We start from the raw sequence: 57,671 nt of genomic DNA, 5'->3' as shown, positions 1-57,671 counted from the left end.
CAAGGCCGGCATGGCGTATTCGAGCCACATCACCACGGTCAGCGCTACTTACGCGCAGGAAATCACCACCCCGGATTTCGGCTGCGGCCTCGACGGTTTTCTCGCCGCCAAGACCCAGCAAGGCTTGCTCAGCGGCATCCCCAACGGCATTGATGAAAGCTGGGACGCCGCCACCGACCCGCACCTGTTCGCACCGTTTGCCATCGGCGACTGGGACGGCAAAGCGGTCAACGCTGCCCATGTGCGCGAACTGTTCGGCCTGAATGATTCCACCGGCCCGCTGTTCGCTGTGGTTTCGCGCCTGGTCTATCAAAAAGGTCTGGACCTGACGATAGCGGTATCCGAGTACATCGTGCAGAACGGCGGCCAGATCGCCATCATCGGTCGCGGCGAGCCGGAAGAAGAACAAGCCATGCGCGAACTGGCGCTGCGCTTTCCCGGGCAGATCGGCGTGCGCATCGGCTTCAATGAAACCGACGCCCGACGCATGTTCGCCGGCAGCGATTTCCTGCTGATGCCTTCGCGTTACGAGCCTTGCGGTCTGAGCCAGATGTATGCGCAGCGTTTCGGCTCGCTGCCGGTGGCGCGCAATACCGGCGGTCTGGCCGACACCATTGAAAACGGGGTCACCGGTTTCCTCTTCGATGAGTCCACTGCTGAAAGCTATCAAGAGGCCCTGAGCCGCGCGTTCAAGGTGTTCGCCTTTCCCGAACTGCTCAACGCCATGCGCTGCCGGGCGATGGCTGCGCCGTTCAACTGGTGCAAAGCGGTTGAACCGTACGCCGACCTCTACGAACAACTGGTCGCCAAGGCGCTGGGTAAAGCTCACCACAAATAACCAGGGAGGTTCACCACGATGCCGTTACGGTCTACTGAAACCTGGCCCCACGGCGCGATCATGCTGGACGCCGAACACACGCAGTTTGCGCTATGGGCGCCGGATGCGTTTTACGTGAGTGTCGAACTTGAAAATGGCCAGTCGCTGCCGATGCTGTCTCAGGCAGACGGCTGGTTTGTGCTCAAGGCCCGCTGTCCGGCGGGCACCCGTTATCGCTACAACATCGACGGCGAACTGGAGGTGCCGGACCCGGCCTCCAGGGCCCAGGATGGTGACCTCGACCGCCACAGCGTGGTGGTCGATCCGCTGGCCCATCAATGGCGACACACTGCCTGGCGCGGCCGGCCATGGAGCGAAGCAGTCATCTACGAGTTGCACGTCGGTGCGCTCGGCGGCTTCGCGGAAGTCGAACAACATCTGGCGCGCCTCGCAGGCCTGGGCGTCACCGCCATCGAACTGATGCCGCTGGCGCAGTTCCCCGGCGACCGCAATTGGGGATATGACGGTGTTTTGCCCTACGCACCGCAAGCCTCCTACGGCACGCCGGAACAACTCAAACACCTGATCGACAGCGCCCACGGCCATGGTCTGGCGGTGATTCTCGACGTGGTTTACAACCACTTCGGCCCTGACGGCAATTACCTGCATCGTTATGCAAAAGGCTTTTTCCGCGAGGACAAGCACACGCCGTGGGGCGCGGCGATCGATTTCCGCCGTAGCGAAGTGCGCGAGTTCTTCATCGAAAACGCGCTGATGTGGCTGCTCGAATACCGCTTCGACGGCCTGCGCCTCGACGCTGTACATGCCATCGAGGATCCGGACTTTCTCAGCGAAATGGCCCAGCGCATCCGTCAACAGATCGACCCCACCCGGCATGTCTGGCTGACCGTGGAAAACGAACTCAACCAGTCGAGCCTGCTGGAATACGACTACGACGCGCAGTGGAATGACGACGGGCATAACGCCCTGCACGTCCTGCTCACTGGCGAAACCGACGCCTATTACGCCGACTACGCCGCCCAACCCACCGAGCAATTGGTGCGCTGCCTCAGTCAGGGTTTTGTTTTCCAGGGGCACATCACCCGCCACGGCGAACCGCGCGGCGAGCCCAGCGAACACCTGCCCTCCACGGCGTTCGTGCTGTTCCTGCAAAACCACGATCAGATCGGCAACCGCGCATTCGGCGAACGCCTGCATCACCTGGCCGATCCGCGCGCCGTGCAGGCAGCGACCGTGTTGTTGCTGCTGTCACCGATGATTCCGCTGATGTTCATGGGCGATGAGTTCGCCGCCGAGCAGCCGTTCCTGTTTTTCACCAGTCACCACGGCGAACTGGCGGAACTGGTGCGTGAGGGACGCCGCAATGAATTCGCCGCATTCAGCGCCTTCACCGATCCGCACAAGCGCGAGCAGATTCCCGACCCGAATGCCGAAAAAACCTTCCACGCCTCACAACCCAGGTTGATCGGCAATGGCAACCTGAAACAGCAGGAAACCCTCGCGCTGTACCAGAAGCTGCTGCAGTTTCGCCATCAATACATCATTCCCCATCTGTCCGGCACGCAAGCGCTCGGCGCCCATATGCTCGGTTATGGCGCGGTCAGTGCGCGCTGGCGTCTGGGCAATGGCAGCGAGCTGCGAATTGACCTGAACCTCAGCGACACGCCAGTGGTCAACCCTCCACAGACCGAGGCCGTGTGGCTGTTTCAACAGCCATCCAGCATCGATCTATCGGAATCGGGCGAACTGCCCGCGTATTGCGCGCTTGTCAGCCTCACGGCCGCAACCCCTTTGCAACCTCTGGATGGAGAGCGCCTATGAGCGATGCGCAACTGGAAATACTTGCAAGCCGCGCCGGCCTCGCCGTCGACTGGATCGACGCCAACGGCCGCCCGCAAAAAGTCGCGCCGGCGGTGCTGCGCAATGTCCTGATCGGACTTGGCCACCCCGCCAGCACGGCGCAGGAAATCGACGCCAGCCTGTTGGAACTGCAAGCGGCGCAACAAGACCGCCACCTGCCGCCATTACTCACCAGCGATGTCGGCGTCGGCCTTGATCTGGGTCGGTATTTCGCCCCGCAAACGCCGTGTGAAATTCACCTTGAAGACGGCTCGCGGCTGAATCTGAAACTCGATTCCGAAGCGATATTGCCGGGGCTGATTCCGGTCGGCTATCAACAGGTGCACATCGGCGATCAATATTTCACCTTGGCCGTGGCCCCGGAACGTTGCTTCAGCGTCGGCGATGCGGTCGATAACCCGATTCCGCGGGCGTGGGGCCTGAGTGCGCAGTTGTATTCGCTGCGCCGCGCCGGCGACGGTGGCTTCGGCGACACTCAAGCGCTGGAAGACCTGGTTCGCGTGGCCGGTGAACGCGGCGCCGATGCGCTGGCGATCAGCCCGTTACACGCCATGTTCAGCGCCGATAACGGGCGCTACAGCCCTTATTCGCCGTCCAGTCGGCTGTTCCTCAATCCTCTGTACGCCGCCCCCGGCGCAATTCTCGGTGAGCGCGCCTTGCGTGATGCGATCGACGCGACCGGCCTGGCCGAACAGTTTGCGCAACTGGAGGACCTGACCCTGATCGACTGGCCGAGCGCGGCCGAGGCCAAGCAAAAACTCCTGCAGGCGTTGTACGAGGGTTTTATCGCCGGTGAGCATCCGCTGCACGCGGACTTCGCCAGTTTCCGCCATGCCGGTGGTGAAGCGCTGGAAAACCACTGTCGTTTCGAAGCGATTCAGGAAATGCGCGCCGCCCGGGGCGAAAACCTCGACTGGCGGCAATGGCCAGAACACTGGCACGACCCACGCGGTGCGGCGCTCGAAGCGTTTGCCGAGGAATACGCCGAACGCATCGGCTACTTCGCTTTTTGCCAATGGCTGATCCACCGTTGCCTGGAGCGCGCGCAAACCGCCGCACGCAGCGCCGGCATGGGCATTGGCCTGATCGCCGATCTGGCGGTGGGTGCCGATGGCGCCGGCAGTCAGGCCTGGAGCTTTCAGGATGAACTGCTCGCCTCGCTGACTGTGGGCGCACCGCCGGACATTCTTAATCGTTCAGGCCAGGGCTGGGGCATTTCCGCGTTCTCGCCGGAAGGCTTGATCCGCAATGGTTTCCGCGCCTTTATCGACATGCTGCGCGCCAACTTCGCCCACGCTGGCGGCTTGCGCATCGACCATGTCATGGGCCTGCAACGTTTGTGGGTGATCCCCAACGGCGCCGCGCCGGCCGATGGCGCGTACCTGTATTACCCGGTCGATGACTTGCTGCGTCTGCTGACCCTTGAGTCCCATCGCCACCAGGCCATCGTCCTCGGTGAAGACCTTGGCACCGTACCCGATGGCCTGCGTGAAAAGCTTATCGCCCGCTCCATGCTCGGCATGCGCGTGCTGCTATTCGAACAGGACAACACCTTTTTCAAACCGATTCTCGACTGGCCGGACAACGCCTTGGCAACCACCAGCACCCACGATCTGCCGACGCTCAACGGCTGGTGGCATGGCCGCGATATCGACTGGAACGCCCGCCTGGGCTTCGTCGACGCCAACGGCGAAATCGAATGGCGCCATCACCGTCAGCGGGAGCGCGAAGGCCTGCGCAGCGCATTGAGCCAGGACCCGCAAAACTTCCGCGAGGAATCCCACGAGGCCGATCAGGTGGTCGATGCCGCGGTGCGTTTCCTCGGCCACACCCGTGCGCCGTTGGTGCTGTTGCCGCTGGAAGATGCGCTGGGCATCAATGAGCAATCCAATCTGCCGGGCACCATCGACACCCATCCGAACTGGTCACGGCGCCTGCCCGGGACCAGTGAGTCGCTGCTCGATGGCGCGGACGCGGCGCGACGTCTGGAATTACTCGCCTGCGCAAGGCTCCAGGCTGCCGAGCGTGACCAATGAACCAAGCGCTCATCCAGCCCCTGCGCGCGACATTGCGCCTGCAATTTCATAAAGGCTTCACCCTCGAACACGCCGTGCCATTGGTGCCGTACTTCGCCCGGCTCGGCATCAGCCACATCTACGCCTCTCCGCTGCTCGCGGCGCGGGCCGGTTCGATGCACGGCTACGACGTGGTCGACCCGACCCAGGTCAACCCGGAACTTGGCGGCGAGCCGGCGCTCCGGCGCTTGGTCAGCACCCTGCGCGAACACAATATGGGCCTGATCCTCGACATCGTCTCCAACCACATGGCGGTCGGTGGCAGCGACAACCCGTGGTGGCTCGATCTGTTGGAATGGGGACGTCTGAGCCCTTACGGCGAGTTCTTCGACATTCAGTGGCACTCGCCGGACCCGCTGATGGAAGGCCAGTTGCTGCTGCCGTTCCTCGGCAGCGATTACGGCGTGGCCCTGCAGGAAGGCACGCTGAAACTGCACTTCAATGCGCAAACTGGCGGCTTCCATGTCGAGCACTACGACCATCACTTTCCGATCTGCCCGAATGATTACGGTGAGCTGCTGAGGGCCGAGGAAGCGTTGAAGCCGTTGGCCGATCGTTTCAGCGCCCTCAGCTATCAGACCGATGCCCATTCACTGGCGATTCCGCTCAAAGAAGAATTGCGCCAACTGGCGAGTCATCCGTCAATCGCCGAGGCCATCGAAAACAACCTCAAGCATTACGATTCGACCAGCGAAGAAGGCTTCCACAAGCTGCATCAACTGTTGGAGCGTCAGAGCTATCGCCTGGCGAGTTGGCGCACGGCGGCGGACGACATCAACTGGCGGCGCTTTTTCGACATCAACGAGCTTGGCGGGCTGCGCGTTGAGCGTCCGGCGGTGTTCGAAGCCACCCACGGCAAGATTTTCCAGTTGATTGCCGAAGGGCTGGTCGACGGTTTGCGCATCGACCATATCGACGGCCTCGCCGATCCGCGCGGTTACTGCCGCAAACTGCGGCGCCGGGTTGATCTGCTGGCGCCGGGCAGGCACTTGCCGATCTACGTCGAGAAAATCCTCGGCGCCGGCGAAACCCTGCACCGCGACTGGGCGGTGGACGGCACCACCGGTTATGAATTCATGAATCAGCTGTCGCTGCTGCAACACGATCCGGAGGGCGAACACGTGCTCGGTGATCTCTGGCAACGGCGAACCGAACGCCCGGCGGCGTTCATCGAGGAAGCACAACTGGCGCGTCAGCAGATCCTCAACGGCTCGCTGGCCAGTGATTGCGAAAGCGTCGCCCAGGCCCTGCTGCAAGTCGCCCGAGATGACCTGATGACCCGCGACCTGACCCTCGGTGCGATCCGCCGGGTGTTGCAGGCGTTGATCGTGCACTTCCCGGTCTATCGCACGTATATCAGCGCGATGGGCCGCTCCGAGCAGGACGAAAAGTTCTTCCAGCACGCCATGGACGGTGCACGACAGACACTCGGTGAAGGCGACTGGCCGGTGCTCGATTGCGTCGCTGCGTGGCTTGGCGGCACGCCGTGGCGGCGCAAACCGCGCGGTCGCTCACGGAAGATTCTCAAGCATGCCTGCGTACGCTTTCAGCAACTGACCTCACCGGCAGCGGCCAAAGCCGTGGAAGACACCGCGCTGTATCGCTCGGCCGTGCTGCTGTCGCGCAATGACGTCGGCTACAACACCGAGCAGTTCAGCGCCCCGCTCAGCGATTTTCATGCGGTCAATCAGCAACGGCTGAGTGAATTCCCCGACAACTTGCTGGCCACCGCGACCCACGATCACAAACGCGGCGAAGACACCCGCGCACGTCTGGCCGTGCTCAGCGAGCGCAGCCATTGGTACGCAGAGCAGATCGAGTTGTGGCGCGCCCTCGCCCGCCCGGTGCGCGTCGACGATCAGATGCCGTCGAGCGGCGATGAGCTGATTCTCTATCAAGCCTTGCTGGGCAGTTGGCCGCTGCAATTGCGTGACGACGATCAGGCGGGTTTCGCCGACTACGCCAAGCGCATCTGGCAATGGCAACAGAAAGCCTTGCGTGAAGCGAAACTGCAAAGCAGTTGGAGCGCGCCGAGCGAAAGCTATGAAAACGCCGCGCAAGCGTTCACCGAAAAGCTCCTCACCGGAGAGGAAGGCGAGCTGCTGCGCGCCGCGCTGAGCAAGACCGTCAACAGCATTGCTGCGGCCGGCGCGCTCAATGGCTTGGCGCAAACCTTGCTGCGCATGACCGTGCCGGGGGTGCCGGATCTGTATCAAGGCAATGAGTTCTGGGACTTCAGCCTGGTCGATCCGGACAATCGCCGGCCGGTGGATTACCCCGCTCGCGAGCAGGCCTTGCACGCGCCATTGCCACCTGTGGAACTGCTGGCGAACTGGCGTGACGGGCGCATCAAGCAAGCCTTGATCGCCGAAGTGCTGAACTTGCGGGTCGAGCATGCCGAGCTGTTCCGCCGGGGCACTTACCAGGCCCTGGAAGTGCTCGGCAGTCAGGCGCACAACGTGCTCGCATTTGCCCGTGAGCACGAGGGCAAGCAGGCCATCGTGATCGTACCGGTCCGTTGCGCCACCCTGCTGGAAAACGGTGCTGTACCTCAGGTCGATGCGCTGCGCTGGGGCGATACGCGGGTGGTTTTACCGTTCGCCGCCTCTGCGACAAACCTGAAGGGACTTTTTTCAAGCCGCGCAGTCACAAAAAACAGGGAGCTGAATATCAGCGACGCGCTGGGGGATGTCCCGGTCAATCTCTTTATCCAACACTTAACACAAGCATGAGTTCAGTTCAGGAGCATTGCGATGAGTACCGACGATAAACGCATTCGCGAATTCGCCTATCAAATCTGGGAATCGGAAGGTCAGCCTGATGGTCAGGAGGCACGCCATTGGGAGATGGCGCGCAAGCTCGCTGAAGCTGAGGCCCTGGCACCGAAGAAACCGCCAAAAGCCGCCGGCAGCAAAGCGGCTGGCAAAACGGCCGAGGCCAAGGCCCCGGCCACCAAGCCGAAACCACCGGCCAAAGGCAAACCGGCAGGCGCCGCGAAAGTGATTCCGCCGGGCGAAAAAGCCGCCGAGAAAAAGCCTCGGGCGGCGAAGAAGCCTTCGGCGATCTGACGCTCTAACCGGATTATTGAACTGAATGATTGTGTGGCGGGTTCGCTCGCCACAGAAGGCTGACTCGCCCTTAAGAAACACACAAAACCCTGTGGGAGCGAGCCTGCTCGCGAAGACGTTGGCACATCCGACATCTCTGTCAGCTGACCCACCGCTTTCGCGAGCAGGCTCGCTCCCACAGGGGATCAGTGTCAACTGAACCATCCCGATTTTTGCAGGAGCAATCATGACCCGTCCAACGAAAGCCGAACCCACCGCACACGCCGAGCCGTCGAGAATCCGTGAAGGCCTGCCCTTCCCGCTTGGTGCGACCTGGGATGGTCTGGGGGTGAACTTTGCCCTGTTTTCCGCCAACGCCACCAAGGTCGAACTGTGCATCTTCGACGATGCCGGCGAAGTCGAACTCGAACGCATCGAACTGCCGGAATACACCGACGAGATCTACCACGGCTACCTGCCCGACGCACACCCGGGGCTGATCTACGGCTACCGCGTCTATGGCCCGTACGACCCGGCCAACGGTCACCGCTTCAACCACAACAAATTGCTCATCGACCCGTACGCCAAGCAATTGGTCGGCCAACTGAAATGGTCAGAAGCGCTGTTCGGCTACACCATCGGCCACCCTGACGCTGATCTCAGTTTCGATGAACGCGACAGCGCGCCGTTTGTGCCCAAGTGCAAAGTCATCGACCCGGCGCACACCTGGGGCAATGACCACCGCGTCAGCGTGCCGTGGGACAAGACCATCATTTATGAAACCCACGTGCGCGGCATCAGCATGCGTCACCCTTCGGTGCCGGAGAACGTGCGCGGCACCTTTGCCGGGCTGATGGTCGACGATGTCCTCGAACACATTCGCAAGCTCGGCGTGTCCACCGTCGAGTTGCTGCCGATCCATGCCTTCGTCAACGATCAGCATCTGCTGCACAAAGGCATGACCAACTACTGGGGTTACAACAGCATCGCGTTTTTCGCCCCGGACCCGCGCTACCTCGCCAGCGGCAAGATTGCCGAGTTCAAGGAGATGGTCGCGCACCTGCACGAAGCCAATCTCGAAGTGATCCTCGACGTGGTCTACAACCACACCGCCGAGGGCAACGAACAAGGTCCGACCCTGTCGATGCGCGGTATCGACAACGCCTCGTACTACCGCTTGATGCCCGACGACAAGCGCTACTACATCAACGATTCCGGCACCGGTAACACCCTCGACCTGAGCCACCCGTGCGTGCTGCAAATGGTCACCGACTCGTTGCGCTACTGGGCCAGCGAGATGCATGTCGACGGTTTCCGCTTCGACCTGGCGACGATTCTCGGTCGTTATCACGACGGTTTCGACGAGCGTCACAGCTTCCTCGTGGCTTGCCGCCAGGACCCGGTACTGCGTCAGGTGAAAATGATTGCCGAACCGTGGGACTGTGGCCCCGGCGGCTATCAGGTCGGTAACTTCCCGCCGGGTTGGGTCGAGTGGAACGACAAGTTTCGCGACACCGTGCGTGCGTTCTGGAAAGGTGACGACGGCCAGGTCGCCGATTTCGCCAGCCGCATGACTGCCTCCGGCGAGATGTTCAACCAGCGCGGGCGGCGGCCGTACTCTTCGGTGAACTTCATCACCGCCCACGACGGTTTCACCCTCAACGATCTGGTGTCTTACAACGACAAGCACAACGAAGCCAACGACGAGAACAACCAGGACGGCAGCAACAACAACCTGTCGTGGAACCACGGCGTCGAAGGCCCGACTGACGATCCCGAAATCAATGCGCTGCGCCATCGGCAGATGCGCAATTTCTTCGCCACCCTGCTGCTCGCCCAAGGCACGCCGATGATCGTCGCCGGCGATGAATTCGCCCGCACCCAGGACGGCAACAACAATGCCTATTGCCAGGACAGCGAGATCGGTTGGGTCAACTGGGACCTGAGCGAGGACGGCAAGGCGTTGCTGAAATTCGTCAAGCGCCTGATCAAGTTGCGTCTGGCTTATCCGATTCTGCGTCGCGGCCGTTTCCTGGTCGGCGAGTACAACGAGGACATCGGCGTCAAGGACGTCACCTGGCTGGCACCGGACGCCACCGAGATGACCACCGAGCATTGGCACGATGCGCACAACCGTTGCCTGGGCATGCTGCTCGACGGCCGCGCGCAGGAAACCGGGATCCGCCGCAAAGGCGCGGATGCGACCTTGTTGCTGGTGGTCAACGCCCACCACGACATCGTCAATTTCACCTTGCCGGAAGTGCCGGAAGGCAGTTTCTGGACCTGCATGATCGACACCAATCAGCCGTCGATCCGCGGTCAGGAGCGCTTCGATTTCGGCCACGAATACTCGGTCACCGGGCGCTCGCTGCTGCTGTTCGAACTGCAACGTGATGAAGAAGACTGATATGGATCTGCACCGTTATCTGAGCCGACGTCCAGCGGATTATCCGCACACCGCAGCCCTCGGCGATTGCCTGCGGGCATTGGTCGAGGCCGGGCTGGATCGTCTGCCGTTGCCGGGCAGTGGGCGCACGCTGGAGCGTTTTCAGCGGTTGGCGGAAGTCGGCGGGCATGATCTGGGGTTGTGCAAACTGTTCGAGGGCCACACCGACGCACTGGCGATCATTGAGCAACTCGGCGGCTCGCCTACGCCGGGCAGCACTTGGGGCATGTGGGCAGCGGAACCGCCGCAGGCACGGGTCAACGTCAGCCCGGCCGGGCACATGGTCGCGCTGCATGGACGCAAGGCATGGTGCTCCGGCGCCGCCGTGCTCAGCCATGCCCTGCTCACCGCTTGGGATAGCGATGATCAGCAACAACTGGTCGCCGTCGCCCTCGATCAACCAGGCGTCACCGTCACCGAGCAAGGTTGGCAAGCGGTGGGCATGGCGGCTACTGGCAGCGTCGAGGTGCTGTTCGACGGTGCCGAAGCACAGGCCATCGGCAATCCCGGCGATTATCTGCAACGCCCGGGTTTCTGGCAGGGCGGCATCGGTATTGCCGCGTGCTGGTACGGCGCGGCTCGGCAAATCGCCGACGCGTTGCGCATCCAGTGTGAGCAACGCCCGGAACCGCACGCCCTCGCCCATCTCGGCGCAGTCGACAGCGCCTTGCAGGCAGCGGCGGATGTCTTGCGTTTCAGCGCTTTGCACATCGATGCCCATCCCGAGGACAACGCCGAATTGCTCGCCCGCCGTGCCCGTGCGGTGGTCGAGCAGTCGGCCGAACAGGTCATGCGTGAAGTCGGCCGCGCCCTCGGCGCCGCGCCGTTTTGCAAGGATCGGCACTTTGCCCGGCTCAGCGCCGATCTGCCGGTGTTCCTGCGCCAGAGTCACGCCGAACGGGATCTGGCCGCACTCGGCCAACTGCTGGCCGGGCAGTCTTCGGAGGCATGGACGCTATGAAAACCAATCCGATTGTCGGCCAGGGTACCAGCCTGCATCAGTGGCAGGCGTCGCGGCACCTGGCGGAGCTGGACAGCATCGACATCCTCAGTCTGGTGCCACCGGGCGCGCGAGCGGTGATTGTCGCGCCGCACCCGGACGACGAAGTGCTTGGTTGTGGCGGTTTGCTGCAATTGCTCGCCGAGGCCGGCCGGCCTCTGCAGCTGATTTCAGTCACTGACGGCAGTGCCAGTCACCCTGGTTCCAGTCGCTGGCCGGTGGAACGTCTGAGCGTAGTGCGCCCGCAGGAGTCAGCCGAAGCGCTGCGCCGCCTCGGTTTGCCGATGCATCGGGTGAAGTGGCTGCGCGGTGGTTTCACTGACACGCAGGTCGCGGCTCAGGAAGCTGAGCTGGTCGATTTCATCGAGCAGCACCTGCGCCCCGATGATGTGCTTTTCACCACCTGGAGCGAGGACGGTCATTGCGACCACGAGGCCGTAGGCCGCGCCAGTGTCGAGGCTGCCCGACGGGTCGGTGCGACTTGCCATGAACTGCCGGTGTGGACCTGGCACTGGGCAACCCCGGAGGACGCCTTCGTACCGTGGCAGCGAGCGCGCAAGATTCTTCTGACGCCGGCGCAAGTCGCACGCAAGCGCCACGCGGTGCACGCGTTCGCCAGTCAACTGGAAGGCGATGCTGACGCCGGACTCGGTCCGGTGCTCGCCCCGTATGTGCTCGATCGCCTCTTACAGCCCTTCGAAGTGGTGTTTCTATGAGTGTCGAGGATCGCTATTTCGACGGTTTGTTCGCCGGTAACGACGACCCGTGGGCGTTCCGCGAGCGCTGGTACGAACAGCGCAAACGCGCAATCACCCTCGCCGCCCTGCCGCGTCCGCACTATCGGGCAATCTTCGAGCCGGGTTGCGCCAACGGCGAGCTGAGCGCCGAACTGGCCACCCGTTGCGATCGATTGTTGTGCTGTGACACCGCCAGCGCGGCGGTGACATTGGCGCGCACCCGTTTGAGCCTGTTCGATCACGCCGAAGTGCGACAAAACCGTCTTCCCGGCGACTGGCCGGAGGAAAAATTCGACCTGATCGTATTTAGCGAGATCGGCTACTACCTGGATAGTCAGGATCTGACAGAAGTGATCCGTCGGGCCAGTGAATGCCTGACTGCCGATGGCCAGTTCCTGGCCTGTCACTGGCGCCCGCCCATCGATGGCTGTCCACTGAATGCGCGACAGGTTCACGACCTGATTCACGAAAAACTGCATCTGCCACGCTTGGTTCTGCATCAGGAAGCGGACTTCATCCTTGAGGTGTGGAGCCGCGAACCACGCTCGGTGGCAGCACTGGAGGGCTTGCGATGATCGGCATTCTGATCCCGGCGCACAATGAGGAGGATCTGCTCGACGACTGCCTGAGCGCGGCCATGCGCGCCAGTCGCCACGGTTTGCTGGCCGGTGAAAAGGTTGAAGTGCTGGTGGTGCTCGACAGCTGCACCGACCGCTCGGCGCAGATTGTCAGCCGCTATCCGGTGCTGAGCCTGCACATCGACGCTCGCAATGTCGGCCAGGCCCGGGCGGCCGGCGCGCAGCTATTGCTGGAGCGCGGCGCGCGCTGGATCTCTTGCTCGGACGCCGACAGCCGCGTGGCCGACGACTGGCTGGTGGCGCAACTGGGTTTGGGTGCCGACGCGGTATGCGGTACCGTCACCGTCGAACGCTGGCACGAGTCGTTCGATGAAGCGGCGCAAATCCGCTATCACCGGGATTACCGGGCCTGCGATGGCCATCGGCATATCCACGGTGCCAATCTGGGCATCAGCGCCGACGCCTATCGCTGGGCCGGAGGCTTTAAACCGCTGGCCTGCGACGAGGATGTGCAGTTGGTGCGGGAGCTGGAACTGGACGGCGCCAACATCGCCTGGAGCCATCGCCCGCAAGTGCTCACCAGCGCACGCTTCGACAGCCGTGCGCGCGGCGGCTTCGGTGACTATCTGCGAAATCTGGCACAGATGGAGCAAAAAAAAGCGGATCAGATTGATCTGTGACGCGACGAACTTCGCTTCATGAGCAATACTCTGCTGCGCGGCAATCCAGGGTTCGGAGCGTCGCAAGGCATTCAACCCGCCTTCACGGGTCGCTGGCGTCTGGCAATCACCGCCAATCGCACGACTGAGGGCCGAACAACACAAGGACGTCACACCATGAAACCGTTATCCCTCAGTGACAGCAGTCTGCCGGCGCAAATCTGGAACAGCGCCGCGCAACTGGACAACATTCCCGTCATCAATACCTTGAGCCTGGTTCCCGCCGGCGCCCGCGCCGTGATCATCGCCCCGCATCCGGGTGATGAAGTGGTCACCTGCGGCGGTCTGCTGCAACTGCTATCAAGTCTCGGTCATCCACTACTATTGCTGTCGATCACCGATGGCAGCGCCAGCCACCCGGGTTCGCGGCAATGGTCGGAAAAGCGCCTGAGCGTGTTCCGCCCCCAGGAAAGCGTCGAAGCCCTGCGCCGTCTCGGTCTGCCGATGCACAGCCTGAAATGGGTGCGCGGCGGCTTCACCGACAGCGCCCTGTGCGATCAGCAGGACCAGGTAACCGAGTTCATCAGCCGCTACCTGCGCCCCGGCGACGTGGTGTTCAGCACCTGGCGCGGCGATGGCAACGACGACCACGAAGCGGTGGGCCGGGCCAGTGCGCAAGCGGCGGAACAAGCCGGCGCGACCTTCCACGACGTACCGGTCTGGGCCTGGCACTGGCCTGAACGCGATCAGCAGATGATCCCTTGGGAGCGTGCGCGCAAACTGCGCCTCGACACCTGGACCGTGGCGCGCAAGAGCCACGCCACCCACGCTTACGCCAGCCAGCTGAAGGGTGAACCGGCGATTGGTATTGCACCGATGCTGCCGCCGGTGATTCTGGAAAGAATGCGTTTGCCCTACGAAATCGTCTTCGTCTGACAAGTACCCTGTAGGAGCTGCCGAAGGCTGCGATCTTTTGATCTTGATCTGCAGAAGCAGATTCAAAAGATCGCAGCCTCGTTTCACTCGACAGCTCCTACAGATGAATGGCGCCCCCAAGCAAAAGGAACTGCCGCCCCTCCCCATCAGTCGCATGAATAAGCGGCCCGCAATCCAGAGGAGTGAACGTGTCCAGCGATCCCAAGCGTCATGTTGTCGACGCGCCCGTCATTCATCGTCTCAGGGTGCTGACGGTCAATACCCACAAGGGTTTCACCGCATTCAACCGGCGATTCATTCTGCCGGAACTGCGCGAAGCGGTGCGCAGTACCTCGGCCGACCTGGTGTTTCTGCAGGAAGTGGTGGGTGAACACGAACGGCATTCGAACCGTTACAACGAATGGCCACAAACCTCGCAGTACGAATTTCTCGCCGACAGCATGTGGAGCGATTTCGCTTACGGGCGCAATGCCGTTTATCCCGACGGCCATCACGGCAATGCGCTGCTGTCGAAATACCCGATACGCGAGTACCGCAACCTCGACGTTTCGATCACCGGCCCCGAACGTCGTGGCCTGTTGCACTGCGTGCTCGACGTCCCGGGGCACGCCGAAGTCCATGCGATCTGCGTGCATCTGAGTCTGCTCGAAAGCCATCGGCAATTGCAGCTGCAACTGCTCTGCCAGTTGCTCGAATCCCTGCCCGACGATGCCCCGGTGATCATCGCCGGTGATTTCAACGACTGGCAGCTTCAGGGCAACGTCGCCCTCGGCCGTCGCGACTACCTGCACGAAGCCTTCGAACGCCACCACGGGCGCCCGGCCAAGACCTACCCGGCGCGCTTTCCGTTGCTGCGGCTGGACCGTATTTATTTGCGCAATGCCAGCAGCCATGACCCGCAAATCCTCGGCAACAAGCCGTGGACGCATCTGTCGGATCACCTGCCGCTGGCGGTCGAGGTGCACCTGTAAACGCATTAATGACAGCAAAATCCTATACGGCAGATTCACACTCCTTGTGCCCTTTCAGTGCCGGCAGACCTTCTGTCGGTAACTAAAGCCCTCTAAGCCGGGGCTTTCATTGCGTTTTTCCATGCAAACAACCACTTAGTTATGTGCAGAAAAACAAACGCTTGCAGATCCTGTTTTACGGCTACCGCTCATCGTTCAATTTCTTGACGTGCGGGCACGACTCTTCTTATCTCTACCTTACTACCCCCGGAATCACTACCGGGACGAACCTCCGGACACTCGCGAAATCGAGCGGCCACGGTTCGCCCCGCTCCATTCGGTCGCCCCTCGTTCGGGGTAGGAGAGACGCCACATCGAGATGCCGCATGCGCCTGCAAGGTAGACCTCCATGAGAACTTCAATCGGCCCACACGAGATCAAAATCACTTTCTGCACAGTGTCGAGTTCTATCTTGCTGTGCTCATCCATGGAGGCGCAGGCCGGTCCTGCGGCGGATGAAACCACCCCGTGGTATCGCGCGGATGTCCCCGTGCTGACGCTGCCCACCACCGTCATAACGCCCGAGCCTCGCCGCCTGAGCCCACGGCCAGACTTGCAGGGCGCCGACCTCATCACAGAAGATCTTGCCCCCGGCGCGTGGGACCTGCTCTATGGTCGCAGCGCCCGGCAAGCGCAAACCGATGTGCTTGCCTCAGGCTTCGCAACACCCGGCAGCGGTGACGTCAAAGGTCCGGCGGTGCTGACCGTTCGAGGCGCCAACCATACCCAGACCCTCGGCCTCATCGGCGGTGTCAACCAGATTCAGGCCAATGGCAACGGCGTACTCACCAGTCGCGCCTTGGCCGACCCGAACAGCGACACCCTCAATCTCCAAGGCCAGAGCCTCGGCGCCTACTACAGCCTCACCGGTGCGCAAGGCTGGCACGTAGACCTGTCGGCCAGCGGTGGCCGGGTCAGCGGCTTCAGCCGCAACGGTCAAGGCGCCCGGCAAGCCACCGAAGGCAGCGCCATGACCTTCTCGGTGGAAGGCGGTTTTCCGATAGGTTTGAGTGACAACTGGGTGGTCGAACCACAGGCGCAGTTGATCAATCAACGCATTACCCTCGACACACCCTACGCCGGCTCGGGCAATGCATCCTCCACCGATCTGACGGCGTGGAGTGGCCGCGTCGGCGCACGCTTGAAAGGCAGTTACGATTTGAATGGTCTGCCGGTCGAACCCTATGTGCGCACGAACCTCTGGCACACCGTTTACACCGGTAGCACGGTGACGCTGGATCAGGTCGACAAGATCAGCAGCAGCCGCAAGTCCTCCACCGTTGAGTTGGGCCTGGGACTGGTAGCGCGGGTGACGCCGGTGGTGAGTCTGTATGTCAGTGCCGATTACAGCAGCGATGTCGATGACAATGATTTGAACGGGTTGATTGGCAGCCTTGGGGTGAGGATGCGTTGGTGAGCGGTGGGCCGGATTTTGAAGATGCCTGAACCGGCGCCTTCGCGAGCAGGCCCGCTCCCACATTTGGAATGTATTTCCCCTGTGGGAGCCAGCCTGCTCGCGAATGCAGCGACACGGTTTTAGATCAACCTTCAGGTTTGAGGATCAACACCGCCAACGGCGGCAGATTCAGTTCCAGCGACAGCGACTGACCATGACTCGGCACCTCCTCGGTAAACGCCCCGCCGCCATTGCCGTAATTGGAACCGGCATAGGTGTCGGCATCGCTGTTGAGCAATTCGCTCCAGCGCCCGGCAAACGGCACACCGACGCGATAAGCCTGACGCGGCACCGGCGTGAAGTTGGCCACCACCAGCACCGGTTTACCCTCCTTGCTCCAGCGCAGCCAGGCATAAACGCTGTTGATTGCATCGTCGCCGATCAACCACTGAAAACCCTGCGGCGCGTCGTCTTGATCGTGCAGCGCCGGCTCTTCGCGATACAGCCGATTGAGATCGCCGACCAGTTTCTGCACGCCTTTGTGCTCGGAATACTGCAGCAGATACCAGTCCAGCTGTTGATCATGATTCCACTCGCGCCACTGGCCAAACTCGCAGCCCATGAACAACAGCTTCTTGCCCGGATGCGTCCACATGAAACTCAGATAAGCGCGCAGGTTGGCGAATTTCTGCCAGCGATCGCCGGGCATCTTGTCGATCAGTGAATGCTTGCCGTGCACCACTTCATCGTGGGAAATCGGCAGGATAAAGCGCTCGGACCAGGCGTACACCAGACCAAAACTCAACTCGTTGTGATGGTGCGCGCGGTACACCGGATCCTGCTGAATGTAATGCAGCGAATCGTGCATCCAGCCCATGTTCCATTTGTAAGCGAAACCCAGACCGCCCTGCTGCGTGCTCTGGCTGACACCCGGCCACGCCGTGGACTCTTCGGCGATCACCAGCGCACCCGGCGCTTCCAGCTCAACCACGTCATTCAAATGGCGAAGGAAGTCGATAGCTTCCAGATTCTCCCGACCGCCATGGCGGTTCGGCACCCATTCGCCGGCCTTGCGCGAATAGTCGCGGTACAACATCGACGCCACCGCATCGACGCGCAGGCCGTCGACGTGGAAATGCTTCAACCAGTGCAGCCCGGAAGCCAGCATGTAGCCGTGCACCTCAGTGCGCCCGAGGTTGTAGATCAGCGTGTCCCAATCCTGATGGAAGCCTTCCAGCGGGTTGCCGTACTCGTACAGCGCCGTGCCGTCGAACTGGGCGAGACCGTGGGTATCGGTAGGAAAATGCGCCGGCACCCAGTCGAGAATCACACCGATTTCGGCCCGGTGGCAGGCGTCGACGAATTCGGCAAACTGCGCCGGCGAGCCATACCGCGCACTCGGGGCGAATTGCGACAGCAGTTGATAACCCCAGGAGCCGCCAAACGGGTGCTCCATGATCGGCATCAGTTCGATATGGGTGAACCCCAATTCCTTGACGTAAGGAATCAGCCGTTCAGCCAACTCCGGCCAGGTGTACTGGCGGGCGACTTCGCCGAGATCATCAAGTTCGCATTGCCATGAGCCAGCGTGCAGTTCGTAGATAGACAGAGGTGCCGAATGCTTCTGGCGGTCACGGCGGCTGCTCATCCATTCGTGATCCTGCCAGTCGATTTGCAGCGGCTCGGCGACTTTCGACGCGGTGTCCGGCGGCAGGCTGGTGGCCAGTGCCATCGGGTCGGCCTTGAGCGGCAGAATGCCGTGGGCGCCGAGAATTTCGTATTTGTACAACTCACCCGCTTGCAGGCGCGGAATAAACAACTCCCAGACCCCGGACGGATGACGCAAACGCATTGGATGGCGACGCCCGTCCCAGACGTTGAAGTCGCCGACCACCGACACGCGCCGGGCATTCGGCGCCCACACGGCGAAGCGCACGCCGTCGACACCATCGACGGTTTTCAGTTGCGCGCCGAGGCAGGCACTGAGGTCGCGATGATTGCCCTCGGCGAACAGATACAAATCCATCTCACCGAGCAATTGACCGAAGCTGTAAGGATCTTCCGCCACCTGCTCGCCACCGGCCCAACGCGTGCGCAACTGGTACGGCCGCGCCTGATCGAAATGACCGACAAACAGCCCCGGGGTTTCGGTCTGCTCCAGTGGACCGCGTTCTTCGCCGCTGTCCTTGTCCAGCACCACGACACTCAACGCACCAGGTAGATAGGCGCGAATGAACTGCCCACCAGCGCCATCGCCGTGCGGGCCAAGAATGGAAAAAGGGTCGTGATGTTCAGCGCGGACCAAGGCATCGATATCTTTCGCCGAGGGCAGCAATGCTTCTTTGACCATACCCTGTTCCTTGTTCGAGAAACTCATGACTACTCTCCACCAAGATCGGAAAAGGGTTTAAGCCCCGTCAACAACCCGTACAAACCGTGCAATGGCACGGGCAACCACGTGGGGCGATTTTCGGCTTCATAGGCCACTTCATAGGCCGCCTTCTCCAGGCCGAACAACGCCAGCGCGGCGTCGGCACCTTCAGGATCTTGCCAGGCATGATCAAGACTAGCTGCCGCGCGGCGATATGCCTGAACAAATGCCTCGCGGGCCTCGCGCAGATAACGCTCGGCCACCAGACGCCGCGCCGTTTCAGACTCGCCGCTGTGGTCAACGTTGTGCACGTTGATGGTCATTGCGGCCGCGTAATCGAACGAGCGCAGCACGCCGCTGACATCTTTGTACGGACTGTGTTTGCCACGCCGCTCGCTCAATGGCCGCGCCGGTTCACCCTCAAAGTCGATCAGATAGGCATCGCCCTTGATCACCAGCACCTGGCCCAAATGCAAGTCGCCGTGGACGCGAATGCGCAAACCGCCGACGGCTTTTTTCGCCAGATCCTGCACGTGGGCGAGGATGGTTTTCTTCTCGTCGACCAGCCTCTTCACCAGTCTCTGATCCGCTGCGCTGAGTTCGCCCTGATGCTGCTTGAGCAGTTTCAAAGCATGCTCGACCTGGGCCACGACATCCTTGCCCGTCGCCTGCATATCCTTGACCGTCGACACCTGCGGGGCGAAGTCGGCATTGTCGGTGGGCGCGGCGAGCACCTTGTGCATCTCGCCCAGACGCTGACCGAGCATCCCGGCAAAAACCCTCAGCTCGCCGAGGGCGTTGTAATGCTGTTCCTGCTCTGACATGGCATCGGCCAGTTCATCGCGCAGCGCCCGCTCGAGGTTGTTTTGCGTCCACTCCCAGGCGTCGCCCTGATTGCTCAGATAGCCTTGAGCGATCATCAGCAGGTTGTCTTCGCCCTGGGCGTCGCGGCGAATCACCGAGCCGAGCAGCGGAGAGATATTGGCAAATCCGGCCTCGGTCAGGTAAGCGCTCATCTCCAGTTCCGGGTGTACGCCAGAAGCGACTTTTCGTATCAGCTTGAGCACCAGGCTGTTGCCGATCACCACCGAACTGTTCGATTGTTCGGCGGACAGATAACGCACTTCCGACTCAGCTCCGAGGCCTAACGTTTCCAGATGCGCCGTCGGTGCAAAGCGGATTTCGCCCTCGCTCGACTCCAGTACGGTGTTGTTCTGCATGCCTTGCAGCACCGCACGAACAAAGGTTTCAAGGCTGAACGCGTCAGTAATCAAGCCGACCTGTCGTACACGGCGTACACGGGACAAGGCCAATTGCTGCGGCAGCGCCGGGCCGACCTGATCCTCGGAAATGAAACCGAACGGCAGTTGATAGCGACTGGTCTGCCCACCGCTGGTGACTTCGATTTCGCTGAGCAACACCGGATGCTGCGCATCGCCGAAACGCACGCCATAAGCCAGATGCACTTTTTCGATGGCCGCGTCCTTGCCGGCGAACCAGCGCCGATTCTGCAGCCAGCTCGGCAGGATGCTTTGCTCCAGCGTCGTACGCGACGGCGCTTCGAGCAGCTCTTCCATGCGTTTTTTCAGCACCAGCGTGGTGAAGTCCGGCAGGCTTTGCGCCGGTTCCACGTGCCAGCTCGGCATCTGGTTTTCTGCCGCCAGGGCGAACCAATAGAAACCATACGGCGCGAGGGTCAGGAGGAAATTCAACTGGCCAATCGGCGGGAATGCGTTACCGCCGAGCATCTCCACCGGCACCATGCCGACGTAGGCCGACAGGTCCAGCTCCACCGCTTGCGCACTGCGCGAAACGTTGGCCACGCACAGAATGATTTCGTGCTTGCCATCGGCATCGGTGAATTCGCGGGTGTAAGCCAGCACGCGACGGTTGTTCGGCGACAGCATTTTCAAGGTGCCGCGACCGAAAGCCTTGGACTGCTTGCGCACAGCGAGAAGACGTCGGGTCCAGTTAAGCAGCGAATGCGGGTCGCCAGACTGGGTTTCGACGTTCACCGACAGATAGCCGTATTGCGGATCCATGATCGGCGGCAGCACCAGACTCGCCGGGTCGGCGCGGGAGAAACCGCCGTTACGGTCGATCGACCATTGCATCGGCGTACGCACACCGTCGCGGTCGCCCAGGTAGATATTGTCGCCCATGCCGATTTCGTCGCCGTAATACAGGGTCGGCGTGCCGGGCATCGACAGCAGCAGGCTGTTGAGCAGCTCGATGCGGCGGCGATCACGCTCCATCAACGGCGCCAGACGACGGCGGATGCCTAGGTTGATCCGCGCGCGACGGTCAGCGGCGTAGTAATTCCACAGATAGTCACGTTCTTTATCGGTGACCATCTCCAGTGTCAGCTCATCGTGGTTGCGCAGGAAAATCGCCCATTGGCAATTGGCGGGAATTTCCGGGGTCTGGCGCAAAATATCGGTGATCGGGAAGCGATCTTCCTGAGCCAGAGCCATGTACATGCGCGGCATCAGCGGAAAGTGGAACGCCATGTGACATTCGTCACCGTTAACGCCCTCAGCATCGGTATCACCGAAGTAAAGCTGCGTGTCTTCCGGCCATTGGTTGGCCTCGGCAAGCAGCATACGGTCGGGATAATTGGCGTCGATCTCGGCGCGGATCTGCTTGAGGACGTCGTGGGTTTCCGGAAGGTTTTCGTTGTTGGTGCCGTCACGCTCGATCAGGTACGGGATCGCGTCGAGACGCAGACCATCAATGCCCATGTCCAGCCAGTAGCGCATCACCGACAACACGGCTTTCATCACTTGCGGATTGTCGAAATTCAGGTCCGGTTGGTGCGAATAGAAACGGTGCCAGAAGTACTGGCCGGCGACCGGGTCCCAAGTCCAGTTGGATTTTTCCGTGTCGAGAAAAATGATCCGCGTGCCGTCGTATTTCTGGTCGTCATCCGACCACACGTAAAAGTCCCGCGCCGCCGAGCCGGGTTTGGCCTTGCGCGCACGCTGGAACCACGGGTGCTGGTCGGAGGTGTGGTTGATGACCAGTTCGGTGATCACCCGCAAGCCGCGTTTGTGCGCCTCGGCGATAAAACGCTTGGCGTCGGCCATGGTCCCGTAATCGCTGTGCACGCCACGGTATTCGGCGATGTCGTAGCCGTCATCGCGGCGTGGCGAGGGATAGAACGGCAACAGCCAGATGGTGTTGACGCCGAGGTCGGCAATGTAATCGAGTTTGGCAATCAGGCCGGGAAAGTCGCCGATACCGTCGTTGTTGGAGTCGAAAAACGATTTGACGTGAACTTGATAGATCACCGCGTCCTTGTACCAGAGCGGGTCTTTGATAAAGGTGGCTGCCTTGGGTTTCTTCGCCATGTGAAACTCCTGAAAAATTCGTTTCTGCACAGAATCTGATTGTGCTGATCCCCCTGTAGGAGCTGCCGAAGGCTGCGATCTTTTGATCTTGTTTCTAAAAGATCGCAGCCTTCGGCAGCTCCTACAGGGGTTTGGGCAATGCTTAGGTGGCAGTAATTCGCCAGATACCGAACGGCTGATACGCCGGGTCAATGCGCATGAACTGGTATTTGCCGTGCCAGTCCCAGCGATGCCCGTTCATCAAGTCTTCGCCGTGGGTGGTCGCATCGTCGGGCAGGCCCATTTCCCACAGCGGCAGTTCAAAATTCGCTTCCTGCACGTTGTGCGGATCAAGGCTGACCGCGACCAGAATGAAATTGCTGCCGTCAAAACTGCGCTTGCCGAAAAACAGGATGTTGTCGTTCCACGCGTTGTAGACCGTCAGGCCCAGATGCGTGTGCAGCGCCGGGTTCTGCCGGCGAATACGGTTGAGCTGGGCGATCTCGGCAATGATGTTGCCCGGCGCGGTGAAGTCGCGGACACGGATCTCGTACTTCTCCGAGTCGAGGTATTCCTCTTTGCCCGGCACCGGCGCCGACTCGCACAGCTCGAACCCCGAATACATGCCCCACAGGCCTGAACCCATGGTTGCCAGCGCGGCGCGGATGAGAAATCCCGGACGCCCGGATTCGTGCAGGAACGCCGGGTTGATGTCCGGCGTGTTGACGAAGAAGTTCGGCCGGTAGCATTCGCGCCACGGCGATTCATTCAGCTCAGTGAAATACGTCGCCAGCTCAGTCTTGCTGTTGCGCCAGGTGAAATAGGTATAGCTCTGGGTGTACCCGACCTTGCCCAGCCGCGCCATCATCGCCGGCGTGGTGAAAGCTTCGGCGAGGAAGATGACTTCCGGGTACAGCGCGCGAACGTCGGCGATCAGCCATTGCCAGAACGGCAGGGGCTTGGTGTGCGGATTGTCGACACGAAAGATCTTCACGCCCTCCTCGACCCAACCAATGACAATGTCGCGCAACTCGACCCACAGGCTCGGAATCGCGTCCGGTGCATAGAAGTCGACGTTGACGATGTCCTGATATTTCTTCGGTGGGTTCTCGGCGTATTTGATCGTGCCGTCGGGACGCCAGTTGAACCAGCCCGGATGCTGTTTGAGCCACGGGTGATCCTGGGAACACTGAATGGCGAAGTCGAGGGCGATTTCCAGACCGTGATCGGCGGCAGCGGCCACCAGTCGACGGAAATCCTCGCGGGTGCCGAGTTGCGAGTGAATCGCCTCGTGACCGCCCTCCTCACTGCCGATGGCATAAGGGCTGCCCGGATCATCGGGACCGGCGGTCAGGGAATTGTTGCGGCCCTTGCGATGGGCGCGGCCAATCGGGTGGATCGGCGTGAAGTAAAGGACGTCGAAGCCCATGTCCTGAATCATCGGCAAACGCGCGTGCACGTCATTGAAGGTGCCGTGACGGTGAGGATCGTCGGTGATCGAGCGCGGGAACAGTTCGTACCAACTGGCAAACTCAGCAAGTTCGCGTTCGACGTCCACCGGGAACTCCGGACTGACGCTCAGGTAAGCGCGGTGATCGGCCTCAGCCATCAATTGCGCACTGCGCGAGTGCAGGAATAGCGCAACCTGCTCGGTTTCGAGCAACCCGGACAATTCGTGATGCAACGCGGCGAGCTGTTCGCTGAGCTGGCCTTCGCTGCGTTCGGCGGCCTGTTGCACCATGGTTCTGCCTTCCTGCAACTCCAGCGAAACAGGCACAGCGGCGCTGTGTTTCTTCTCCAGTTCATATTGGAAACTGCCGAAATGGTCGATCCACGCTTCGATGCGATAGAGGAAGCGTCCTTGGTGCTCAGGGCGGAACTGGCCTTGCCAGCCATTGTTGCCCTGATCAGCCATGACCTCGGTTTGCCAGGTCTCCTCGCCCTCTTCGCGCCAGCGGATGCGCACGGCGAGTTTGTCGTGGCCGTCGGCAAATACTTTGCTGGTGACCACAATTTCACGGCCGGCAATCGACTTCACGGCGAACTGCCCGCCATCGAGGGTCGGCATGGTGTTTTCGATGACAATGCGCGGCAGCAGCAACGCCTGCGACAGCGGCATGTGCGGGTTATAGCTCAGTTCAGAAGGTCTTTCAGCAGTCATTGAGCATCTCTCCTTAACGCCCCAAGGACGCTCTTGTGCCGGATCAGTGTTCACAACGAAGCACCTGCCCCGAAATGAACTCACTTAGGTTCCGAGCGGCCGGCGCCGGGAAAAGTTCAGATAAAATTGCCGTGTCAGAAAAGCGGATCGAATCGCGTGCAGGGTGGTCAATCCACTTAAGCACTTCTCACGCCATGTGCCACACGGAGGTCATCAGATGAACATCCCGATCCCGGCCGAAACGCCTGATCCCAACATCGACAAACCCACTTTGCCCGAGACTGAGCCGCAGCCGATTCCGGAGCAGGAACCGCCCGGCACCACGCCACCGCCGAAAGAAGAACCGCCGAGCACGATGCCGCCCGTTATCGTTTGATCACCGATGTAGCTCATGTAGGAGCTGCCGCAGGCTGCGATCTTTTGATCTTGGTTTTAGACAATCAAAGTCAAAAGCTCGCAGCCTTCGGCAGCTCCTACAGGGGTTAGCAATCATTGGCTACAGATGTCTGTTCTTTTCATCGTCGTTTTCGAACAGCCGTACAATTCGCGGCATCACGCTGAAAATGCCCAGCGCCAGGAAGGTACTGAGCAGCGCCGTCGCTTCCCTGCCCAACCCGGCCGCCACACCAATCGCTGCCGTCATCCACAACCCGGCAGCCGTGGTCAGGCCTTTGACATGGCCCTCATCACCTTCCTTGTTTTTCAGAATAGTCCCGGCACCGAGAAAGCCGATCCCGGCAATCACGCCTTGCAGCACACGGCTCATCGCATCGGATTCCGCCCCTGAGGTCTGCGGCACCAATACAAACAACGCAGCCCCCAGCGCCACCAACATATGTGTGCGCACTCCGGCAGCCTTGCCCTTGTGCTCGCGTTCAAAACCGAGGATGCCGCCCAGTACCGCCGCCATCAGCAGGCGCACGGTAATGCGCGTCAATTGCGAAGCATCCGCAACGTCGGCGAATTCCGCCTGCAGGGTTTCCCACACTTCGTGCCACCACGCGTTCATCATCAGTCCTTGTTATTGGCTCGATAGACGATGGACAGCGGCGACCATTAATCAGTTGCGCAGAACGATCGGCGAAGCCTGTGCCCTAACCTTGCAGACACCCCTGAAAAAAGGACTGCCCTCATGCCCCTTCGAGTCGATGAATCCAATCCCGAACAGAAAGTATGTTTTTTCACTGTCGAGAACGGTGAAGAAATCCGCATTTGCGACACCCTGGAAGTGCTCACGGACAGCGACAAGGCCATGTCGTTTGTGGAAATAGACGGCCGGCGCGTGTACATCACCGAAGCAGATGCTGACGCATTGACCGTCGCGGGTGCCAAGGACGGTCGCAAGCACTTGAAGGCTGACGAGAGTGGTTCGGTGATTTGACTGACCTTGATCAACACCCCGCGCAAACGCCTGATATAGGCGTTTGCGCCTTTGTTTGTGGGCTGCTTCAAGTTGTCGCAGGCGTTGCACAGAATCGCATCTGATCCGCTTTTTATTGAAATAGCTGAGTCTGTTATGCAAACAGATCGACGCTCATAGTGCTCTGGCCTGATGGAGGCTGATGAGCGAATAACCATGAGCGAACAAATCCCCGTCCGAACCGTAGAAGCATCCCCAACCATAGCTCCTCATATAAAAAAGGTGCCCGCACGCCCAATGAAGGCGACGGCCAGGTCCAGCGACAACCAGATCCACACCCGCAGCTTCACCGGTCTGTTTCGCACCCTGCGCATGAGCGGCGCGGGATTTCTGTTCGTGCTGTTTTTCGGCACCGTGTGGCTGAACTGGGGCGGACGTCAGGCGGTGCTCTGGGATCTTTCCGAAAGCAAATTTCACATCTTCGGCGCGACCTTCTGGCCGCAGGATTTCATTCTGCTGTCCGCGCTGCTGATCATCGCCGCGTTCGGCCTGTTCGCCATCACCGTGTTCGCTGGCCGGGTCTGGTGCGGCTATACCTGCCCGCAGAGTTCGTGGACGTGGATCTTCATGTGGTGCGAGAAGATCACCGAAGGCGAGCGCAACCAACGCATCAAACTGCAAGCTGCGCCGTGGAGCCTGAACAAACTGGCGCGGCGTGCGGCCAAGCACACCCTGTGGCTGGCAATCAGCGTGCTGACCGGCCTGACCTTTGTCGGTTACTTCACGCCGATCCGGCCACTGGCCGAAGAACTGCTGACCCTGCAAATCGGCGGGGTCAGCCTGTTCTGGGTGCTGTTTTTCACCGCTGCGACTTACATCAACGCCGGTTGGCTGCGCGAGGCGGTGTGCATGCACATGTGTCCGTATGCGCGGTTCCAGAGCGTGATGTTCGATAAGGACACCCTGGCGATCTCCTATGACGTTGCCCGTGGCGAAAACCGTGGCCCGCGCAAGCGCGACGTGAAACCGCTTGAAGCCGGCCTCGGTGATTGCATCGACTGCCAGTTGTGCGTGCAGGTCTGCCCGACCGGCATCGACATCCGCGACGGCTTGCAGATGGAATGCATCGGCTGCGCGGCGTGCATCGACGCCTGCGATTCGATCATGGACAAAATGAACTACCCGCGCGGGTTGATCCGCTACAGTTCCGAGCGCGAGTTGCAGGGTGGCAAAACCCACCTGCTGCGCCCGCGTCTGATCGGCTACACCGTGGTGCTGGTGGCGATGATCGGCGCATTGGCACTGGCGCTGGTCGAACGGCCAATGGTTTCGCTGGATGTAACCAAGGATCGCGGGTTGTTCCGCGAGAACGGTCAGGGCCAGATCGAAAACATCTACACCCTTAAGGTCATCAACAAGACCCAGCAGCGCCAAGACTACAACCTGAGCCTGGTCGACGGTGACGGCTTCCAGTTGCAAGGCAAGACCGAGTTGAGCCTGGCCCCGGGGGAAATTGTCGATGTGCCAGTGTCGGTGGCGATGACCACGGAACGCCCGGCCAGCAGTTCGCAGACCTTGAGTTTCAAGATTGCCGACAGCGATGAGCCGGAGGTTTACAGCGTGGCGAAGAGCAGGTTTGTTGCGCCGATGAATCGTTGAGCCGTTAGAATCCGCTCCCTCACCCCAGCCCTCTCCCAGGGGTAGAGGGGGCCGACCGAGGTGTCTGTCGCTATACATCGACCTGACAGACCGAGTCGATTATGGATTCAGCAAAGCATTTTCAGGCTGAATCGACTATGGATTCAGCAAAGCACTTTCAGGCTGAGTCGATTGAGGATTCAGCAAAACATTTTCAGGCTGAGTCGATTACGGATTCAGCAAAGCACTTTCAGGTCGGTGTAGTTCCCAAGCATCCCCCAATCAGTCCCCTCTCCCTCTGGGAGAGGGCTAGGGTGAGGGGCAGTTCCCCTGACACACCTCATCATCAACCAGCACCAAGGCTCCTCGATGAAACGCTACGAAAAATTCGCCGACGACATCGCTGAACTGATCCGCTCCGGCGTCCTTGGCCCCGGCCAGCGCGTGCCTTCGGTGCGTTACGCCAGCCAGACCTACGGGGTCAGCCCGTCCACGGTGTTCCAGGCCTATTACCTGCTCGAACGCCGCGGCCTGATCCGCGCGCGACCGCGCTCCGGCTATTTCGTCAACACCCACGCGCCGAGCCCGTTCTCGGAACCGGTGATCAGCAGCCACGTCAACGATTCCACCGAAGTCGACGTCAGCGAACTGGTGTTCTCGGTCCTCGATTCGATCAAGGACCCGAGCACCGTGCCATTCGGCTCAGCGTTCCCCAGCCCGACCCTGTTCCCGTTGCAGCGCCTGTCGCGTTCGCTGGCCAGCGCCGCACGCGAGATGGATCCGCGCATGGTTGTCACCGACATGTCACCGGGCAACCCGCAACTGCGCCGGCAGATTGCCCTGCGCTACATGGTCGGCGGGTTGATGCTGCCGATGGAAGAATTGCTGATCACCAACGGCGCCCTTGAAGCGTTGAACCTGTGCCTGCAAGCCGTCACCGAACCGGGCGATCTGGTGGCCATCGAAGCCCCGGCGTTCTACGCCAGCCTGCAAGTGCTCGAACGGCTGAAACTCAAAGCCGTGGAAATTCCCGTGCACCCGCGCGACGGCATCGACCTCGGCGTGCTCGCGCAAACCCTGGAACGCCATCCGATCAAGGCTTGCTGGTGCATGACCAGTTTCCAGAACCCGATGGGCGCAACCATGCCTGAGGCGAAGAAACAGGAACTGGTCGAACTGCTGCGCCGCCACCAAGTGCCGCTGATCGAAGACGACGTCTACGCCGAACTCTATTACGGCCAGCAGGCGCCGAAACCGGCCAAGGCATTCGACACTGAAGGGCTGGTGATGCACTGCGGTTCGTTCGCCAAAAGCCTGGCCCCCGGCTACCGCATCGGCTGGGTCGCCGCCGGACGTTACGCGCAGAAAATCGAACGTCTGAAACTGATGACTTCGCTGTGCGCCTCGATGCCCGCACAAGCAGCGATTGCCGACTACCTGCAACACGGCGGTTATGACCGCCACCTGCGCAAACTGCGTTACGCACTGGAAGAACAGCAGAGCGCAATGCTCGCGGCGATCGCCCGCTACTTCCCGGCGCAGACGCGGGTCAGCCAACCGGCGGGCGGCTACTTTTTGTGGCTGGAACTGCCACCGCAAATGGATTCATTGAAGTTGTTTCAGATGGCACTGGCGCAGGGGATCAGCATTGCGCCGGGGCCGATTTTCTCGCCGACGCAGCGCTTCCGCAATTGCATTCGGTTGAACTATGGCAGCCCTTGGACCGAGGACTCGGAAAAGGCGATGGAGACGTTGGGGCGGATTGTGCGGTCGTTCTGACAGTTGGATGTTGCCTGTGCTGGCGCCATCGCTGGCAAGCCAGCTCCCACAGTGATCTCTGTCACCGCATAGGTTGTGTACGACACAGAAACCTGTGGGAGCTGGCTTGCCAGCGATGGGGCCGGATCAGGCAACACAAATCTCAAAGATCAGCGCCCGCCCCCCAAATCAACAAACGTACCCGTCGCATACGAAGCCTTATCCGACAACAACCAGACAATCGCTTCCGCCACCTCATCCGGCCGTCCGCCACGGGCCATCGGAATCGCCGACTCGAGCTTGCTGACCCGATCCGGATCGCCGCTCAAGGCGTGGAAATCGGTATAGATGTAACCCGGGCGCACCGCGTTGACCCGAATCCCCTCTCCCGCGACTTCCTTGGACAAACCGATAGTGAAGGTGTCGAGCGCACCTTTGGACGCCGCGTAATCGACGTATTCGTTCGGCGAGCCCAGACGCGCGGCCACCGACGACACATTGACGATGCTGCCGCCCTGCCCGCCGTGTTTGGGCGACATGCGCAGGATCGCGTGCTTGGCGCAAAGAATCGGCGCCAGGACATTGGTTTTCATGATTTTGAGGATACGGAATTCGGACATTTCGTCGACCCGCGACTTTTGTCCGACGGTGCCGGCGTTGTTCACCAGTGCCGTGACCCGGCCCAACTCGGTGTCGACCCGATGGAACAGCGCGATCACTTCGTCTTCGATGCTGACGTCGGCACGTACGGCGATGGCCTGGGCGCCCAATGCGCGGACCTGCTCCAGTACGCTGTGCGCGGCCTGTTCATCCGACTGATAGTTGATGCAGATCCGATAGCCTTGCTCGGCAGCCAACAGCGCCGTGGCCGCGCCAATCCCGCGCCCGCCACCGGTGATCACAATGACTTTATCCATGCTGGCCTTTCCCCCAAATGCACACGTAACAGTCGGGGGGAAGAATAACCGCCATTGGCGGGTTTTGCATGGAGTCTGTGGTGTCTGAGCAGACGCCTTCGCGAGCAAGCTCGCTCCCACAGGGGGATGCATTCCAAATGTGGGAGCGAGCTTGCTCGCAAAGAACGATAACGCGCTCGATCAGACCGCCGCTAACTGCTGAGTTCGAGCAATATCCTGCATGAATTTTTCCGCCGGCATCGGATGCCCCAGCAGATAACCCTGCAACGAATCACAGCCCAGTTCAGTCAGAAACGCCTGCTGCACACCGGTCTCGACACCTTCAGCGACAATGCGCAAACCCAGTGCCTGCCCCAACGCGACAATCGCCGAGACAATCGCCGCATCGTCGCTGTCATGCTCCAGATCGCGCACAAACCCACGATCAATCTTCAGCTCGTTGGCCGGCAAGCGCTTGAGGTACATCAGGCTGGAGTAACCGGTGCCAAAGTCATCGATCGACAGATCGACGCCCATGTCCGAGAGTTCCTGCAACACCATCATGCTCGCATCGGCGTCGCTCATGGCCGTGGTCTCGGTGATTTCCAGGGTCAGGCTGTTGGCCGGCAAGTGGTGAGTAGCCAGCGCCTTGGCCACGCTGCGCACCAGCCCCGTGTGGCAGAACTGCAACGCCGACAGGTTCACCGCGATACGCCAATCGGTGTAACCGAGCACGTACCATTCGCGCATCTGGCGACAGGCTTCGTTGAGCACCCAGTCACCGATCGGAATGATCAGACCGGATTTCTCGGCCAGGTCGATAAACTTGTCCGGCATCAGCATGCCGTGGATCGGGTGTTGCCAGCGCAGCAGCGCTTCAGCCCCGACCGGGCGGCCGTTGGCGGCGTCGAATTTGGGTTGGTAATGCAAGCTGAACTGGCTGTGTTCCAGCGCCGCGCGCAGGTCCTGCAACAACTGCAACTGCTTGCGGGCGTTGTTGTTCATCGATGCATCGAAGAAGCTGTAACCGTTTTTTCCGCCGCCCTTGGCGTGGTACATCGCCGCGTCGGCGTTCATCAACAATTCTTGCGCGGTCTGGCCATTGCCCGGGTACAGGGCGATACCGACACTGGCGGAGATCTGCAAGTCATGCTCGGCGACACGGAACGATTGTGCGATCAGGCCGACCTGACGTGCCGCCAGCCCCAGCGCGTCATTGGGTTCGGTCAGGCGCACGAGCAGCACGAACTCATCGCCACCAATGCGCGCCAAGGTGTCCTGGCCGCGCAAGTCTTCGCGCAGACGCACGCCCACTTCGCGCAACAACTGATCGCCCATGTGATGACCGAAGGCATCGTTGACCGGTTTGAAGCCGTCCAGATCGATGAACATCAAGGCAAAACAGCCGCCCTGCTCCTGGACCTTTTTCATCGCCTGATTGATCCGGTCGTCGAGCAGCATGCGGTTCGGCAGACCGGTCAGGGTGTCGTGCAGGGCCAGTTGCGTGAGTTCGCGATTGGCCACGGTCAACGAATGCGCCAGATCGGCTGTGCGCGCTTCAAGGCGTGCGTCGAGAATCGAGGTCAGCAGGGCAATCGACAGCACCGCCAGCGTGGTGATCAGCACCAGACTGTCGAGGCCATTGCCCTTCAAACCGTTGACGGTGGCACCGCAGAAACTGCCGTCAGGAAATTGCGCGGCGGCCATGCCAGTGTAGTGCATGCCGACAATGGCGATACCCATGATGATCGCCGCGCCGGCACGAATCAGGCGCACATACGGCGAGTGCTGACGCAGGCGGAAGGCAATCCACAGCGCCGCAGCCGACGCGCCGACCGCAATCAGCAATGAGGCGCCAAACAGCGTCGGGTCGTAGTCGATTCCCGGCGTCATGCGCATCGCCGCCATGCCGGTGTAATGCATGGCACTGATCCCGGCACCCATGATCAACGCGCCAAAAGCCAGTTGCAGAATTGGCAGTTTCGGCTGGCTGACCAGCCACAAGGCGAAGCCGCAGGACAACACGGCAATCAACAGTGAGAGCGCGGTCAGGGTGATGTCGTAACCAAGGTCAATCGGCAGTTTGAAGGCGAGCATGCCAATGAAATGCATCGACCAGACGCCGATGCCCATAGCAAATGCACCGCCGGCGGTCCAGAAATGCACCGCACGGCCCTTGGCCGTGGCAATGCGACCGGTGAGGTCGAGCGCGGTGTAGGAAGCGAGGATCGCCACGCACAACGAAATGAAAACCAGGGTGGAGGAATAACTACCGATGAGCATGGGATTTCTCGTGGCCACCCGACGCGACTTGCGTCCGTTCTCGGTCGGGCAAATGCGGCGATTGTACTGATTACGCGGAAGAACGCACTGACAAAGTAATCAAATTGCCATCAAGCCGATGAAACGCTTGTTTGATCGTTCGAGATGCCTCTGAAAGGGGGCTTTCTGAACCTTGCGCGATCATTGTGGGAGCGAGCCTGCTCGCGAATGGGCTCTCTCATTTGATCGTTCCCACGCTCCGCGTGGGAATGCAGCCCGGGACGCTCCGCGTCCCTTCAAAGCCGAACGCGGAGCGTCCATTGAGGCATTCCCACGCAGAGTGTGGGAACGATCAGTGAAGCCAACCTTCAGCGGGTGTTATCGCTGACATCCAGTTGCCCATCCCAACCGCCGCCCAGCGCGGCAATCAACTGCACGCTGGCAATCAAGCGGCTTTGCAGGATGTTCAGCACGTTGCGCTCGTTGCTCAGCGCCGTGGCCTGCACGACCACGACATCGATGTAAGCAATCAGACCAGCCTTGTACTGGTTTTCGGTCAGGCGCAGGGAGTCGCGGGCCGCATCCAGCGCTTCCTGGCGCACCGCCGCTTCGTCTTCGTACACCTTGAGCTGCACCAGATAGTTTTCCACCTCGCGGAAACCGTCGAGCACGGTCTGGCGGTATTTGGCCACGGTTTGGTCATACACCGCCTCGGTGCGGTCGACTTCTGCCGAACGAATGCCCCCGTCAAACAGCGGCAGCGCCAGTTTCGGCCCGACCGACCAGAAACGGTTCGGCAGGCTGACCAGGTTCTGCGAGGTACTGCTGCTGTAGCCGCCGCTCAGGCTCAGGGTCAGGTCGGGGTAATACGCCGCTTTGGCCACGCCGATATTGGCGTTGGCGGCAATCACCGAACGCTCCGCCGAAGCGATGTCCGGGCGCCGCTCCAGCAACTGCGAGGGCAGGCTCAACGGCACCTGCGGCAGCTTCGGAATGGTCTGCACTTCGGCAATGTTGAAGTCCGCCGGCGCTTGCCCGGTCAGTACGGCAATCGCATTTTCGAACTGCGCACGCTGCCAGATCAGGTCGACCAGATCAGCCTGGGTGCTTTTCAGTTGAGTCTGCGCCTGCGCCACCGCATCGCGCCCGGAAACCCCGGCGCGGTACTGGTTCTGCGTCATTTTCAGCGAGCGTTCGTAGGCGGCGACCGTGGCTTCGAGCAGACGTTTCTGCTGATCGATCACGCGCAGTTGCAGGTAGTTCTGCACCAGCTCCGATTGCTGACTCAGGCGCATGGCCGCCAGATCGGCAAAACTGGCCTGGGCGCTGGCCTCATCGGCTTCCAGGCCACGGCGCAATTTGCCCCAGACGTCGGCTTCCCAACTGACGCCCAGCTCGGCGTTATAGGTGTCGCGGATGCCACTGGACGAACTGCTCAGGCTCGAACTGCTGCTGCCAGTGCCCTGACTGGAGCGGGTTTTGCCCAGGCTCAAATCCACTTTGGGATAAAACGCGCCACGGGCACTGCGCACCAAGGCCTGAGCCTGACGGTACTGGGCTTCCGACTGCGCGACGGTCTGGTTGGAATTGTTGAGCTTTTCGATCAACCCGTTGAGTTGCTGATCGCCGTACAACTCCCACCAGGCACCACGGGCCAGCGAATCGCTCGGGTTGGCCTGAGTCCAGCCCTCGGCCTCCTTGTACTGGGCAATTTGCGCAGTTTGCGGGCGTTGGTAGTCCGGGCCGACGGCGCAGGCACTGAGCATCGCCACGCACAGTGACAGGCTCAGCAAGCGCGAGCCCCGAGCAGTGGCCAGATTGATAAGCGAACGGTCAGTCATAGCGGAGTTTCCAGAGCGGCGTCAGTACGCACGCCACGCCATTTGTTGAAACGATGGCGCAGCTTGTCGAGATAGAGGTAAACCACAGGTGTGGTGTAAAGCGTCAGCACCTGGCTGAAAATCAGCCCGCCGATGATGGTCAGGCCCAGCGGCTGGCGCATTTCCGCGCCCTCGGCCCGGCCGAGCAGCAATGGCAAGGCACCAAGAATCGCCGCCAGCGTGGTCATCAGAATCGGCCGTAGCCGTTGCAGACAGGCGCTGCGGATCGACTCCAGCGGCGACAGGCCCTGATGCCGCTCCAGTTGCAAAGCCAGGTCGATCATCAGAATCGCGTTTTTCTTTACCACGCCAATCAGCAGGAACAACCCGAGCAACGAGATCAGGCTGAACTCGCCGCCCAGCGCATAGATCGACAGCAACGCGCCGACACCGGCCGACGGCAGGGTCGACAGAATCGTCAGCGGATGGATGTAGCTTTCATACAACACGCCCAGCACCAGATACACCGCCAGCAACGCGCCGAGAATCATGAACGGCTGGCTCTTCTGCGTCGCGGCAAAGGCATCGGCAGTACCGGCCATTTTCGCGATGATGTCTTCCGGCAAGCCGAGCTTGGCAATCGCCCGCTCGATCGCAGCACTGCCCTGCTCCACCGTCACGCCTTCGGCCATGTCGAAGGAGATGTCTTCGGAAGCGAACTGGCCTTCGTGGCTGACGCGGTCGTCTTCCAGGCTGTTTTCGTAATGAGCGAACGTCGACAGCGGCACCCGCGCACCGTCAGCGGTGATCACCTGCACCTGCTTGAGCGTCACCGGGTCCTGGGCGTATTTCGGATTGACCTCCATCACCACCTGATACTGGTTGAGGCTGTCGTAGATCGTCGAAATCTGCCGCTGGCTGTAGGCGTTGTTCAGCACGGCCGTGACCATGTCCATGTCGACACCGAGGCGTTTGGCCTGGTCACGGTCGACAATCAGCGTCACTTGTTGCGCCCCGGCGCCTTCACGGGCATCGATGGCGGTCAGTTCGGGCAGGGCTCGCAGTGCCGCGACCACTTTCGGGAACCATTTACGCAACTCGCCGAGGTCGCCGCTTTGCAGGATGTAGCTGTATTGCGAACTGGTCTGCTCGCGCCCGCCGCCAAATTGCAGATCCTGGTCAGCCATCAGCATCAACTGCGCACCAGGCACCTTGGGCATTTCCTTGCGCAGGCGCTCGATGACTTTCTGCGCCGACAGCTGACGCTCCTTGATCGGTTTCAGACGCACGATCATGAACGCGTTGTTGGTGCCGTTATTGCCGCCAATGAACCCGGCCACACTTTCCACCGCGTCGTCCTTGAGCACCGCGCGGCGGAAGGTTTCCATTTTCGGCTGCATCACGCTGAACGACAGGCCGTCGTCACCGCGCACAAAACCGATCAACTGGCCGGTGTCCTGCTGCGGCATGAAGGTTTTCGGCACCACTACATACAACGCGACATTGACGCCCACGGTGATCAGCAGACTGAGCAAGGTCAGACGCCGGTGGCGCAGCACCCAGTCGAGGCTGGTGGCGTATTTGCCGACCATCCAGTCGTTGGTGCGGCGGCTCCAGCGTTGCAGGCGGTTTTCCTGGCCCGGCGTGTGCGGCTTGAGCCAACGGGCGCAGAGCATCGGTGTCAACGTCAGCGAAACCACCAGCGACACGACGATGGCTGCCGCCAGGGTGATGGAAAACTCACGAAACAGGCTCTCGACAATCCCGCCCATGAACAGGATCGAGAGGAACACCGCCACCAGCGAGACGTTCATCGACAACAAGGTGAAACCGACTTCCTTGGCCCCGAGGTACGCGGCCTGCATCGGTTTGACGCCTTCGTCGATGTGCCGGGAAATGTTCTCCAGCACGACAATCGCGTCATCCACCACCAGGCCAGTGGCGAGGATAAGGGCCATCAGCGACAGGTTGTTCAGCGAAAAACCGTAGAGGTACATCACCGCAAAGGTGCCGACCAGCGACACCGGCACCGCCAATGTCGGAATCAGCGAGGCGCGGAAGTTACCGAGGAACAGGAACACCACCAGAATCACCAGCGCCACGGCAATCAGCAGGGTCATCTCGGCTTCGTGCAGCGTGGCTTTGATGACTGGCGAACGGTCCATGGCCAGATTGAGCTTCACACTGGCCGGCAACACCGCTTGCAAGGCCGGCAGTTGTGCCTTGATCTCGTTGACCGTCTCGATGATGTTGGCGCCAGCCTGGCGGTTGATCACCAGCAGCACCGCCGCGTCATCGTTGAAGAAACCGCTGTTGTAGCGGTCTTCGACGCCGTCGCTGACCTTGGCCACGTCCTTGAGGCGCAGCGCAGCGCCGTCGGCGTAGTGGATGATCAGTGATTCGTAATCCTTGGCTTTTTCCAGCTGGTCATTGGCCTGGATCTGCCACAGGCGTTGACCGTCCTCGACCGAACCCTTCGGCCGGCGTACGTTGGCATCGGCGATGGTCTTGCGTACATCGTCGAGCGCCACGCCGTACTGGTTCAGCGCCTGCGGTTCGAGTTCGATACGCACCGCTGGCAGCGAACTGCCGCCGATCTGCACTTCGCCGACACCCTGCACTTGCGACAGGCTCTGGGAAAGAATGGTCGAGGCCAAATCGTAGAGCTGGCCTTTTTCAAGGACATCGGAGGTCAGCGACAGCACCATGATCGGCGCCTGCGACGGGTTGACCTTCTTGTAGGTCGGCATGCTGCGCATCCCGCTCGGCAGCAGATTGCGCGAAGCGTTGATCGCCGCCTGCACTTCCCGCGCGGCACCGTTGATGTCGCGGTCGAGATCAAATTGCAGAATGACCCGGGTCGAACCCTGACTGGAGCGGCTGCTCATGGTGTTAACGCCGGCGATCGCACCGAAGGAACGCTCCAGCGGCGTCGCCACCGTCGAGGCCATCACCTCCGGACTCGCGCCCGGCAGACTGGCCTGCACGACGATCACCGGGAAATCCATCTGCGGCAGTGGCGACACCGGCAACAGGCCGAAACTGACACCGCCCAGCAGCATGATCGCCAGGCTCAGCAGCATTGTGGCGACCGGGCGCTTGATGAAAGGACCGGAGAGGTTCATTGACCGCGATCTCCGCCTTCACCGCAGATCCCTGTGGGAGCGAGCCTGCTCGCGAATGCAATCTTGTATTCAACAATGATGTTGCCTGACAGGCCGCTTTCGCGAGCAGGCTCGCTCCCACCAGGAATGTGCGCTGTTTGCAAAGTCATACCGCCACCTCTTCGCGGTCGGCATTGGTCTTGCCAAAGCGCCGTCCGAGGCGGTCGAAATACAGGTAGATCACTGGCGTGGTGAACAGCGTTAGTACCTGGCTCACCAATAGACCACCGACCATCACCAGACCCAGTGGCTGACGCAGTTCCGCCCCGGAACCAGTGGCGAGCATCAACGGCACCGCACCAAACAGCGCCGCCAGCGTGGTCATCAGAATGGGCCGGAAGCGCAGCAGCGCTGCCTGATAGATCGCCTGTTCCGGCGCCATACCTTGGGTGCGCTCAGCGTCGAGGGCGAAGTCGATCATCATGATCGCGTTCTTCTTGACGATGCCGATCAACAGAATGATGCCGATGATCGCGATCATGCCCAGGTCATTACCGCTGAGCAGCAACGCCAGCAACGCGCCGACCGCTGCCGACGGCAAGGTCGAGAGAATGGTGATCGGGTGAATGTAGCTCTCGTAAAGCACGCCCAGCACGATGTACATGGTCACCACCGCCGCCAGAATCAGCAGCAAGGTGCTCGACAGCGACGCCTGGAAGGCTTCGGCCGCGCCCTGGAACTGGGTCTGCACGCCGACCGGCATGCCGATGTCCTTCTGCACCTGTTCGATAATGTCGACCGCATGCCCCAGCGCCACCCCGGGCGCCAGGTTGAACGACATCATCACCGCCGGGAACTGGCCGATATGGGTGATCGCCAATTGCGCCTGCCGCTCTTCGACATGGGCCAGACTCGACAGGCGCACCTGCGCGCCGTCAGTGGTCTTCACATGAATCTGGTCCAGCGCCTGCGGGCCGATCTTCTCTCCGGCCTGGGCTTGCAGCACCACGCGGTACTGGCTGGCCTGGGTGTAAATGGTCGAGATCTGCCGCTGGCCGAAAGCGTCGTACAGTGCATCGGTGATATTCGCCACCGAGACACCAAGGCGTGACGCGGCATCGCGGTCGATCACCAGATAAACCTGCAAGCCCTTGTCCTGCAAATCACTGGCAACGTCGGTCAGTTCCGGCTGCCGGGCCAGCGCTTCGACCAGACGGCTGCTCCACTGGCTGAGCAGTTCGGAATCCGGCGAGGACATGCTGAACTGATATTGGGTACGGCTGACGCGGTCCTCGATGGTCAGGTCCTGCACCGGTTGCATGAACAGGCGGATGCCGACCAGTTTGTCCAGTTGCGGCTGAAGGCGCGCAATCACTTCAGTGGCGCTCAGATCGCGCTCGCCGTGGGGCTTGAGGTTGATCAGCAAGCGGCCGCTGTTGAGCGTGGCGTTATCGCCGTCGACACCGATGTAGGACGACAGGCTCTGCACCGCCGGATCTTCAAGAATGATTTTCGCCAGTTGCTGCTGACGCTCGCCCATCGCGGCAAAGGAAATCGACTGCGGCGCCTCGGAAATGCCCTGAATCACCCCGGTGTCCTGCACCGGGAAGAAGCCCTTCGGCACGACCATATAGAGGAACACGGTCAACCCCAGCGTAGCGATGGCCACCAGCAAGGTCAGTGGCTGGTGCTTGAGTACCCAGCGCAGCATCCGACCGTACTCGGCGATCATCCAGTCAATCACCGCACCACTGGCGCGGTAGAAACGGCCCTGCTCGTGTTCTTCCGGTTCACGCTTGAGCAGACGCGCGCACATCATCGGCGTCAGGGTCAGCGAGACCACCAGCGAAATCAGGATGGCCACGGCCAGAGTGATGGCAAATTCGCGGAACAACCGCCCGACCACGTCGGCCATGAACAACAGCGGAATGAGTACCGCGATCAGCGACAGCGTCAGGGAAATCAGGGTAAAGCCGATCTGCTTGGCGCCCTTGAGCGCAGCCTGCATCGGGCTGTCGCCCTCTTCGATGAAACGCGCGATGTTCTCAAGCATGACGATGGCATCGTCGACCACGAAACCGGTAGCAATGGTCAGCGCCATCAGGGTCAGGTTGTTGACCGAGAAGCCGGCCAGGTACATCACGCCGAAGGTGCCGATCAGCGACAGCGGCACGGCCACCGACGGAATGATCGTGGCACTGGCGCGGCGCAGGAACAGGAACGTCACCATCACCACCAGGGCGATGGCGATCAGCAATTCGTGCTGCACGTCGGTGACCGAGGCGCGAATGGTCTGCGTACGGTCGGTCAGCACGGTGACATCGAGGCCGGCCGGCAGGTTGTCGGTGATGCTCGGCAGCAGTGCCTTGATACGGTCGACCACCTCGATCACGTTGGCGCCCGGTTGACGCTGGATGTTCAGCAACACCGCCTGATTCTGGTTGGCCCACGCAGCAAGGCGCTCGTTCTCGGCGCCATCGACGATTTCCGCCACGTCCTTGAGCCGCAATGGCGCGCCGTTCTTGTAGGCGAGGATCAGGTTGGCGTAGTCCTCGGGCGAGGTCAGTTGGTCGTTGGCATCGAGCATCGACACCCGCGTCGGGCCATCGAAGTTACCCTTCGGCTGGTTGACGTTGGAGGCGCCGATCAAGGTACGCACGTCCGCCAGGTTCAGGCTGTTGGCAGCCAGCGCCTCCGGGTTGACCTTGATGCGCACGGCCTGCCGTTGACCGCCGGCAATGCTGACCATGCCGACCCCACTGATCTGGGCGATTTTCTGCGCCATGCGCGTATCGACCAGGTCGTTGAGCTTGGGCAGCAGCATGGTTTTCGAGGTGATGGCCAGGGTCAGTACCGGGGTGTCCGCCGGATTGACCTTGTTGTACACCGGCGGCGCCGGCAAATCGGTCGGCAGCAGATTGGTCGCGGCGTTGATCGCGGCTTGCACCTGCTGCTCGGCGACGTCCATGTTGATGTCGAGGCTGAAACGCAGGGTCAGCACCGACGCACCGCCGGAGCTGGTCGAGGCCATTTGCGTGAGGCCCGGCATCTGCCCGAACTGGCGCTCAAGCGGCGCGGTCACGGCGCTGGTCATCACGTCCGGGCTGGCGCCGGGATACAGGGTCATGACGCGGATGGTCGGGTAATCGACCTGTGGCAATGCCGACACCGGCAACAAGCGATAAGCGATCAGACCGGCCAGAACAATGGCCAGCATGCTCAGGGTGGTGGCTACCGGTCGGAGGATAAACAGCCGCGAAATGTTCATGCGCCCTTCTTGGCCTTGTCAGTGACCGCAGCGTCTGGCGTCTGAGCGGCGGACTTGCCTTGCAGGTGTTCGGTCGGGGTGGTCGGCACTTGATTGCTGTCGTTGACCACTTCCACTTCGCTACCTTCCTTCAAGCGGTCGGTGCCTTCCAGCACCACGCGGTCGCCGGCGGCCAGGCCTTCGGTGACCACGGTGTTTTCGCCATCACTGGCGCCGATCTTCAGTTGGCGAATGGTGACTTTCTTGTCGCCGTCCAGCGCATAGACGAAGGTGCCGTTGGTGCCGAACTGGATGGCTGCCGACGGCGCCAGCACCACGCCTTTCAGTGTGTCAGCCAGCAAGTGAACGTTGACGAACTGGTTGGGGAACAGCGCCTGATCACGGTTGTCGTAGCGCGCCTTGAACTTCAGGGTGCCGGTGGCAACGTCGATCTGGTTGTCGAGGCTTTGCAGTACGCCGGTGGCTTGCAGTTTGGTGTCGCCGCGATCCCAGGCTTCGGCCGGCAGCTTGGCGCCGCTGCGATAGCGGGCGAGCACGGTGTCGAGGCTGTTTTCCGGCAAGGTGAAAGCGACGCTGATCGGTTGGGTCTGGGTGATCACCGCAAGGGCGGTGGTGTCGTTGGCGGTGACGAGGTTGCCGACGTCCACCTGGCGCAGACCGACACGGCCGGCAATCGGCGCGCGGATCTTGGTGAATTCGAGATTGAGTTTGGCGTCGTTGACTGCGGCCTGATTGGTCTTGACCGTGCCCAGATACTGACCGACCAGCGCTTCGGCGGTGTCCAGCGTCTGTTTGGCGATGCTGTCCTCTTTGTACAAACCGCGATAACGCTCGACGTCAACCTGAGCGTTTTTCAGTTGCGCCTGATTCTGCAGCAACGTGCCTTCGGCCTGCAGCAAGGCGTTCTGGTACGGGCGTGGGTCGATCTCGGCCAGCAGGTCACCGGCCTTGACCATCTGCCCTTCTTCGAAATTGATCTTGACCAGCTCGCCGCCCACCCGGCTGCGCACATTGATGGTGTTGAGAGCGGTCACTGTACCCAGCGCCTTGTAATACAGCGGGAAGTCGCCGGTGACTGCTGGCGCCACGCGTACCGGGATTGGCCCGCTACCACCACCGAAGCCCGGCCGCATCATCCCCGAACGCCCGGTGTGCCCGGCCGCCGCCTTGTCAGCGCCCTCCTTGTGGGCTGAACCGGCGGGCCAGAATTTCCAGCACAGAACGGCGATCACCAACAAGACCAGCAGGCTGATCAGCCAGCGACGGGAGTTACGGGGGGACGATTGCATGGAGTGATTAACCATTGGGCGCGTGGGCTTCTTCTACGGGAGGCTGAACGATAAGCACTGATGGGGAATTAGCAAAGCAGCTTTACCGGCAATTTACTTACACCTTACGTTTCAAGGTGTGAGGCAAAACACTGATACACAAATGAAAACGGCCTGGACAGGGCCAGGCCGTTAACAATTGTAAAAGCGCTTACTTGAGAACGGACAGGGCCGCTTCGTAGTTAGGCTCTTCAGCGATTTCCTTGACCAGTTCGCTGTGCAGAACGTTGTCGTTTTCGTCCAGTACCACAACGGCGCGAGCAGTCAGGCCTTTCAGCGGGCCGTCAGCGATGGCCACGCCGTAGTTCTCGATGAACTCGGCACCGCGCAGGGTCGACAGGTTCTGGACGTTTTCCAGGCCTTCGGCACCGCAGAAACGCGCTTGGGCGAACGGCAGGTCAGCAGAGATGCACAGCACCACGGTGTTGGCGATGTCGTTGGCTTGAGCGTTGAACTTGCGCACGGAGGTGGCGCAGGTCGGGGTGTCGACGCTTGGGAAAATGTTCAGCACTTTGCGCTTGCCGGCAAAGTCTTTCAGGGTGACGTCGGACAGATTGCCGGCAACCAGAGAAAAGGCTGGCGCCTTGGAACCGGCTTGTGGCAACTGGCCGTTGACTTGAACCGGATTGCCTTTAAGGGTGACTTGAGCCATGACTTGAGTCCTTCTGATGTTTTGATTGGAAAGCATGCAAGAGGCCGAAGTTAACCACGAAATGGTCCGACGACCTATGCCCTGCCTGGAAATTGTTGGGTGCCTGCGCGAACAACTGTATACAAAACCGGCGCTATTCCCATGTGGGAGCGAGCCTGCTCGCGAAAGCGTTGGACCAGTCAGCATAAATATTGAACGTGACGACGTCTTCGCGAGCAGGCTCGCTCCCACATTGGATTCTGCGGTGTTACTGGTCTTTTATTTAGAAACCCTGTCGATTCACCGTTGACCCGTTCGACTAAGCAGTGAATCCCCCAAACTCCAAGGAGTAACCGCCATGCGCTTCATGATCCTTGTAAAAGCCAGCGCCGACTCGGAAGCCGGCATCATGCCCAGCGAAGAGCTGATTACCGCGATGGGCAACTTCAACGAAGAACTGGTCAAGGCCGGCATTCTCATCGATGCCGACGGTTTACACCCCAGCAGCAAAGGCGCTCGCGTGCACTTCTCCGGTGATAAACGCACGGTCATCGACGGGCCGTTCATCGAGACCAAAGAACTGGTAGCCGGTTACTGGATCTGGGAAGTGAAATCGAAAGAAGAAGCCATCGAATGGGTCAAGCGCTGCCCCAATCCAATGCCCGGCGAGTCTGAAATCGAAATCCGCCAGATATTTTCTGCCGAAGACTTCGGCGCCGAGTTCACCCCTGAAGCGCGGGAACAGGAAGAACGTGTCCGCGAACAAGCCAAGAAAAACAGCTAACCGGGTATCCCGTGTAGGAGCTGCCGAAGGCTGCGATCTTTTGAAGTCACTTTCTAGACACCAAACGAACGCGGCCTTCGACAACTCCTTCAATCACTGTATGACCTTACATCCTTGGCGAACAACTGTCCTTCCGAGGTTATTCCAACCCCGCACCAAACCCTCTGACCTTTTTCAAACTTTTCCCCTTTTTTGAAGAAACTCATTCGTCCGCCGCACAAATGGAACTTGGGATCTAAATCGGGATGCAGATCGACGATTAGCTGTCCGCTTTGTTCTTCAGCGCTATAAAACACAATTGTTCCTGCAAGTGCCATCTTCGCCATCCTCCACCGAATCATATTTGCGCCACCCTTAACGAAGCGCACCACTCAATCAGACTCCCATCACCTTGCACCCACAACTGTCATACCTGACAGGGTGTATATATCTCCAGCGCCCTTGTTGGAGCAGCCTCTTTCACTCGACAACTCCTACACCATCAGAAACGGAATATTGATCGTTACCACGCTCTGCGTGGGAATGCCTCTCGGGACGCTCCGCGTTCCAAATTGCGAATTTGACGCAGAGAGTCAGGGGCTGCATTCCCACGCAGAGCGTGGCAACGATCAATTCAAGAGCGATCAGTTTTTGAGTTCGACGTGATCGAGGGCCTGGTTGACGGCCAGTTCGCCCAGCATTACGACTTGTGCGATGCCCAATGCGGTCTTGCGCTGGGAAGTTTCCAGCGAGGCGGCGAAGTTGATCAGCATTTCGCTGGCCGAGCCTAGGGTTTCGCTGGCGTTGGCGAGCAGGGATTCGGTGTTGTACCTGGGATTGGCGAGGTACATGGGTTCGGGCTCGTTGGCGCTGGACATGATGCCGGCGGCGGGATTGAGGTAGTAGTCGAGGGCGTGGTCGGCGGCTTCGTGGAGTTTTTTACTGTCGACTGAGGCGTAGGGGGATGTGGTGTCGGCGTCTGATTCTGGGGGATTGGGTGTTGGTTTTTTCATGGTGTAACTCCACTGGAAAGTTGGAGCTGCCCCATTCGGTTTCCGGTCGAAGAGGTGGCAGCTGTACGCAGGTTGGAAACCCGGGCAGCGGCGACCCGGACGACCCGAAGGTCCCCCGCGCACAGCCGCCATAACGGAGTGCACACATTCGAAGTGCGCAAGGATACGTTATGAAAGGCGTGTACGCGCCACTAATACCCGTCGGGGTTTCCAGTCCCGGTCGCTGATTTGGCAGCGACGAGCACAGGCTAGAGACCCGACGTCCGACGTACAACCTGAAAACCTTGTGGGAACGTTCCGCAAAATCGAAACAACCTTTAAACATCCCGAATTGAAATACGCACATGTAGCTGCCAAATGCTCGGGCCGCGATCGGACGAACTTTTGATTTTGCATTTAAAAAATACGATCAAAAGATCACAGCCTCGTGTCACTCGACAGCTCCTGTCGCCACTGCGCCGTCCGCTTGCAGGGTCAGTTGGCGGGTGATGCCCGGCAACGCCGGCACCCTGTACTGCCGCTGGTTTGTCGGCCACTAAGCAACAGCTGAGGACTTTTCGACGCGAAACAGGTAGGGTGCGCAAAATCAAAGTGCCATCACCGGGCCGCGTCGCAGGTTTTCATGGAGTTGTACACGCAATGAGTTGCTGGACCGTCCTTGGCCTTACGGCCGACGCCGATACGCGCAGTATCAAACGCCAATACGCTGCCCTGCTCAAACAGACCCGCCCGGACGAAGACGCCGAAGGCTTCCAGCGCCTGCGTGACGCCTATGAGCAAGCCCTGCATTACAAGGAATGGGCGCAGGTCAGCGAGGACCACGAGGCTGATGAACCGGCCTGGGACTTGACCGGCCTGACCGTGGTCGAAGTCGATGCCTTGCAACAGGCGACCCGCTCGCTGGCCGACACCAGCCTTGCGCAATTGCAACAGCGCCATGCCCTCGCCGTTGAGCAGGGTTGCGCGCATATCCTCGAAGAGACCCTGCTGCAGCATTGCATCGAGCACCCGCAAACATCGGCGCCGATGGTCGATTGGGCGGTGCAGACGTATCACTGGTTCAGTGCCTGGCAGCGCCTGGAACTGGACGAGGAATCGATCGAGCATTTGCTGACGCAACAACGCCAGCGCATCACTCGACCGCTGGCTGACGCTCTCGAATGCGAAGACAGCGAAGCCTTTTTCCAAGCCTACGCCCAGTGCAGCCAATGCCTATGGCTTGACGCTGAAGTACACCGGCAGTGGTTCAACCTGTTCCTGAGCCGCTTGCTGCTGGACAGCGAATACTGGTCCGCCGATATCTTCGAACGGGTGTGTGCCGGCCAGGGCTGGCAATCCGGCCCGGCCAACCGCTGCCCTGCCGATGAATGGAAGCGTCTGACCGCTCGCTACGAAGCACCGCTTTTTCTCGCGCAGCAGCGCCAACTCGCCGAAGAGCCGCCCGCCACCGCCGAACACCGCGCCGCCCGCCTGTTGCTCGGCAGCGGCCCGTTCAGCCAGCGCCGTGCAATGGCCCGGCGCCTGCGCGAGAACGATTGGGCGCAATGCCGGCAGTTGAGTTCGGCGCTGTATGCCAATCATCCAAAGGTCTGCGCGGAGTTGCCCGGTGGCACCGCGTTCTTCTGGCGCGACTGGGAGCTGAGCCGTGGCGAATGGCCGACGTACCTTGGCGTGGTGCTGGCTTGCCTGATCGGGGCCTTTGCTCACTTCATCCCGCTGGGGCTGCGCGTCACCGGCCTGTTCAATATTTTCATGGTGTCGATCGTGGTGTTTGGCGTAATTGCCGCCGGCCTCAATTGGCTGGCCCACGATCTGGCGCACCGTTATTGGCTGCTGGATGACTGGCTCAGTGCGCGGCTGTGTCCGGGGATCGTGGCGCCATTTGGTGTACTTCGTGACCTGATTCCCTGTGCGCTGATGGTGACCGGCCTCAGTTGGCTTTTCGGCCCTGTCGGCGGCGCGGTCTATGCGACTACGTTAGCGGTCGTCGGTCTGGTTCGGCGGCGCCAGATCGAACCACACGTATCCTGGGAGCAACGCCATCCCCTGCTGAAAATTTGTCTGGCGGTACTCGGCGTTGTCGCCCTGGTGATCTTGCTCGGCGTGCTCAATGTGATCGCCAGTCAAGACACGGTGACTCGCAATCAGGGACTGCAACCCTGGGCTGAGCGTTTGTGCAGTCGCCTGCCCGCCAGCGCGGCCGACTGCGGTGCGCCAGCCACCCGTGAGCAGTGGTATGGCGCGGAGGCAAAACCATGAGTTCGAGAACGATGTTTGTCAGTGGTCTGCTGATCGCGCTGCTGGTGATGGGATTGTCAGGGGCAACCACGCCCTTCCTGCAACTCGATCTGTGGCTGGACAATCGCGATGCGCCCGTCACGGCTCAGGCCAACGCGCTTAGTCCGATCATCACCTGCGTCAACCGTGTCGACGTGCATTGGCAGGTGGCCTATGAGCAATACAAAAACCCGAAACCGCCCAAGGATTATTCCGCCGCTAATTGGGTCCCCGAGCCACGGGACTTCGAAGACAGCGATGCGCGCATCGTGCAGGACATCCAAAAGGATGTCTGTCTTTCCAACATGAACCTGAAGCTCGATCTGCTGGGCTATCAACCGGAACTCTCACAACGCTCCCGTGACTATGCGAAAGCGCTGCAAGGCGTGGCAACGGTGTCGATGCCCTCACGATTCGATAGAAGTGCAAGCTTCGTTTCCGTGTTCCCGAACCCGTCGGGGGCCTACCGGGAGCGCTACCAGAGCGCCATCGCTGACTATCTCCGGACGTCGACTGCACTGAGGCACGACCTGGTGGCGCTCGATGTGGCCCAGCGCAGCGAACAACTGAAACGACTGGATGCGCGCATGGGCAAGGAGATCCACTGGTCGCTGCTGGCCTACATGATTCAAGCCCGAGAGACACTGGAATTGCTGGAAGACCGGATGAAACATCGGACCCTGACCCCACAAGCCGTGGCCGACACCACCGCCGATCTGCAACTGGCGTGGAATCGCCGTGGGCCCTTCATCGGCCCGCGTGAGCCGGGTTTCCGAAACAAGGACGATGACGCGCGCGAGCTTTGGCGACACATCAATGAGCCAGCGCAGCACTATCTCGACGCCCTCAACACCCTGCACAAAGACTGGCAGGACCACGCCGAACCGCAACGTTTGAGCGACGACTACTACGCCGTCACCCGTGGTTACGACGCCCTGCTCAGCCACTACAACCGTCAGGCACGCGCCAATTTCTGAAGAGCTGCACCGGCCGGACAGTCCTCGCGGACAATCCGGCCGGGGCCACTTATTTGGCAGCCTTGAGCTTCAGATACGACTGACGCAGGTCCGAGGCCCAGCCATCGATCACCGGTTTGACGTCATTCGCGGTCATTGCCTGCGAATCATTTTCCAGCGGCTTGCCGGTGCCTTTGCGCACCACTTGCGCGACGACCTTGTTATTCGCGCCATCGAGAAACACCGCTTCGGTGGCCAGGGTGGTTTCCTGATCGCGGATACCGCTGGCGGTACTGACCGCTGCGGCGACCAGGGCGATCGGAATCACCTCATAAGCGTGCAGGCCTTCGGTCGAGCTGCTCACGGCAGTGATCGCCGCACGCACCACAATCACACCCGGGCCGGGGCCGGTGGCCAACGGCAAGTCCTTGCCGATCTCACGCTTGAGCGCCTGATCGTAGTAGGAGGTGATGCCATTGAGGGTCTGCTGGGAGATTTTCGCGGTCGGTTGCGGTTTCGGATAGAGCTGGGTCGGCTCGATGTACACACTGGTGAATTTCTTGACGTCGACCTTCGGATCGATCCAGCGCATCACCTCGGCACCAGACGGGGATTTGGCCTCCTTGAGCTGGCTGTAGTCTTTGAGGAAGCCTGAGTACTCTTTCGGGTCGACGGTTTTGCTGGAACAACCCACCATTGCGACGGTGGCAATGCACAGAGTGCCCATCATCACTGCTAGCTTCATGCTGTAACTCCTGTCAGAAGGCCAAAAACTTTGCCCGGGGGAGATACAGGTATAGCTAATACCCCAGCAATTGCGATGGCAAAGCACAATATTCACGCAAGGCTGCGCGGCGGATTACCAGCGTGATTTGGCAGCTGTCGAGCATTCGGCACCGCAGCATCGAGCGCCCGGCCATTGCGTGAGCTTCAAGAATCCGCTGCACTGGAGCAAGCCGAGCGAGAACGCCCGCAGGTGCTGTTGCGGGGTGGAAGAAGATGAATATGGGGGGGCCGGCGCTTAAGTGATTGGTGGAGATTGTCTTCCCTCACCCTAGCCCTCTCCCAGAGGTAGAGGGGACCGACCGAGTTGTCTGGCGAGGTACATCGACCTGAAAAATAGAGTCGACTATGGATTCAAAGCCAATCGTTCAGGTCGGTCAATCTCTCCAATATCCCACGGTCAGTCCCCTCTCCATCCGGGAGAGGGTTAGGGTGAGGGGCTTTTCAGGGTTCACCCCATTACCAGGAAGAAGTCTCACCGCTTCGCAACGCCATCTCCCGCCGACTGTTGATGTGCATCGCCTTGATCAGCGACACCGTGCCCACCAGCAAAATCGCCGCGCCCAACAGAAAATCGATGTTGTACAGCTGGAAGTCCTGCACCGGCCCGATCAGCAACACCCGTACAATCGCAGCGCCCAACAACGTGGCAAGGAAGTCGATCCCCGGCTCATTACGGTAAAACACCAGCAGCAATGGCAGGCACAGCACCAGCAGCAGCAATAACACGACAACCTTGAACGAACCCTTGCGCTCGACGCTGAAGGCACACTCGTGCGGCCCGTAAGCCTTGTAATCCTCGTCGCGGATCATCGAGTTTTTCTCGTTGATGTAGTCGACGCGGTTGTACTTCTGGATCGGCGTGAAGGTGTTGGACATCTCCATCAGCGTAGTGATGTTCTTGAAGCGCAGGTCGACGCGTTCGCTGCCCTTGAGGTAATAGAGCACCGGTTTATAGCCGTAGCGATAGGTGTCGAAAGGGAATTCGGTGACTTGACCCTGCACACCGATCGGGCGCGGTTCAAGTTCGGCGTAGGCGCTTTTGTTGGTGGCCGACAGGTTGCGGCTCAGCGGCTGCACCTTGACCTGCTCAAGGAAGATCGGCGTGACGCCGTAGGACCACTGCAACGGCTCCAGACGCAGGCGCAGTTCGTTGCGGCTCAGGTCGTAACGGTTGAAGGTGCGTTCCGAAACCACCAGGGAACCGCTGAGCATGAACTCGCCGCGCAGGTTGTTGGTGACGCGCAAGGTCAGTTGATCCTTGCCCAGCAACGCCGCTTCCGTGGACGGTGGCGTGCCACACCACGCGGTGCTTTCGCCGACACCGCCGAGCTGGCCGTCGCGGTTTTCCTTGAATACGTAAAAGTAACTGGCCCACAGCGTCAGCATCAAAAGCACCGCTGTGAGGCCGAGGATATTTTTGCCCGGACTCACTGATCAGACTCCCTTCTTCGGTTCCATCGTCCAGCCGAAAACCCGCTGGCGACGGCGACTCTACCAAAAGGCCACCATCGACCCAAGGGAAAATGCCCGATTCATCAGGTTTCTAGGGGTTTCCCCGGTGTACATCGAAGATCAAAAGATCGCAGCCTGCGGCAGCTCCTACCGTGGAATCCGTGTAGGAGCTGCCGCAGGCTGCGATCTTTTTAACCGTCAACGCCGACGGAAAAGCGGACGTGGTTCGATGACTGAGCGCCCATACAGCACGCTCATCCCGGCCAATCCTTTCAGTGCATCCTCAGCTGACTTGTCCTCACGCACGGCAAAACTGTCAAAACCGCACTGGCGCATATGGCTGAGCTGATCACGCAGCACATCGCCAATCGCGCGCAACTCCCCTGCCCAACCAAAACGACTGCGCAACAGATACGCCTGACTGTAAGCGCGGCCATCACGAAAACTCGGGAAGTCCAGCGCAATCAGCGGCAACGAGCCCAGCCACGGCACCAGGCTTTCCACCTCATCGTCCGGGCCGAGCCACACGGCGTGGGTCGACGGTGATTGCAGCCAATGCGCCAGCGGCAGCATCAGCAACCCGTCGGGCCTCGGCGTTGACGGGTCGCGCACCAGCGTCCACGGATCGTCCGTCACGATCCGCGCCACACCCTGCTCCAGTCGCAACAGGTTGTTCATGCCGACACCTCCAGCGTCTTCGGATAAACCCGCTCCTTGAACGGCTCCAGGCCAATCCGCGCGACGGTGTCGACAAACAGTTCCTCGTGCTCGCGATAGCGCACAAACGTGCCGATGATCCGCTCGATCACCTGCGGCACCTCGGCGGCGCTGAACGAAGGGCCGATGACTTTACCCAATGCGCTGTTTTTGCCCTGGGCGCCGCCGAGGGTGATCTGATACCACTCGCTGCCGTTCTTATCGACGCCAAGGATGCCGATATTGCCGATGTGGTGATGTCCGCAAGCGTTCATGCAGCCAGAGATATTCAGGCTGATATCGCCTAAATCGTGCAGGTAATCAAGGTTATCGAAACGCGCCTGAATCGCCTGCGCGACCGGAATCGATTTGGCGTTGGCCAACGCACAGAAATCGCCTCCGGGGCAGGCGATGATGTCGGTCAACAGGCCGACGTTGGCGCTGCCCAGATCGTGTTTGCACGCCAGTTGCCACAGCGCATAGAGGTCGGTTTTCGCCACGTCGGGCAGGACAATGTTCTGTTCATGGGCGATGCGAATCTCGCCAAAACCGAAACGCTGCGACCAGTCAGCGACTGCGAGCATCTGCACAGCGGTGACGTCCCCCGGCGGCGACGCCATGCCCGGTTTGGTCGACAGCACCACGCTGGTGTAGCCCGGCACTTTGTGCGGCTGCACATTGCGCGCGACCCAACGGGCGAACGCCGGGCTTTCGGCCAGGCGCGTGCCGAAGTCCAGATCGGTGTCGGCCAGGGTGTGATAAACCGGGGGCAAGAAGGCGCTGGCGACCCGTTGGTATTCGGCCTCGGTCAACTGCGCCGGGCCGTCCTTGAGGTGTTGCCATTCCTCTTCGACTTCCTTGGCAAACGCCTCAATGCCCAGCGCCTTGACCAGAATCTTGATCCGCGCCTTGTACTTGTTGTCGCGCCGGCCGTGGCGGTTGTACACGCGCAACACGGCTTCGACGTATGACAGCAAATGCTGCCACGGCAAGCCCTCGCGGATCTGCAAACCGAGGATCGGCGTGCGCCCCAAACCACCACCGACGATCACTCGCAGGAGCATCTGCCCGTCGCGGCCGGGGTAAAGGTACAGACCGATGTCGTGCATCATGATTGCCGCGCGATCCTGTTTCGCCGAGCAGATGGCGATCTTGAATTTGCGCGGCAGAAAGAGGAATTCCGGGTTGATCGTCGACCACTGCCGGAGGATTTCGGCCAACGGGCGCGGGTCGATCAACTCGTCCGCCGCGACCCCGGCGAATGCCTCGGTGGTGATGTTGCGCACGCAGTTGCCGGAGGTCTGGATTGCATGCATGTTGACCTGCGCCAAGCGTTCGAGGATGTCCGGCACCTCGGCGAGTTCGATCCAGTTGAACTGCAGGTTCTGCCGTGTGGTGAAGTGGCCGTAACCGCGATCGTAATCGCTGGCGATGCTCGCCAAGGTGCGCATCTGCTCGGCGCTCAACGTGCCGTAGGGAATCGCCACGCGCAGCATGTAGGCGTGCTTTTGCAGGTACAGGCCGTTTTGCAGGCGCAGCGGCAGGAACTCCTCTTCGCTCAATTCCCCAGCCATGAAGCGCGCGACCTGATCGCGAAACTGCGCAACACGCTCGAACACCAGCGCCCGGTCGTAATCATCGTATTGATACATGCCTGCCACCTCATCAGTTATTCCTGTGGGAGCGAGCCTGCTCGCTCCCACAGTTTTCTTCAGAGCACTATGACGAAGCAGCGCAGCACGTTACAGATTCACCTGAACGCATAAAAACCATATCAGGGCGCGGCAGAACGCCGCAGCCAGCCATTCAATCTGATCCGCACAAATGAAAGATTCCTGAGCCTGTTTTGTTTCTGACGGGGTTTCTACAGTGCAGCTCATGCCAGACCGGGTGGCCTGGCAAGACTTTGCAACCGTGGATGAACTGACCATGAGCACAGCAACAATCGGACAGGCTTACAACTACAAGGTCGTCCGCCAATTCGTCATTGCGACGATTTTCTGGGGTGTGGTGGGCATGGCGATGGGCGTATTGATCGCCTCGCAACTGGTATGGCCGGAAATGAATCTGGACCTGCCGTGGACCACCTTCGGCCGCTTGCGCCCGCTGCACACCAGCCTGGTGATTTTCGGTTTCGCCGGCAGTGCGCAATTCGCCGCCAGTTACTACGCGGTACAGCGTACCTGCCAAGTGCGGCTGTACTCGGACAAGCTCGCCGCCTTCACTTTTTGGGGTTGGCAATCGGTGATCGTGATCATGCTGGTGACCCTGCCGCTGGGCTACACCACCACCAAGGAATACGCCGAGATCGAATTCTCCGGCGCGGTGTGGATGGCCGTGGTCTGGGTCGCTTACGCGATCGTGTTTTTCACCACCGTGGTGCAGCGCAAGACCAAGCACATCTACGTTGGCAACTGGTTTTTCGGCGCGTTCATTCTGGTGATTGCCATGCTCCACGTGGTCAATCACCTGTCGATTCCGGTGGACTGGTTCAAGTCGTATCCGGTGTATTCCGGCGCCACCGATGCGATGGTGCAGTGGTGGTACGGGCACAACGCGGTGGGTTTCTTCCTGACCACCGGGTTCCTCGGGATGATGTATTACTTCGTGCCGAAACAGGTCAATCGGCCGGTGTATTCGTATCGCTTGTCGATCGTGCATTTCTGGGCGCTGATCACCCTGTACATCTGGGCCGGCCCGCACCATTTGCACTACACCGCGCTGCCGGACTGGGCGCAGTCGCTGGGCATGGCCATGTCGCTGATCCTGCTGGCGCCGAGCTGGGGCGGGATGATCAACGGCATGATGACCTTGTCCGGTGCCTGGCATAAGTTGCGCACCGACCCGATCCTGCGCTTCCTCGTGCTGTCGCTGGCGTTCTACGGCATGTCGACATTTGAAGGGCCGATGATGGCGATCAAAACCGTCAACGCCCTCTCCCACTACACCGACTGGACCATCGGCCACGTCCATGCCGGCGCGTTGGGCTGGGTGGCGATGATCACCTTCGGCGCGACCTATCACATGGTGCCGAAAGTCTTCGGCCGCGAGCAGATGTACAGCACACCGCTGATCAACCTGCACTTCTGGCTGGCGACCATCGGCACGGTGCTCTACATCGCTTCGATGTGGGTCAACGGCATCACCCAGGGCTTGATGTGGCGGGCGATCAACGAGGACGGCACGCTGACTTATTCCTTCGTCGAGGCGCTGCAGGCCAGTCACCCGGGGTTCATCGTGCGCTTTGCCGGCGGGGTGTTCTTCCTTACCGGGATGTTGCTGATGGCTTACAACGTCTGGCGCACGGTGCGGGTTGCCGACGTTGCACTGGCGCGCAGTGAAGCGCAGATCGCCTGAGGCAGGGAGCCGCTCGTGATGGAGATTTTCTTTGATGTGTTGGGGGTGGTGTTTCTGTGGCTGGCGGTGGAGTACTGCTTGCGACGGGAGACGGCGGACAGTCTGGAGGAAGCGAGCATGGTGCCGTTTGCCGATGATCCGGAGGTGGCGCGGCGGGTGGAGCTGGCTACTGGCAAGACTGTGAAAGCGGTGGCGCCCGAGGTGGCGAAGCCGGGGTGGGTGAATCTTGATATGTGAGGTGTGTCAGTCGGGCTGCCCTCACCCTAGCCCTCTCCCAGAGGGAGAGGGAACTGACCGAGTTGTTTATACGCGATGCGCCGACCTGAAATATCTCGGGTGAATGCAATCTCAAAAACAATGAAGATCGGCTCCCTTTCCCCCTCGCCCCCCTTGGGGGAGAGGGCTGGGGTGAGGGGGTGAGCCCTTGATCTTAACCGCGATCTCGAGGAATCAGGCTCTGCAACTGCTGGGCAAGAAAGTTGGCGTCAAAGGCAAACGTATCCGGATCCTTCAAACCATTGGTCTTGCGCCACTGCCACTCACCATTCGCCAATCCCACCAGCGAAATGCTGCCATAACGCGCCGCCGTCAGCCCCATCACCGCAAGCGAGATCTGTCCCGCGCTGCCCATCACATCCGGCACAAACTCCACCGGTTTGCCGGCAATCACAATGCTCAGCTTCTCGGTTTTGAAGGTCGAGGTTTCCACCGGTGCACTCGGCCCGAACGCGACATACGCCTCGCGACTCACCTCCAGCAGATTCGGCGCCTGCACCGGCTCCAGCCATTGCTGAATATCGCCGAACAGCGCAGTAATCCGCGTGGCCCAAGCGGCCGATTGCGTCTCGAACAGTTGCTTCTTGTGTGCTTCGCTCTCGGCGTAATGACGAAGCATCTCGCCCAGTTGTTGTACGTCGTCCATAGCGGTGTTCCTCGGAAAGGACCTGCAATACTCGATAGTGGCAGATACCAGCCGCTGCGTACGATTAAGCTGCAGCAAGCCCGATGAAGCACCATGACACTTGGGTGAAACTTCAGCAGTACAGTCACTTGTTTGCTGGCATCGGCGCCTGAACAACAGGAAACTCCGGGCAGACCTGAACGCTCGACACTGACATTTGCCTGAGGACATCCAATGCGCACCATCGGCCTGATCGGCGGCATGAGCTGGGAATCCAGCGCCGAATACTATCGACTCATCAATCAGCAAGTCCGTGACCGTCTCGGCCCGTTGCGCTCGGCGCAGTTGCTGATGCACAGCGTCGACTTCGGCCCTGTCGAACAGGCCCAGCACGCCGGGCGCTGGGACGATGCCGCCGCGATTCTGGTGGACGCTGCGCGCAGGCTAGAAGCCGGCGGCGCCGAATGTGTGGTTCTGTGTACCAACACCATGCACAAGGTTGCCGAACAGATTCAGGCGGCGATCAGCATTCCGTTTCTGCACATTGCCGAACCGGCCGCGCAGGCGGCCTTGGCCATTGATGCGCACACGGTTGGCCTGCTTGGCACAGCGTTCACCATGGAACAGGACTTTCTCAAGCAACGTTTGATTGCCCAGGGTTTGACGGTATTGGTGCCGGACGAAACCGAGCGCAAGGACGTGCACCGGATCATCTATGACGAACTCTGTGTCGGCGTGATCAGCGATCAGTCGCGGCAGATCTATCAGCGGGTGATCGAATCCCTCACCGCACGCGGCGCGCAGGCAATCATCCTCGGTTGCACGGAAATCGGCCTGTTGGTCAACCCCGAACACAGCTCCCTGCCCCTGCTCGACACCACCGAACTGCATGCACAGTCGGCGGTGGCGTTCGCTTTGGGCGACTGACTCAGGATTTTGCAAGACTGCGCAGACGGGCCATGCTCAAGGTGTCGACCCATTGCCCGTCGCGCACCGCGTAATCGCGAAACAGGCCTTCGGTCTCGAAACCGAACTTGCGGTAGAGGCCGATGGCCGCTTCGTTGTCGGCATACACCGTGAGTTCAACGCGATGCAGATTCATCCAGTTGTCGGCCACCTCCAGCGCCGCCGCCAACAATGTCGACCCCACGCCTTTGCCCTGCCACGCCACCGCAACGCCCATACCGAAACTGCCGGCGTGGCTGCGGCGGATCCGCGAATAATGTTCCAGGCCAAGATGACCGATCACCACGCCCTGATGCAGCGCCACCAGTTTCACCGCCCGCTCGTTATCCGCCAACACCCGCTGACGCCAGACCTCGACGGACTGAAACGGCATCTGCAATACCTGCCGAGCCACAGCTGGATCGTTGTACAGCGCGGTGACAGCCTCTACGTGTGATTCGTTGAAACGCTCGAGGTAGATGGCGGGGTTGTGGTCTGGCATGGCGGATCCTTCCTGGATCGATGTGTGGCTGATCACTCTAAACCGCACCTGACCCGTCTGGCGAGAGCGAAAACGGCAGGAGCGAGCCTGCTCACGAAAGCAATTGTTCGGTCGCCGGTTTCATTGATTGGAAGAAAACGGATGCCCTCCCTACTCCATACCGTATGTCGGATTTCAGCGCGCACCTGTCAGATCTGACAGGTGCGCATTCTGCCGTTTCGCCGTTCAATCACTCCGTCATCTTCCCGCCACGGAGTCAGCGCCATGTCCAACCCCATCGAACCTATGCTCCTCGAGGAACTCGACATCCCCGGTCGCAGCAAAGACCCGGTGTCGACGGATCCCGATGTCTGGGGCATCAACATCGCTGCGGCGCTGGGCAACTTTCCGCTTCATGGCCTGCGTTGCCAGGCGGGGCCGTGGGGCAACATGGCGGAAGGCGACAGGTTGACGATCTTTTGGGGCACCGGGCAGAACGCCTGGGTGGAAACCGTCAACAAGGACGAGGTCAACACGCAACTGCGCATGTTCGTGCCTCCCCGGCACATGGTCGATGGCGTGTTTGCGGTGTCCTATTCCGTCAAGCCGCTGGGCGCCAGCAAAGATGAACCGTCCGAAGTCATGCAGGTGCTGGTCAAGCTGACGCGCCCGGGCGGCCATGATGACAACGGTGACGGCGGGCATTCCAAGCTGATCATGATCATTCCCCAGGAGATTCTTGACGGCGGCATCGACAAGGACAACGTGGCCGATGGCGTGCCAATCAGCATTGGCAAGGCTGACGGCACACCGCCCTATCCCAACGCTGCAGACGGCGATATGTGTCGCGTGAGTTGGGGCGGGATCTTCGTGCCCAGTGATCCACTGACTCAGGAACAAGCCGAAGGCAAGGCGCCGATCGTCATCACCGTCAAGGAAGCGATCATAAAAGAGGCCGGTGATGCCGGTGATGCAAACTCTCCCGGTGTAGCCGTGGTGTTCGAGGTGTACGACAAGGTCTTCAACCGTTCCGAGGACTGGAGCCCCGAACAGCGTGTGGTGGTGGCTGTTGATGCGACTCGCCTGATCGCGCCGTTACTCAAGGAAACGGTAAACAATGTGCTGGACGTCGACAAACTGGGCGACGCCGATGGCACCGTGCAAATCATCGCCATAGACACGACCAACTTCAAAATCGGTGACATCCCGTTCATCAGGATCAAGGGCACGCCGGTCGAAGGCGCGCCGATTGATCTGGAAGTAGAAGGCACTGCTTTGACCAGCGTGCCGAGCGTTATTGAAATCAAGGTCCCCAACGCCGTGCTGCGCCAGTTGGCCAAGTCCCAGATCACCTTGTCTTACCGTCTGAAAAAAGCCGACGGCTCCGCCGAGCTGAAATCCAAAAGCCAATTCATCCGCGCCATCGGCGAAGTCCAGCGGCTGGCCGCGCCGGACGTGCTGGATGAGGATTCCGGTGCACTCGACCCCACACTGGCCCAGATACGCCTGAAAATTCCATTCGATAAATCCTTCGTT

42 protein-coding genes and 1 pseudogene (1 of these 43 running past the window's edge) are annotated in these 57,671 nt (G+C 60.5%); 24 read left to right on the top strand and 19 right to left on the bottom strand.

The genetic code is table 11. The features are described 5' to 3' along the window. From glgA to QZR14_RS25990, 13 genes are all read left to right on the top strand, one after another. Positions 1-838, top strand: partial view of a glycogen synthase GlgA gene (glgA, locus tag QZR14_RS26050; protein ID WP_311998103.1) — the 3' portion only. Its footprint begins 749 nt before the window's first position; only the last 838 of its 1,587 coding nucleotides appear in the window; the start codon falls outside the window, past its left edge; it ends in the stop codon at positions 836-838. A gap of 18 nt (positions 839-856) precedes the next feature. Next, positions 857-2,659: a malto-oligosyltrehalose trehalohydrolase gene (gene treZ / locus QZR14_RS26045; protein WP_311998102.1), complete on the top strand. Its 1,803-nt coding sequence runs from the start codon at positions 857-859 to the stop codon at positions 2,657-2,659. Then, positions 2,656-4,734 carry a 4-alpha-glucanotransferase gene (gene malQ, locus QZR14_RS26040; protein WP_250604965.1) on the top strand — a complete coding sequence of 693 codons (2,079 nt, stop codon included), beginning with the start codon at positions 2,656-2,658 and terminating at the stop codon, positions 4,732-4,734. The genes treZ and malQ overlap by 4 nt, the downstream gene beginning before the upstream one ends. Then, the gene (locus tag QZR14_RS26035) at positions 4,731-7,505 is read left to right on the top strand and encodes a malto-oligosyltrehalose synthase (protein ID WP_311998101.1); all 2,775 of its coding nucleotides are present in this window, start codon (positions 4,731-4,733) and stop codon (positions 7,503-7,505) included. The genes malQ and QZR14_RS26035 overlap by 4 nt, the downstream gene beginning before the upstream one ends. A 21-nt stretch (positions 7,506-7,526) precedes the next feature. Next, positions 7,527-7,841, top strand: coding sequence for a DUF2934 domain-containing protein (locus tag QZR14_RS26030; protein WP_311998100.1), 315 nt, complete (start codon positions 7,527-7,529; stop codon positions 7,839-7,841). A 226-nt stretch (positions 7,842-8,067) separates the two neighbouring features. Further along, the gene (glgX, locus tag QZR14_RS26025; RefSeq protein WP_250604960.1) at positions 8,068-10,227 is read left to right on the top strand and encodes a glycogen debranching protein GlgX; all 2,160 of its coding nucleotides are present in this window, start codon (positions 8,068-8,070) and stop codon (positions 10,225-10,227) included. A gap of 1 nt (position 10,228) precedes the next feature. Beyond that, complete coding sequence (locus tag QZR14_RS26020) at positions 10,229-11,227, top strand: acyl-CoA dehydrogenase family protein (RefSeq protein WP_311998099.1); 999 nt, start codon at positions 10,229-10,231, stop codon at positions 11,225-11,227. After that, positions 11,224-11,982, top strand: a complete 759-nt coding sequence (locus tag QZR14_RS26015) for a PIG-L deacetylase family protein (protein WP_250604956.1) — start codon at positions 11,224-11,226, stop codon at positions 11,980-11,982. Before QZR14_RS26020 ends, QZR14_RS26015 begins: the two co-directional genes overlap by 4 nt. Further along, entirely contained in the window at positions 11,979-12,578 is a 600-nt protein-coding gene (locus tag QZR14_RS26010) for an SAM-dependent methyltransferase (RefSeq protein WP_311998098.1), read from the top strand. Before QZR14_RS26015 ends, QZR14_RS26010 begins: the two co-directional genes overlap by 4 nt. Beyond that, a complete protein-coding gene (locus QZR14_RS26005; protein WP_016985209.1) occupies positions 12,575-13,261 on the top strand; it encodes a glycosyltransferase in 687 nt (228 codons plus the stop codon). The genes QZR14_RS26010 and QZR14_RS26005 overlap by 4 nt, the downstream gene beginning before the upstream one ends. Before the next feature lie 156 nt (positions 13,262-13,417). After that, positions 13,418-14,176 carry a PIG-L deacetylase family protein gene (locus QZR14_RS26000; RefSeq protein ID WP_250604950.1) on the top strand — a complete coding sequence of 253 codons (759 nt, stop codon included), beginning with the start codon at positions 13,418-13,420 and terminating at the stop codon, positions 14,174-14,176. Positions 14,177-14,364: 188 nt separating this feature from the next. Beyond that, the gene (locus QZR14_RS25995; protein ID WP_250604948.1) at positions 14,365-15,147 is read left to right on the top strand and encodes an endonuclease/exonuclease/phosphatase family protein; all 783 of its coding nucleotides are present in this window, start codon (positions 14,365-14,367) and stop codon (positions 15,145-15,147) included. 388 nt (positions 15,148-15,535) lie between these two features. Further along, positions 15,536-16,603: an autotransporter domain-containing protein gene (locus QZR14_RS25990; RefSeq protein ID WP_250604946.1), complete on the top strand. Its 1,068-nt coding sequence runs from the start codon at positions 15,536-15,538 to the stop codon at positions 16,601-16,603. 124 nt (positions 16,604-16,727) lie between these two features. Here QZR14_RS25990 and glgB read toward each other — a convergent pair whose 3' ends face one another. The 3 genes from glgB to QZR14_RS25975 all read right to left on the bottom strand — a co-directional run bounded on the left by glgB (position 16,728) and on the right by QZR14_RS25975 (position 24,443). After that, a complete protein-coding gene (gene glgB / locus QZR14_RS25985; RefSeq protein ID WP_311998097.1) occupies positions 16,728-18,959 on the bottom strand; it encodes a 1,4-alpha-glucan branching protein GlgB in 2,232 nt (743 codons plus the stop codon). Positions 18,960-18,961: 2 nt separating this feature from the next. Next, entirely contained in the window at positions 18,962-22,303 is a 3,342-nt protein-coding gene (gene treS / locus QZR14_RS25980) for a maltose alpha-D-glucosyltransferase (RefSeq protein WP_311998096.1), read from the bottom strand. Positions 22,304-22,445: 142 nt separating this feature from the next. Further along, entirely contained in the window at positions 22,446-24,443 is a 1,998-nt protein-coding gene (locus tag QZR14_RS25975) for an alpha-1,4-glucan--maltose-1-phosphate maltosyltransferase (protein WP_311998095.1), read from the bottom strand. Positions 24,444-24,660: 217 nt separating this feature from the next. Here QZR14_RS25975 and QZR14_RS25970 point away from each other — a divergent pair, with 217 nt between their 5' ends. Then, positions 24,661-24,819: a hypothetical protein gene (locus tag QZR14_RS25970; protein WP_016985118.1), complete on the top strand. Its 159-nt coding sequence runs from the start codon at positions 24,661-24,663 to the stop codon at positions 24,817-24,819. Positions 24,820-24,939: 120 nt separating this feature from the next. On the opposite strand, the gene QZR14_RS25965 is transcribed toward QZR14_RS25970, so the two are convergent. Further along, the gene (locus QZR14_RS25965) at positions 24,940-25,452 is read right to left on the bottom strand and encodes an MgtC/SapB family protein (RefSeq protein ID WP_311998094.1); all 513 of its coding nucleotides are present in this window, start codon (positions 25,450-25,452) and stop codon (positions 24,940-24,942) included. 123 nt (positions 25,453-25,575) lie between these two features. Here QZR14_RS25965 and QZR14_RS25960 point away from each other — a divergent pair, with 123 nt between their 5' ends. From QZR14_RS25960 to mapR, 3 genes are all read left to right on the top strand, one after another. Next, a complete protein-coding gene (locus tag QZR14_RS25960; protein WP_311998093.1) occupies positions 25,576-25,824 on the top strand; it encodes a DUF3203 family protein in 249 nt (82 codons plus the stop codon). 195 nt (positions 25,825-26,019) lie between these two features. Beyond that, the gene (gene ccoG / locus QZR14_RS25955) at positions 26,020-27,462 is read left to right on the top strand and encodes a cytochrome c oxidase accessory protein CcoG (protein WP_250604932.1); all 1,443 of its coding nucleotides are present in this window, start codon (positions 26,020-26,022) and stop codon (positions 27,460-27,462) included. A 348-nt stretch (positions 27,463-27,810) separates the two neighbouring features. Next, a complete protein-coding gene (gene mapR, locus QZR14_RS25950; RefSeq protein ID WP_007919188.1) occupies positions 27,811-29,220 on the top strand; it encodes a GntR family transcriptional regulator MpaR in 1,410 nt (469 codons plus the stop codon). A 149-nt stretch (positions 29,221-29,369) separates the two neighbouring features. On the opposite strand, the gene QZR14_RS25945 is transcribed toward mapR, so the two are convergent. The 7 genes from QZR14_RS25945 to tpx form a co-directional block, all read right to left on the bottom strand. Then, positions 29,370-30,116 (bottom strand): SDR family oxidoreductase, encoded by a 747-nt coding sequence (locus QZR14_RS25945; protein ID WP_250604931.1) that lies wholly within the window; start codon positions 30,114-30,116, stop codon positions 29,370-29,372. Between the two features lie 180 nt (positions 30,117-30,296). Continuing rightward, positions 30,297-32,378, bottom strand: a complete 2,082-nt coding sequence (locus tag QZR14_RS25940; RefSeq protein ID WP_311998091.1) for a putative bifunctional diguanylate cyclase/phosphodiesterase — start codon at positions 32,376-32,378, stop codon at positions 30,297-30,299. 347 nt (positions 32,379-32,725) lie between these two features. After that, on the bottom strand, positions 32,726-34,198 hold the full coding sequence (locus tag QZR14_RS25935; protein WP_311998090.1) for an efflux transporter outer membrane subunit: 1,473 nt from the start codon (positions 34,196-34,198) through the stop codon (positions 32,726-32,728). Continuing rightward, entirely contained in the window at positions 34,195-37,302 is a 3,108-nt protein-coding gene (locus QZR14_RS25930) for an efflux RND transporter permease subunit (protein WP_250604928.1), read from the bottom strand. Before QZR14_RS25930 ends, QZR14_RS25935 begins: the two co-directional genes overlap by 4 nt. 145 nt (positions 37,303-37,447) lie before the next feature. Next, positions 37,448-40,549: an MdtB/MuxB family multidrug efflux RND transporter permease subunit gene (locus QZR14_RS25925; protein WP_311998089.1), complete on the bottom strand. Its 3,102-nt coding sequence runs from the start codon at positions 40,547-40,549 to the stop codon at positions 37,448-37,450. Further along, complete coding sequence (locus tag QZR14_RS25920; protein WP_250604926.1) at positions 40,546-41,853, bottom strand: MdtA/MuxA family multidrug efflux RND transporter periplasmic adaptor subunit; 1,308 nt, start codon at positions 41,851-41,853, stop codon at positions 40,546-40,548. The genes QZR14_RS25925 and QZR14_RS25920 overlap by 4 nt, the downstream gene beginning before the upstream one ends. A gap of 175 nt (positions 41,854-42,028) precedes the next feature. After that, positions 42,029-42,529 carry a thiol peroxidase gene (gene tpx / locus QZR14_RS25915; protein WP_007914372.1) on the bottom strand — a complete coding sequence of 167 codons (501 nt, stop codon included), beginning with the start codon at positions 42,527-42,529 and terminating at the stop codon, positions 42,029-42,031. Between the two features lie 337 nt (positions 42,530-42,866). Between tpx and QZR14_RS25910 the strand changes: the two genes are divergently transcribed. After that, on the top strand, positions 42,867-43,292 hold the full coding sequence (locus tag QZR14_RS25910) for a YciI family protein (RefSeq protein WP_311998088.1): 426 nt from the start codon (positions 42,867-42,869) through the stop codon (positions 43,290-43,292). Between the two features lie 89 nt (positions 43,293-43,381). Here QZR14_RS25910 and QZR14_RS25905 read toward each other — a convergent pair whose 3' ends face one another. After that, positions 43,382-43,609, bottom strand: a complete 228-nt coding sequence (locus QZR14_RS25905) for a hypothetical protein (protein WP_311998087.1) — start codon at positions 43,607-43,609, stop codon at positions 43,382-43,384. A gap of 306 nt (positions 43,610-43,915) precedes the next feature. Further along, entirely contained in the window at positions 43,916-44,284 is a 369-nt protein-coding gene (locus QZR14_RS25900; protein ID WP_311998086.1) for a DUF6124 family protein, read from the bottom strand. 639 nt (positions 44,285-44,923) lie between these two features. Between QZR14_RS25900 and QZR14_RS25895 the strand changes: the two genes are divergently transcribed. Further along, a complete protein-coding gene (locus tag QZR14_RS25895; protein WP_311998085.1) occupies positions 44,924-46,543 on the top strand; it encodes a J domain-containing protein in 1,620 nt (539 codons plus the stop codon). Then, a complete protein-coding gene (locus QZR14_RS25890; RefSeq protein ID WP_311998084.1) occupies positions 46,540-47,538 on the top strand; it encodes a DUF3829 domain-containing protein in 999 nt (332 codons plus the stop codon). The genes QZR14_RS25895 and QZR14_RS25890 overlap by 4 nt, the downstream gene beginning before the upstream one ends. Before the next feature lie 49 nt (positions 47,539-47,587). On the opposite strand, the gene QZR14_RS25885 is transcribed toward QZR14_RS25890, so the two are convergent. From QZR14_RS25885 to QZR14_RS25870, 4 genes are all read right to left on the bottom strand, one after another. Further along, the gene (locus QZR14_RS25885; RefSeq protein WP_250604915.1) at positions 47,588-48,262 is read right to left on the bottom strand and encodes a DUF3313 domain-containing protein; all 675 of its coding nucleotides are present in this window, start codon (positions 48,260-48,262) and stop codon (positions 47,588-47,590) included. A gap of 497 nt (positions 48,263-48,759) precedes the next feature. Continuing rightward, the gene (locus tag QZR14_RS25880; RefSeq protein WP_311998083.1) at positions 48,760-49,734 is read right to left on the bottom strand and encodes a hypothetical protein; all 975 of its coding nucleotides are present in this window, start codon (positions 49,732-49,734) and stop codon (positions 48,760-48,762) included. Positions 49,735-49,953: 219 nt separating this feature from the next. Next, positions 49,954-50,433, bottom strand: coding sequence for a DUF934 domain-containing protein (locus QZR14_RS25875; RefSeq protein ID WP_250604911.1), 480 nt, complete (start codon positions 50,431-50,433; stop codon positions 49,954-49,956). Next, on the bottom strand, positions 50,430-52,103 hold the full coding sequence (locus tag QZR14_RS25870) for a nitrite/sulfite reductase (RefSeq protein ID WP_311998082.1): 1,674 nt from the start codon (positions 52,101-52,103) through the stop codon (positions 50,430-50,432). Before QZR14_RS25870 ends, QZR14_RS25875 begins: the two co-directional genes overlap by 4 nt. Positions 52,104-52,380: 277 nt before the next feature. On the opposite strand from QZR14_RS25870, the gene ccoN reads away from it, so the two are divergent. Together ccoN and QZR14_RS25860 are read left to right on the top strand one after the other, a co-directional pair. Beyond that, positions 52,381-53,808, top strand: coding sequence for a cytochrome-c oxidase, cbb3-type subunit I (gene ccoN, locus QZR14_RS25865; protein ID WP_311998081.1), 1,428 nt, complete (start codon positions 52,381-52,383; stop codon positions 53,806-53,808). Between the two features lie 18 nt (positions 53,809-53,826). Continuing rightward, positions 53,827-54,045 carry a cbb3-type cytochrome c oxidase subunit 3 gene (locus tag QZR14_RS25860; protein WP_250604904.1) on the top strand — a complete coding sequence of 73 codons (219 nt, stop codon included), beginning with the start codon at positions 53,827-53,829 and terminating at the stop codon, positions 54,043-54,045. Positions 54,046-54,238: 193 nt separating this feature from the next. Here the strand turns inward: QZR14_RS25860 and QZR14_RS25855 are convergent, their stop codons facing one another. Continuing rightward, positions 54,239-54,730, bottom strand: coding sequence for a hypothetical protein (locus QZR14_RS25855; protein WP_311998080.1), 492 nt, complete (start codon positions 54,728-54,730; stop codon positions 54,239-54,241). Positions 54,731-54,943: 213 nt separating this feature from the next. Between QZR14_RS25855 and QZR14_RS25850 the strand changes: the two genes are divergently transcribed. Next, the gene (locus tag QZR14_RS25850) at positions 54,944-55,636 is read left to right on the top strand and encodes an aspartate/glutamate racemase family protein (RefSeq protein ID WP_311998079.1); all 693 of its coding nucleotides are present in this window, start codon (positions 54,944-54,946) and stop codon (positions 55,634-55,636) included. Position 55,637: 1 nt separating this feature from the next. On the opposite strand, the gene QZR14_RS25845 is transcribed toward QZR14_RS25850, so the two are convergent. Further along, a complete protein-coding gene (locus QZR14_RS25845) occupies positions 55,638-56,156 on the bottom strand; it encodes a GNAT family N-acetyltransferase (protein ID WP_311998078.1) in 519 nt (172 codons plus the stop codon). 264 nt (positions 56,157-56,420) lie between these two features. Between QZR14_RS25845 and QZR14_RS25840 the strand changes: the two are divergent. Continuing rightward, positions 56,421-57,671, top strand: a pseudogene (locus tag QZR14_RS25840) (hypothetical protein); the annotation flags it as partial.

Source organism: Pseudomonas sp. rhizo66 (assembly GCF_031931925.1).
Lineage (GTDB): Bacteria > Pseudomonadota > Gammaproteobacteria > Pseudomonadales > Pseudomonadaceae > Aquipseudomonas.
This window is presented reverse-complemented; position numbering and strand designations above follow the sequence as displayed.

Excerpts from the sequence above, each read along its gene's own strand:
- treZ (WP_311998102.1), top strand. The coding sequence starts at position 857 with ATGCCGTTACGGTCTACTGAAACCTGGCCCCACGGCGCGATCATGCTG.
- malQ (WP_250604965.1), top strand. The coding sequence starts at position 2,656 with ATGAGCGATGCGCAACTGGAAATACTTGCAAGCCGCGCCGGCCTCGCC.
- QZR14_RS26035 (WP_311998101.1), top strand. The coding sequence starts at position 4,731 with ATGAACCAAGCGCTCATCCAGCCCCTGCGCGCGACATTGCGCCTGCAA.
- QZR14_RS26030 (WP_311998100.1), top strand. The coding sequence starts at position 7,527 with ATGAGTACCGACGATAAACGCATTCGCGAATTCGCCTATCAAATCTGG.
- glgX (WP_250604960.1), top strand. The coding sequence starts at position 8,068 with ATGACCCGTCCAACGAAAGCCGAACCCACCGCACACGCCGAGCCGTCG.
- QZR14_RS26020 (WP_311998099.1), top strand. The coding sequence starts at position 10,229 with ATGGATCTGCACCGTTATCTGAGCCGACGTCCAGCGGATTATCCGCAC.
- QZR14_RS26015 (WP_250604956.1), top strand. The coding sequence starts at position 11,224 with ATGAAAACCAATCCGATTGTCGGCCAGGGTACCAGCCTGCATCAGTGG.
- QZR14_RS26010 (WP_311998098.1), top strand. The coding sequence starts at position 11,979 with ATGAGTGTCGAGGATCGCTATTTCGACGGTTTGTTCGCCGGTAACGAC.
- QZR14_RS26005 (WP_016985209.1), top strand. The coding sequence starts at position 12,575 with ATGATCGGCATTCTGATCCCGGCGCACAATGAGGAGGATCTGCTCGAC.
- QZR14_RS26000 (WP_250604950.1), top strand. The coding sequence starts at position 13,418 with ATGAAACCGTTATCCCTCAGTGACAGCAGTCTGCCGGCGCAAATCTGG.
- QZR14_RS25990 (WP_250604946.1), top strand. The coding sequence starts at position 15,536 with ATGAGAACTTCAATCGGCCCACACGAGATCAAAATCACTTTCTGCACA.
- glgB (WP_311998097.1), bottom strand. The coding sequence starts at position 18,959 with ATGAGTTTCTCGAACAAGGAACAGGGTATGGTCAAAGAAGCATTGCTG.
- treS (WP_311998096.1), bottom strand. The coding sequence starts at position 22,303 with ATGGCGAAGAAACCCAAGGCAGCCACCTTTATCAAAGACCCGCTCTGG.
- QZR14_RS25975 (WP_311998095.1), bottom strand. The coding sequence starts at position 24,443 with ATGACTGCTGAAAGACCTTCTGAACTGAGCTATAACCCGCACATGCCG.
- QZR14_RS25970 (WP_016985118.1), top strand. The coding sequence starts at position 24,661 with ATGAACATCCCGATCCCGGCCGAAACGCCTGATCCCAACATCGACAAA.
- QZR14_RS25965 (WP_311998094.1), bottom strand. The coding sequence starts at position 25,452 with ATGAACGCGTGGTGGCACGAAGTGTGGGAAACCCTGCAGGCGGAATTC.
- QZR14_RS25960 (WP_311998093.1), top strand. The coding sequence starts at position 25,576 with ATGCCCCTTCGAGTCGATGAATCCAATCCCGAACAGAAAGTATGTTTT.
- ccoG (WP_250604932.1), top strand. The coding sequence starts at position 26,020 with ATGAGCGAACAAATCCCCGTCCGAACCGTAGAAGCATCCCCAACCATA.
- mapR (WP_007919188.1), top strand. The coding sequence starts at position 27,811 with ATGAAACGCTACGAAAAATTCGCCGACGACATCGCTGAACTGATCCGC.
- QZR14_RS25945 (WP_250604931.1), bottom strand. The coding sequence starts at position 30,116 with ATGGATAAAGTCATTGTGATCACCGGTGGCGGGCGCGGGATTGGCGCG.
- QZR14_RS25940 (WP_311998091.1), bottom strand. The coding sequence starts at position 32,378 with ATGCTCATCGGTAGTTATTCCTCCACCCTGGTTTTCATTTCGTTGTGC.
- QZR14_RS25935 (WP_311998090.1), bottom strand. The coding sequence starts at position 34,198 with ATGACTGACCGTTCGCTTATCAATCTGGCCACTGCTCGGGGCTCGCGC.
- QZR14_RS25930 (WP_250604928.1), bottom strand. The coding sequence starts at position 37,302 with ATGAACCTCTCCGGTCCTTTCATCAAGCGCCCGGTCGCCACAATGCTG.
- QZR14_RS25925 (WP_311998089.1), bottom strand. The coding sequence starts at position 40,549 with ATGAACATTTCGCGGCTGTTTATCCTCCGACCGGTAGCCACCACCCTG.
- QZR14_RS25920 (WP_250604926.1), bottom strand. The coding sequence starts at position 41,853 with ATGGTTAATCACTCCATGCAATCGTCCCCCCGTAACTCCCGTCGCTGG.
- tpx (WP_007914372.1), bottom strand. The coding sequence starts at position 42,529 with ATGGCTCAAGTCACCCTTAAAGGCAATCCGGTTCAAGTCAACGGCCAG.
- QZR14_RS25910 (WP_311998088.1), top strand. The coding sequence starts at position 42,867 with ATGCGCTTCATGATCCTTGTAAAAGCCAGCGCCGACTCGGAAGCCGGC.
- QZR14_RS25905 (WP_311998087.1), bottom strand. The coding sequence starts at position 43,609 with ATGGCACTTGCAGGAACAATTGTGTTTTATAGCGCTGAAGAACAAAGC.
- QZR14_RS25900 (WP_311998086.1), bottom strand. The coding sequence starts at position 44,284 with ATGAAAAAACCAACACCCAATCCCCCAGAATCAGACGCCGACACCACA.
- QZR14_RS25895 (WP_311998085.1), top strand. The coding sequence starts at position 44,924 with ATGAGTTGCTGGACCGTCCTTGGCCTTACGGCCGACGCCGATACGCGC.
- QZR14_RS25890 (WP_311998084.1), top strand. The coding sequence starts at position 46,540 with ATGAGTTCGAGAACGATGTTTGTCAGTGGTCTGCTGATCGCGCTGCTG.
- QZR14_RS25885 (WP_250604915.1), bottom strand. The coding sequence starts at position 48,262 with ATGAAGCTAGCAGTGATGATGGGCACTCTGTGCATTGCCACCGTCGCA.
- QZR14_RS25875 (WP_250604911.1), bottom strand. The coding sequence starts at position 50,433 with ATGAACAACCTGTTGCGACTGGAGCAGGGTGTGGCGCGGATCGTGACG.
- QZR14_RS25870 (WP_311998082.1), bottom strand. The coding sequence starts at position 52,103 with ATGTATCAATACGATGATTACGACCGGGCGCTGGTGTTCGAGCGTGTT.
- ccoN (WP_311998081.1), top strand. The coding sequence starts at position 52,381 with ATGAGCACAGCAACAATCGGACAGGCTTACAACTACAAGGTCGTCCGC.
- QZR14_RS25860 (WP_250604904.1), top strand. The coding sequence starts at position 53,827 with ATGGAGATTTTCTTTGATGTGTTGGGGGTGGTGTTTCTGTGGCTGGCG.
- QZR14_RS25855 (WP_311998080.1), bottom strand. The coding sequence starts at position 54,730 with ATGGACGACGTACAACAACTGGGCGAGATGCTTCGTCATTACGCCGAG.
- QZR14_RS25850 (WP_311998079.1), top strand. The coding sequence starts at position 54,944 with ATGCGCACCATCGGCCTGATCGGCGGCATGAGCTGGGAATCCAGCGCC.
- QZR14_RS25845 (WP_311998078.1), bottom strand. The coding sequence starts at position 56,156 with ATGCCAGACCACAACCCCGCCATCTACCTCGAGCGTTTCAACGAATCA.